Annotated in this window: 56 protein-coding genes and 1 pseudogene (2 of these 57 running past the window's edge); 28 read left to right on the plus strand and 29 right to left on the minus strand. The window is 68.2% G+C overall.

Annotated features, from left to right (window positions below; genetic code table 11):
• Together A5764_RS03210 and A5764_RS03215 are read left to right on the plus strand one after the other, a co-directional pair.
• Positions 1-2198, plus strand: the 3' portion of a protein-coding gene (locus A5764_RS03210; protein ID WP_067108410.1) for an Hsp70 family protein. 244 nt of this gene lie to the left of the window's left edge; the window shows 2198 of its 2442 coding nt (coding positions 245-2442); its start codon lies beyond the left edge, outside the window; its stop codon occupies positions 2196-2198.
• 105 nt (positions 2199-2303) lie between these two features.
• Positions 2304-2660 carry a DUF732 domain-containing protein gene (locus tag A5764_RS03215; protein ID WP_082951448.1) on the plus strand — a complete coding sequence of 119 codons (357 nt, stop codon included), beginning with the start codon at positions 2304-2306 and terminating at the stop codon, positions 2658-2660.
• Between the two features lie 414 nt (positions 2661-3074).
• Here the strand turns inward: A5764_RS03215 and A5764_RS03220 are convergent, their stop codons facing one another.
• Positions 3075-3779 carry a hypothetical protein gene (locus A5764_RS03220; RefSeq protein ID WP_082951449.1) on the minus strand — a complete coding sequence of 235 codons (705 nt, stop codon included), beginning with the start codon at positions 3777-3779 and terminating at the stop codon, positions 3075-3077.
• The gene (locus tag A5764_RS03225; RefSeq protein WP_067108413.1) at positions 3776-4348 is read right to left on the minus strand and encodes a hypothetical protein; all 573 of its coding nucleotides are present in this window, start codon (positions 4346-4348) and stop codon (positions 3776-3778) included. Before A5764_RS03225 ends, A5764_RS03220 begins: the two co-directional genes overlap by 4 nt.
• 416 nt (positions 4349-4764) lie before the next feature.
• On the opposite strand from A5764_RS03225, the pseudogene phoU reads away from it, so the two are divergent.
• From phoU to A5764_RS03260, 8 genes and pseudogenes are all read left to right on the plus strand, one after another.
• Positions 4765-5394, plus strand: a pseudogene (gene phoU / locus A5764_RS03230) (phosphate signaling complex protein PhoU); the annotation flags it as partial.
• A gap of 6 nt (positions 5395-5400) precedes the next feature.
• The gene (locus A5764_RS29165) at positions 5401-5715 is read left to right on the plus strand and encodes a DUF3349 domain-containing protein (protein WP_231989597.1); all 315 of its coding nucleotides are present in this window, start codon (positions 5401-5403) and stop codon (positions 5713-5715) included.
• 91 nt (positions 5716-5806) lie between these two features.
• Positions 5807-6952, plus strand: coding sequence for a cation:proton antiporter (locus tag A5764_RS03235; protein ID WP_067108419.1), 1146 nt, complete (start codon positions 5807-5809; stop codon positions 6950-6952).
• 124 nt (positions 6953-7076) lie between these two features.
• Positions 7077-7343 carry a hypothetical protein gene (locus tag A5764_RS03240; RefSeq protein WP_067108422.1) on the plus strand — a complete coding sequence of 89 codons (267 nt, stop codon included), beginning with the start codon at positions 7077-7079 and terminating at the stop codon, positions 7341-7343.
• Between the two features lie 78 nt (positions 7344-7421).
• Positions 7422-8417 (plus strand): nitroreductase family protein, encoded by a 996-nt coding sequence (locus A5764_RS03245; protein WP_067108426.1) that lies wholly within the window; start codon positions 7422-7424, stop codon positions 8415-8417.
• 361 nt (positions 8418-8778) lie between these two features.
• Positions 8779-9450, plus strand: a complete 672-nt coding sequence (locus tag A5764_RS03250; protein WP_067108745.1) for a response regulator transcription factor — start codon at positions 8779-8781, stop codon at positions 9448-9450.
• Between the two features lie 217 nt (positions 9451-9667).
• Positions 9668-11317, plus strand: coding sequence for a GAF domain-containing protein (locus A5764_RS03255; protein ID WP_067108747.1), 1650 nt, complete (start codon positions 9668-9670; stop codon positions 11315-11317).
• Positions 11318-11489: 172 nt separating this feature from the next.
• The gene (locus A5764_RS03260) at positions 11490-12434 is read left to right on the plus strand and encodes an NAD(P)H nitroreductase (RefSeq protein WP_067108429.1); all 945 of its coding nucleotides are present in this window, start codon (positions 11490-11492) and stop codon (positions 12432-12434) included.
• On the opposite strand, the gene A5764_RS03265 is transcribed toward A5764_RS03260, so the two are convergent.
• The gene (locus A5764_RS03265) at positions 12415-13125 is read right to left on the minus strand and encodes a PAS and ANTAR domain-containing protein (protein WP_197501188.1); all 711 of its coding nucleotides are present in this window, start codon (positions 13123-13125) and stop codon (positions 12415-12417) included. The genes A5764_RS03260 and A5764_RS03265 overlap by 20 nt on opposite strands.
• Before the next feature lie 152 nt (positions 13126-13277).
• Complete coding sequence (locus A5764_RS03270; protein ID WP_067108752.1) at positions 13278-13727, minus strand: Hsp20/alpha crystallin family protein; 450 nt, start codon at positions 13725-13727, stop codon at positions 13278-13280.
• A gap of 141 nt (positions 13728-13868) precedes the next feature.
• Here A5764_RS03270 and A5764_RS03275 point away from each other — a divergent pair, with 141 nt between their 5' ends.
• From A5764_RS03275 to A5764_RS03290, 4 genes are all read left to right on the plus strand, one after another.
• Positions 13869-14243: a helix-turn-helix transcriptional regulator gene (locus A5764_RS03275; RefSeq protein ID WP_067108432.1), complete on the plus strand. Its 375-nt coding sequence runs from the start codon at positions 13869-13871 to the stop codon at positions 14241-14243.
• Between the two features lie 317 nt (positions 14244-14560).
• Positions 14561-15283 (plus strand): GAF and ANTAR domain-containing protein, encoded by a 723-nt coding sequence (locus A5764_RS03280; RefSeq protein WP_067108435.1) that lies wholly within the window; start codon positions 14561-14563, stop codon positions 15281-15283.
• A 136-nt stretch (positions 15284-15419) separates the two neighbouring features.
• Complete coding sequence (gene glgX, locus A5764_RS03285; protein ID WP_067108438.1) at positions 15420-17570, plus strand: glycogen debranching protein GlgX; 2151 nt, start codon at positions 15420-15422, stop codon at positions 17568-17570.
• Between the two features lie 102 nt (positions 17571-17672).
• Entirely contained in the window at positions 17673-18428 is a 756-nt protein-coding gene (locus A5764_RS03290) for an SDR family oxidoreductase (RefSeq protein WP_082951450.1), read from the plus strand.
• Here the strand turns inward: A5764_RS03290 and A5764_RS03295 are convergent.
• The gene (locus tag A5764_RS03295) at positions 18422-19393 is read right to left on the minus strand and encodes an aldo/keto reductase (protein WP_067108444.1); all 972 of its coding nucleotides are present in this window, start codon (positions 19391-19393) and stop codon (positions 18422-18424) included. The two genes, A5764_RS03290 and A5764_RS03295, sit on opposite strands and share 7 nt — an antisense overlap.
• A gap of 41 nt (positions 19394-19434) precedes the next feature.
• Positions 19435-20439 (minus strand): sensor domain-containing protein, encoded by a 1005-nt coding sequence (locus tag A5764_RS03300; RefSeq protein WP_067108447.1) that lies wholly within the window; start codon positions 20437-20439, stop codon positions 19435-19437.
• Positions 20440-20568: 129 nt separating this feature from the next.
• Between A5764_RS03300 and A5764_RS03305 the strand changes: the two genes are divergently transcribed.
• Genes A5764_RS03305 through A5764_RS03315 form a run of 3 tightly spaced genes read left to right on the plus strand, consistent with a single transcriptional unit; the run spans position 20569 to position 22856 of the window.
• Positions 20569-21066: an oxidoreductase gene (locus A5764_RS03305; RefSeq protein ID WP_231989588.1), complete on the plus strand. Its 498-nt coding sequence runs from the start codon at positions 20569-20571 to the stop codon at positions 21064-21066.
• A 28-nt stretch (positions 21067-21094) separates the two neighbouring features.
• Positions 21095-22585: a molybdopterin-dependent oxidoreductase gene (locus tag A5764_RS03310; protein WP_067108757.1), complete on the plus strand. Its 1491-nt coding sequence runs from the start codon at positions 21095-21097 to the stop codon at positions 22583-22585.
• A gap of 1 nt (position 22586) precedes the next feature.
• Positions 22587-22856: a hypothetical protein gene (locus A5764_RS03315; protein ID WP_067108450.1), complete on the plus strand. Its 270-nt coding sequence runs from the start codon at positions 22587-22589 to the stop codon at positions 22854-22856.
• Between the two features lie 29 nt (positions 22857-22885).
• On the opposite strand, the gene A5764_RS03320 is transcribed toward A5764_RS03315, so the two are convergent.
• Positions 22886-23242: a hypothetical protein gene (locus A5764_RS03320; protein ID WP_067108453.1), complete on the minus strand. Its 357-nt coding sequence runs from the start codon at positions 23240-23242 to the stop codon at positions 22886-22888.
• A 17-nt stretch (positions 23243-23259) separates the two neighbouring features.
• On the minus strand, positions 23260-24285 hold the full coding sequence (locus A5764_RS03325) for a hypothetical protein (RefSeq protein WP_067108761.1): 1026 nt from the start codon (positions 24283-24285) through the stop codon (positions 23260-23262).
• A 226-nt stretch (positions 24286-24511) separates the two neighbouring features.
• On the opposite strand from A5764_RS03325, the gene A5764_RS03330 reads away from it, so the two are divergent.
• Positions 24512-25072: a hemerythrin domain-containing protein gene (locus A5764_RS03330; protein ID WP_067108456.1), complete on the plus strand. Its 561-nt coding sequence runs from the start codon at positions 24512-24514 to the stop codon at positions 25070-25072.
• Between the two features lie 73 nt (positions 25073-25145).
• Positions 25146-25817, plus strand: coding sequence for a UdgX family uracil-DNA binding protein (locus tag A5764_RS03335; RefSeq protein WP_067108459.1), 672 nt, complete (start codon positions 25146-25148; stop codon positions 25815-25817).
• Positions 25818-25821: 4 nt separating this feature from the next.
• On the opposite strand, the gene A5764_RS03340 is transcribed toward A5764_RS03335, so the two are convergent.
• From A5764_RS03340 to A5764_RS03385, 10 genes are all read right to left on the minus strand, one after another.
• Positions 25822-27615: a thiamine pyrophosphate-requiring protein gene (locus A5764_RS03340; protein ID WP_067108470.1), complete on the minus strand. Its 1794-nt coding sequence runs from the start codon at positions 27613-27615 to the stop codon at positions 25822-25824.
• Positions 27616-27904: 289 nt separating this feature from the next.
• A complete protein-coding gene (locus A5764_RS03345) occupies positions 27905-29209 on the minus strand; it encodes a UDP-glucose/GDP-mannose dehydrogenase family protein (protein ID WP_067108763.1) in 1305 nt (434 codons plus the stop codon).
• A gap of 101 nt (positions 29210-29310) precedes the next feature.
• Positions 29311-30285, minus strand: a complete 975-nt coding sequence (locus tag A5764_RS03350; RefSeq protein WP_231989590.1) for a glycosyltransferase family 9 protein — start codon at positions 30283-30285, stop codon at positions 29311-29313.
• Positions 30276-30980: an SDR family oxidoreductase gene (locus tag A5764_RS03355; protein WP_067108480.1), complete on the minus strand. Its 705-nt coding sequence runs from the start codon at positions 30978-30980 to the stop codon at positions 30276-30278. The genes A5764_RS03350 and A5764_RS03355 overlap by 10 nt, the downstream gene beginning before the upstream one ends.
• A gap of 1 nt (position 30981) precedes the next feature.
• Positions 30982-32409, minus strand: coding sequence for a PfkB family carbohydrate kinase (locus A5764_RS28715; RefSeq protein ID WP_067108482.1), 1428 nt, complete (start codon positions 32407-32409; stop codon positions 30982-30984).
• The gene (locus A5764_RS28720) at positions 32406-32984 is read right to left on the minus strand and encodes an SIS domain-containing protein (protein ID WP_067108484.1); all 579 of its coding nucleotides are present in this window, start codon (positions 32982-32984) and stop codon (positions 32406-32408) included. The genes A5764_RS28715 and A5764_RS28720 overlap by 4 nt, the downstream gene beginning before the upstream one ends.
• Positions 32978-34036: a glycosyltransferase family 9 protein gene (locus tag A5764_RS28725; protein ID WP_082951452.1), complete on the minus strand. Its 1059-nt coding sequence runs from the start codon at positions 34034-34036 to the stop codon at positions 32978-32980. Before A5764_RS28725 ends, A5764_RS28720 begins: the two co-directional genes overlap by 7 nt.
• On the minus strand, positions 34033-35535 hold the full coding sequence (locus A5764_RS03375) for an HAD-IIIA family hydrolase (protein WP_067108488.1): 1503 nt from the start codon (positions 35533-35535) through the stop codon (positions 34033-34035). The genes A5764_RS28725 and A5764_RS03375 overlap by 4 nt, the downstream gene beginning before the upstream one ends.
• The gene (locus A5764_RS03380) at positions 35532-37172 is read right to left on the minus strand and encodes a carbamoyltransferase C-terminal domain-containing protein (RefSeq protein ID WP_067108496.1); all 1641 of its coding nucleotides are present in this window, start codon (positions 37170-37172) and stop codon (positions 35532-35534) included. The genes A5764_RS03375 and A5764_RS03380 overlap by 4 nt, the downstream gene beginning before the upstream one ends.
• Before the next feature lie 8 nt (positions 37173-37180).
• Positions 37181-38254 (minus strand): NAD-dependent epimerase/dehydratase family protein, encoded by a 1074-nt coding sequence (locus A5764_RS03385; RefSeq protein WP_067108498.1) that lies wholly within the window; start codon positions 38252-38254, stop codon positions 37181-37183.
• Here A5764_RS03385 and A5764_RS03390 point away from each other — a divergent pair.
• Positions 38253-39155, plus strand: coding sequence for a glycosyltransferase family 2 protein (locus tag A5764_RS03390; protein WP_067108500.1), 903 nt, complete (start codon positions 38253-38255; stop codon positions 39153-39155). The two genes, A5764_RS03385 and A5764_RS03390, sit on opposite strands and share 2 nt — an antisense overlap.
• A gap of 6 nt (positions 39156-39161) precedes the next feature.
• On the opposite strand, the gene A5764_RS03395 is transcribed toward A5764_RS03390, so the two are convergent.
• The 6 genes from A5764_RS03395 to A5764_RS03420 all read right to left on the minus strand — a co-directional run bounded on the left by A5764_RS03395 (position 39162) and on the right by A5764_RS03420 (position 45066).
• Positions 39162-40382, minus strand: coding sequence for a glycosyltransferase (locus A5764_RS03395; protein ID WP_067108502.1), 1221 nt, complete (start codon positions 40380-40382; stop codon positions 39162-39164).
• Between the two features lie 17 nt (positions 40383-40399).
• Positions 40400-41368 carry a glycosyltransferase gene (locus tag A5764_RS03400; RefSeq protein WP_067108505.1) on the minus strand — a complete coding sequence of 323 codons (969 nt, stop codon included), beginning with the start codon at positions 41366-41368 and terminating at the stop codon, positions 40400-40402.
• A gap of 310 nt (positions 41369-41678) precedes the next feature.
• Positions 41679-42734 carry a DNA topoisomerase IB gene (locus tag A5764_RS03405; RefSeq protein WP_067108508.1) on the minus strand — a complete coding sequence of 352 codons (1056 nt, stop codon included), beginning with the start codon at positions 42732-42734 and terminating at the stop codon, positions 41679-41681.
• 172 nt (positions 42735-42906) lie between these two features.
• Positions 42907-43305 carry a heme-binding protein gene (locus tag A5764_RS03410; protein WP_067108512.1) on the minus strand — a complete coding sequence of 133 codons (399 nt, stop codon included), beginning with the start codon at positions 43303-43305 and terminating at the stop codon, positions 42907-42909.
• Positions 43306-43562: 257 nt separating this feature from the next.
• A complete protein-coding gene (locus A5764_RS03415) occupies positions 43563-44048 on the minus strand; it encodes an STAS domain-containing protein (RefSeq protein ID WP_067108521.1) in 486 nt (161 codons plus the stop codon).
• A 181-nt stretch (positions 44049-44229) separates the two neighbouring features.
• The gene (locus A5764_RS03420; RefSeq protein ID WP_082951453.1) at positions 44230-45066 is read right to left on the minus strand and encodes an SDR family oxidoreductase; all 837 of its coding nucleotides are present in this window, start codon (positions 45064-45066) and stop codon (positions 44230-44232) included.
• A gap of 177 nt (positions 45067-45243) precedes the next feature.
• Here A5764_RS03420 and A5764_RS03425 point away from each other — a divergent pair, with 177 nt between their 5' ends.
• Positions 45244-45480, plus strand: coding sequence for a general stress protein CsbD (locus A5764_RS03425; RefSeq protein ID WP_067108522.1), 237 nt, complete (start codon positions 45244-45246; stop codon positions 45478-45480).
• A 147-nt stretch (positions 45481-45627) separates the two neighbouring features.
• Positions 45628-45924, plus strand: a complete 297-nt coding sequence (locus A5764_RS03430) for a DUF3349 domain-containing protein (RefSeq protein ID WP_082951454.1) — start codon at positions 45628-45630, stop codon at positions 45922-45924.
• An 11-nt stretch (positions 45925-45935) separates the two neighbouring features.
• Here A5764_RS03430 and A5764_RS03435 read toward each other — a convergent pair whose 3' ends face one another.
• On the minus strand, positions 45936-46700 hold the full coding sequence (locus A5764_RS03435; protein WP_067108525.1) for an endonuclease/exonuclease/phosphatase family protein: 765 nt from the start codon (positions 46698-46700) through the stop codon (positions 45936-45938).
• A gap of 16 nt (positions 46701-46716) precedes the next feature.
• On the minus strand, positions 46717-47685 hold the full coding sequence (locus A5764_RS03440) for an acyl-CoA dehydrogenase family protein (RefSeq protein ID WP_067108776.1): 969 nt from the start codon (positions 47683-47685) through the stop codon (positions 46717-46719).
• A gap of 219 nt (positions 47686-47904) precedes the next feature.
• On the opposite strand from A5764_RS03440, the gene A5764_RS03445 reads away from it, so the two are divergent.
• Positions 47905-48480: a nucleotidyltransferase gene (locus A5764_RS03445; RefSeq protein ID WP_067108528.1), complete on the plus strand. Its 576-nt coding sequence runs from the start codon at positions 47905-47907 to the stop codon at positions 48478-48480.
• Between the two features lie 19 nt (positions 48481-48499).
• Here A5764_RS03445 and A5764_RS03450 read toward each other — a convergent pair whose 3' ends face one another.
• Positions 48500-48757: a Rho termination factor N-terminal domain-containing protein gene (locus tag A5764_RS03450; RefSeq protein ID WP_067108531.1), complete on the minus strand. Its 258-nt coding sequence runs from the start codon at positions 48755-48757 to the stop codon at positions 48500-48502.
• Positions 48758-48780: 23 nt separating this feature from the next.
• Positions 48781-50901 carry a catalase gene (locus tag A5764_RS03455; protein WP_067108534.1) on the minus strand — a complete coding sequence of 707 codons (2121 nt, stop codon included), beginning with the start codon at positions 50899-50901 and terminating at the stop codon, positions 48781-48783.
• Between the two features lie 95 nt (positions 50902-50996).
• On the opposite strand from A5764_RS03455, the gene A5764_RS03460 reads away from it, so the two are divergent.
• From A5764_RS03460 to A5764_RS03470, 3 genes are read left to right on the plus strand one after another with little or no spacing between them, the layout of a single operon-like run.
• Positions 50997-52016 carry a chemotaxis protein CheB gene (locus tag A5764_RS03460; protein WP_067108536.1) on the plus strand — a complete coding sequence of 340 codons (1020 nt, stop codon included), beginning with the start codon at positions 50997-50999 and terminating at the stop codon, positions 52014-52016.
• A complete protein-coding gene (locus A5764_RS03465; RefSeq protein WP_067108782.1) occupies positions 52009-52767 on the plus strand; it encodes an STAS domain-containing protein in 759 nt (252 codons plus the stop codon). The genes A5764_RS03460 and A5764_RS03465 overlap by 8 nt, the downstream gene beginning before the upstream one ends.
• Positions 52768-52820: 53 nt before the next feature.
• Positions 52821-54662, plus strand: coding sequence for a CheR family methyltransferase (locus tag A5764_RS03470; protein WP_067108539.1), 1842 nt, complete (start codon positions 52821-52823; stop codon positions 54660-54662).
• 7 nt (positions 54663-54669) lie between these two features.
• Here the strand turns inward: A5764_RS03470 and A5764_RS03475 are convergent, their stop codons facing one another.
• Positions 54670-55620 (minus strand): chemotaxis protein CheB, encoded by a 951-nt coding sequence (locus A5764_RS03475; RefSeq protein WP_197501189.1) that lies wholly within the window; start codon positions 55618-55620, stop codon positions 54670-54672.
• A gap of 198 nt (positions 55621-55818) precedes the next feature.
• On the opposite strand from A5764_RS03475, the gene A5764_RS03480 reads away from it, so the two are divergent.
• Positions 55819-56991 carry a glycosyltransferase gene (locus A5764_RS03480; protein WP_067108784.1) on the plus strand — a complete coding sequence of 391 codons (1173 nt, stop codon included), beginning with the start codon at positions 55819-55821 and terminating at the stop codon, positions 56989-56991.
• A gap of 62 nt (positions 56992-57053) precedes the next feature.
• On the plus strand, positions 57054-57092 hold the beginning of the coding sequence (locus A5764_RS03485; protein ID WP_067108787.1) for a helix-turn-helix transcriptional regulator. 960 nt of this gene lie beyond the right edge of the window; 39 of the gene's 999 nt are visible here — the first part of the coding sequence; it begins with the start codon at positions 57054-57056; its stop codon lies off the right edge, out of view.

Consider the following 57092-nt stretch of genomic DNA (forward strand, 5'->3'; position numbering starts at 1 on the left):
ACAACGAATTCAGGCCGGCACAACTGATCGGCGCGGTGATTTGCCCCGTCATCGCCGACGCCGTCCGACATCGAAACGGCCAGCCGCCCGCGCGATTGGTCCTCACGCATCCGGTCCGCTGGCGGCAGACCCACCGTGATCTTCTCGCCGATGCTCTAATCGCAGGTTCTGCCGAGAGCGGCGGTACGGGACTGCCTGAGCCTGAGTTCGTCAGCGAGCCGGAGGCCGCGGCGCACTGGTTCGCCCGGCGCAACCCGCCACGACCCGGCGACTACGTCGCCGTCTATGACCTCGGCGGGGGGACGTTCGACACCACAGTGTTGCGCGCCCAGCCCGACGGCGGGTTCGAGGAGGTCAAATCCGGAGGGATCGAGCAGTTGGGCGGCTTCGACTTCGATCAGGCGCTGTTCACCTATCTCGGCGAGCGCCACATCCACCCCGCCGACCCTGGGCTGTGGATGGCTCTGTCGGACCCCGCTACCGAGGATCCCACCGCGCTGCGGCAACGACGCCAGCTGCGTCAACGTGCCCAACTGCTGAAGCACAGGTTGACGACATTGAGGGAATTCACGTTGGGCCTGCCGGGCGTCCGTGAACCGGTATCGGTCACTCTCTCCGAATACGAGACGCTGATCCGTGGTCACGTCGAGGACACGATCACCGAACTCAGCCAAACGATCTCCGATGCCGGACTCGAGATCGACGACATCAGCGTCATCTATCGCATCGGTGGGGCGGCCATTACACCAGTCGTCCGTGCCGCCCTTGACGAACTACGCCGCCCGGTGCGTCAGGACGAAGATCATTGGAAGCTCGTGGTTGCCCTAGGGGCCGTGACGATGCCGGCGGAGCGGACGGAGAATCAGAAGCGAGCGAGGCCGAAGCGCTCGACCACTGACCTTCCGCCGGCATCAGACGCGCTGGCGGCCTCTGACCCCACCGCTACGGCCCGATCGCTCGAACGTCTGGTCGCCGGCGCCGATCCAGAGCTCTCATCGAGCGCCGCCGTCCAATTGGCGCGAATGCCGTTGCCGGACAAGCTCACTGCCCGTCACGATCACGCTGTGACCGCCGCGCTGATGGGGGATTACGGCCTGGCTTGCAGCGAACTCGAGGCCGTTGTCAGGGAACGCACCGCGGCACTGGGCGCGCGGCACCCTGACACCATCGGCTCCCGTCGATTGTTGGCACAGTTCCGGATGCTGTCCGGCGAAAGTGAGCGTGCCGCAGGGGAATTCGCCGAGCTATCCAAGACGTACCGGAGTCTGAACGATCCCTGGGCGCTGGTGTGCGATTACTACCATTCACAGTGCGACAAGAGCGTCAGCGTCGACGTCGACTACCTGAGGCGGCTGCACCAGGCCGCAGCCAAGTTGTGCACGCAGTACGTGGAAGAATTCGGACCCGTCTCCACCGAGACGGTGTCAGCGCGCCTCGCGCTGGTCCAGCTATATGAGCTCGATGAATATCGTTCGACAAGCGCTGAGGAGTATCGGCACCTGGTCGAGGCGATGTCGATAATCCGCGGCGCCGAGCACTCGGACACCCTGCGCCTGCGCCTGCGGCTGGGCGTGGTTCTCCGATCAATCAACGATATGGAAGCCGGGTTGTCGGAGCTGCGGGCCGTGGTCGCGGCACTGACCAAATCGCGCGGAGCCGATGACCCCGATACCTTGTTCGCCCGGGTGCAGCTGGCCGAGAGGTCCGGCCTCGCGTACGGAGCGCCAGCGAGTGCCGCCGACTGGACATCGATACTGCACGATTCAAAGGCCACCCTGGGGCCCGATCACCCGGCCACGCTCTACGCCGCCCACGCCCACGCCGTCTGGCTGGCCGACGACAAACGGTACTTCGAGGCGCTCACCGAACTCGAGGCCGTCGCGGCCGCGCGCACCCGGGTGCTGGGCCCCCGCAACCTTTGCACGCTGCATTCCCGCTGGCAGCTCGCCGTCGTCGCCGGCTCCACGGGCAATGCCGCCCGGGCCGCCGTCGAGCTGAAACGGGTGTTGTCCGACGCGAAAAGCTTTCCGGCTGTTGCACTAACGCTGGAGAACGGGATCAGCATGACGGGGCTCGCTGCCGATCTCAAAACGTGGTGGGCGAAGTCTTCGACGTTGGCGCGCCGGCGCTATGCGGTTGCGAACGGAACTGCCGAGGAGCGCGCCGCCTCCCAACGGCAGACGTGGCTGCGGCCCTGATCCGCTAGACGCATTCCGCGGAGAACCTTTCGCTGCCGCAGGCCCTCACACCTTGCAGCAGCCGTCGGCTGCCGGTCATCATCCCCACCCGTACGAGGAGTCGACATGAACACCACCACCATCCGCAACATCCTGGGTGCCCTCGCCGCTGTCGTGGTCATCCCCGCGGGGGCACTGGCCGTCGCCAGCACCGCGAGCGCCGAGAAGCCACAGGTCAGTGCCGCCGATCAGCAGTTCCTCTCCGCCATCAGCAAGGAAGGAATCGGCTTCGACACACCCCAGGGCGCGATCGCCGACGCCAACAGCGTGTGCCAGTCGCTGGGCGGCGGCGGCACCGGGGGACAGCTGGTCAGCGACATCACCTCGCACACCAACCTGACACGCCGGCAGGCCGCCGTCTTCCTGGTCCAGTCGGTCAAGACCTACTGCCCCTCCGAAAGCGGACAACTCACCGCCAAGTGAGCCGACGCGTGCCCCGGATTCCGATCGGGATCCGGGGCACGTCCGTATCATCAGCACGCAGCGCCCGGGGTATGGACGCACGGAGTGGGCATATGGATGGAGGGAAAGGTGGGCACTGGCTTGTCGGGATGGGTCAAAGTGTGCCAATGCAGTACCACATAAAGGATCCCAGCCCCCACGAAAAGCAAGCCGCCGCCCCCAGCGACCTTGGCGGGACTGATCTTTCGCGGAACGTCCGGGATTTTGGGACGCTGCCGAGGCTCGGCATTGTTTTCGGCCGAATCATCGCTCACGCTGGCCCCCTGCCCGGGCATTCTTCGACATGCAGCAAAGGCGCTCATCAGCCGATACTGACCGGGTGAGAGTACCAAGAGCTGCCCGTCACCGCCAGGCTGAAGGCATTGGGGCAAATGCCTAGTACCGGGACCAGCGGCGCTTGTCGAGCGCGTAAAGCCACGGCAATGTCAAAAAGGGCGTCATGTAGAAGATGTCGAATACCCACCAGCCGGTGACGCCGAAGACGCTCGCGCCGAATCGCTCGGGGAAGTTCACGACCATGTTGACGACGTAGCCCAGCCACACCATCAGATAGGCCCAGCTGGTGATGATCATCCATCGATATCCCCAGCGCTTGAGCTTGATGAAGCCGTATGCCGCGGCGAGCCGGGCGGGGAAGAGGCCCAGGATGCACAGGAATTCCCAGCTCTTCTCCCCGGCAGCGGCGGAGCCGCCCGCCCAGGTGCTGTTGTAGTCGAGGTAATAGGCGCCGTCCACGAGCCGGCCCCACCCGGTGAAAGCCCATTCGACGATGCGGGCGTTGTGGGCCCAAACGTCCAATGACCAGCCGAGGAAGTTGGCGGCCGCGTCGACCATCGCGAACATGCCGAACAGTGTGACCGCCGACGGCCGGACAAACTCCCCAGAAGTCTTGGCCCTTGCCATCTTGACGAATCCGAGGGCGATGATGACGAGGCCGATCGGGCTAAAGATGAGACTGCCCGCCAGTACCGCTCCGGTGATCAGCCAGCGGTCGGCGGCCTTGACCGCTGGTCCATCGTTGTCAGGCACCACGCGGTGCGGGGTCTGTGCGGTGGTGGGAGTCGCTTCGATGCTGCTCATAGCACCCAGCCGTAACGTATTGCCACAACCGGGATGACTAAGGAAGCGCCGACAACGATGCCGACCAGGCACGAAATGGCAACTGCCATCAAGAACTTGGTCAACGTCGGCACCTGCACGACGTACCAGGAGGCGCCGTCGGCCAGATCGACATCGTCGTCATCGGGCGCTACCGGATCGTCGATGCTCGGGTTTTCCATTCGGCTCGCTGCCAAGTACCAGACGGCCAGAATCACCACGTCCACGGCAACGGCGCCGGCGAGCAATCCGAGGTCCCCCCAGAACCCAGTGCCTCGCGTCGGCGGTAGCCGCTCGGGAAGTTCTTTGCCGTCGCCCATTCCGGTGCCGTAACCAAACACTGCGGCCGCCGAATAGCAGGCGGAGATGACGATTACGAAGAAGGCGACACACACGGCCGCGAGCACATATATGCCCCGTTTGCGCTGGCGATACGCGCGGTCAGAGGCGGAGGCTGCCATCTCACCCGCCCCTGGCGAAAGCAACGGCGTTGCCTCGGGTTGCGGATTGGCGGGAGTGGAAATCCCCGTTTGGTGGTCCTGCATCGACATCCCCCGTGCAGCGGACTGTCCGCGCATTGATCGGCGCCCAGGTACGCACAGTCCTTCCAAGTAGTTCATGGCGAGCCTAGCATGGAACATATATTTGGTTCAAGGGCCGGGCGACACCGACCATGACCACGTGTCCATCGGCGGATAACGAGGGTCGGCCTCTTATATGTGAACAAAGGTTTGGTTAATTAGGTCGAGAGAGGCATACGGCACCGATTGACGCCAAGCACACCGAACCAACCATGCCCCGCCTCGATGGACGTCGGGTAGCAATGTGGCGGTTCGGGTCTCGTGGCGGGTGGCCCTTGATCTGGCACACCGGTGGACTGAGCTGCGGGCTGGATGACTGACAACGGATCCTGTCACCGCGTAAAAGGCGATGTGAGGCAGGCTCTTCCGCTTTAGAGTTGACACGCATGCGGACCGCCTTCGATCGGCAGCTTGACGCCCTGACCGCCGCCGTCGCCGAGACGTGTGCTCTGGCCGGCGGTGCGATGCAGCGCGCGACCGAAGCGCTGCTGACGGCTGACGTGCTGCTTACCGAGGTCGTCATCGCCGACCACGGCAAGATCATGCTCGATGGCGCCCGCGCCGAAGAGAAGGCCGTGGTCCTACTGGCCCTTCAGGCGCCAGTGGCCGGTGATCTTCGCGTTGTTGTTGCTGCCCTGAGGAATTCCGCTGACGTCCGGCGTATGGGCGCCCTGGCGATGCACGTCGCCAACATCGTGCGCCGACGTCACCCGACCCGTGTGTTACCGGACGAGGCAACCGGATACTTTGCCGAAATGGGCCGCCTCGCTGTGGATCTCAGCAGAATCGCGAAATGCGCCGTGCAATCCAGCGATCCATTTATGGCCGCTCAGCTGACCCGTGACGATGACGCCATCGACGGCTTACACCGCCAGCTTTTCACCCTGCTGATGGGCAAACATTGGCACCACGGCGTCACCGCCGTCATCGACGTCACCCTGTTGGGCCGATACTACGAACGCTTTGCCGACCATGCCGTCGAGATCGGGCGTCGAGTCATCTTCCAGGCGCGAGGAGAGCCGATGTCTGTTCCTGGGATCATCGCGAGGATCGTGAGGTTCCTCCGGGCCGGCTATCCGCAGGGCGTGCCGGCGACCGACACCTTTCCGTCGTTAGCGCTGCTGCGCCGGAGATTGTCCGATGAAGAGGTCACGCAGATCGCCACGCAGCTCGTCATACACGGCGACCTACCGGTCGACGCGACCAATATTCGAGTCATGATCAGCAAGATCACCGATCAGATGCCGGCACCGGAAGAGGTTGAACGCGTGAAGAAACACCTCGAGATCCGCGGATGGCCAATCAAGGACGAATTCCCTCCTTCGCGCGGCCTTTGACCGCCTCTTGCACAATGACATCGTGCCGTCTGGAAAATACCGCAAAGGGCCAGAAGCCCAGTGAGCGCGCCGCCGCGGAACGGCCGCTGACGTGCAGGGCTTCGGCTTCCACACCCTCGCGCTACTGACGGCAATAGGTTTCGCCGGTCCGCTGTTGGCTTCCCTACCGCGGCTGCGGATTCCGGTCATCATCGGTGAGCTGGCCGCGGGGCTCGTCGTCGGCAGGACGGGCTTCGGCGTCGTCGACGTCGCCCACCCCACCCTTGAGCTACTCGCGAACATCGGCTTCGCATTGGTCATGTTCGTCGTCGGCACCCATGTCCCGGTGCGCGGCGGCGCGCTGCGCTCGGCGGTGCCGCGGGCCATGGCGAGGGCGGCGCTGGCCGCGGGCGTCGCGGTGGCGCTCGGCATCGGTTTGGCGACCGCGTTCGGCACCGGCCACGCGGCGCTCTATGCGGTACTGATGGCCTCGTCGTCGGCGGCGGTGGCGTTGCCGGTGATCGATTCGCTGCGGCTGCGCGGACCGCACGTGCTTTCCGTGACCGCGCAGATCGCCATCGCCGATGCCGCCTGTATCGTGTTGCTGCCGTTGGTGATTGACATCCGGCGGGCGCCGACGGCGGCGCTCGGCGCGCTGGCGATCGCCGGCTGTGCGGTCCTCCTGTACGCGCTCCTTCGGGTGGTCGACCGCCGAGGGTGGCGCCAGCGGGTGCACCGCTACTCCGAAGACCGCCGATTCGCGCTGGAATTGCGGACCAACCTCGTCGTGCTGTTCGCGCTGGCGGCACTGGCGGCCAACACCCACGTGTCGATCATGCTGGCGGGCTTCGCGCTGGGTTTGGTGATCGCCTTGATCGGGGAGCCGCGGCGGCTGGCGCGCCAGCTCTTCGGCATCACCGAGGGGTTCTTCGGCCCGCTGTTCTTCGTCTGGCTGGGCGCCACGCTGCAGGTCCGCGACCTGGGTTCGCACCCGAAATTCATCCTGCTCGGAGCCGGCCTGGGCCTGGGTGCGGTCCTGGCGCATTGCACCGGAAGGCTGCTCGGCCAGCCGCTGACGCTGGGGGTGCTCTCGGCCGCCCAGCTCGGCGTCCCGGTGGCCGCCGCCACCATCGGTGCCGAGGAACACCTGCTCGCGGCGGGTGAATCGGCGGCATTGATGTTCGGGGCGCTGCTGACCATCGCCGCCACATCGATCGCCGGCGCGGTGGCCGCGCGCCGGCCCTCGGCGCGCGTGTGACAAAGGTCCCTTCGGAACGGGACCTCGAGACGACCGAAGCACCTGCCATCCGCATCCGTTCGGCCCTACGGCGCGGGCCGGCGCAGTGGTCGGATGAATATTCCAGGGGAGCGAGGAGGCTGTGATGAGGGTGGCAGCGTATCTGATGCGGATCGGCCGCGGGGGGCCCTTGTACAGCGTCACCGACCGCCTGCATGACGGGCGCACAGTCCAGGTGCCCGGCCGCGACATCGCACCGACCGTGTCGGCCTGGCTGGCCGAGCTCGGCGCCCACAGCCCACTGGTCGACGATTTGGCCCAAGCCGTGTGCGTGGGTGACTGGGCCGTAGCTTATGCCGTCGCTGACCAGCTATCCGTCGACGTTGCTGTGGCACAAAGTCCCTTTGCCTAGAGCCTTCCTGCCCTCGTGCGGGCCGGCGGGATTTTGCGACCGTAGAAGTGGCACGCTTGACCGAAGGGAACGAGCCCCATGAACGCGCGATTCCCGGATGCCGGCACTATCCGGACGGTCCTGATGCTGGCGTCTCGGGCGCCCTCGGTTCATAACGCGCAGCCGTGGCGGTGGCGCGTAGACGCGGAGAGCCTGCATCTCTACGCCGCCCCGGACAGGCAACTGCCCAACACCGACCCGGACGGCCGAGACCTGATCTTGAGTTGCGGTACTGCGCTGCATCACTGCGTTGCCGCTTTCGCGGCCGTCGGGTGGCGATCCAAGGTGACTCGGATGCCGAATCCGGCCGACCCCAATCACCTTGCCGCGATCGAATCGTCGCCTTACCCCGCCGACGCCGTCGACATAGCGCTCGCCGCGGCCATACCGCGCCGTCGCACCGATCGGCGCCACTACAGTGACTGGCCGGTGCCGGTGGGCGACATCGCACTAATGGCCGCGCGGGCGGCGCGAAACGGCGCGACCCTGTGCCGGGTCGAAGACCTCGACAAGCTGCATAAAATTGTGTCCCAGTCCGTTTGGGAGCACCCGAACGACGATTATCTGGCCGAGCCGACGGCATGGAGCGGGCGCTACGCATCGGTGGCGGGTGTACCGGCCCGCAATAAGCCGGTATCGGATCCCACGGCCAAGATTCCGGGCCGGATTTTCGCCGGTCCCGCGCTACCCATGCCGCCGGACGCATCGTCGGCCGACGACAACGCCGTCGTGCTGGCGCTGGGGACCCGCTCCGATGACCGCGTGACGCAGCTGCGGGCCGGTGAGGCCACCAGCGTCGTGCTGCTCACCGCGACATCGTTGGGGCTGGCCAGCTGCCCGGTCACCGAACCGCTGGAGGTTGCCGAAACGCGGGAGTTGGTTCGCTCCAACATTTTCGGTGGTGAGGACTATCCGCAGATGCTGCTGAGGGTGGGGTGGCCGCCGATCGACGCCGACCCCCTGCCGGCGACACCACGACGCGACCTCTCCGACTTCGTCGAGTGGATGCACGAGCAAGACGCCGAAGAGCGCTGAACGTCAACGGTCAATCGCTCGATGTCTACGCGATTTTCAAGACATCGCATGCCGGACGCCGCGGCGTAGGTGGCGGCAGGGCTTCCATCGGCGGCGCTATCCCGGCTCTGATCAGCACCTGCGGCCGCGCGGGCCGGGCTAGGGACGTTTGGCCGCGTCGGCGACGTCTTAGGCGGCGGAACATGCTCGACCAACGCCTTTGACCGCCGGTGGGGTCCATAGGCGCGACGCAGGACGTCGACTCCTCGCCGGTAATCGTCAAATCAACACCATTTATGAGGCCGATCGATATGACAACATGGGAGATCGAGTCGGTGATGCCGTGACTCTGGCCCCGGACGCCCGGCAGGAAGGGCTGCTAATGGTCAAGGTTTTCCTCGTCGATGACCATGAAGTCGTGCGGCGCGGTCTTGCCGATCTGCTCGCAGCGGACCCCGACCTCCAAATCGTCGGCGAAGCCGGTTCGATTTCCGAAGCGAAAGCGAGGATACCGGCGCTGCAGCCCGACGTCGCCGTACTCGACGTGCGCCTTCCCGATGGAAACGGAATCGAATTGTGCCGCGACCTGGTGTCCGATCACCCGGACCTGCGGTGCCTGATGCTGACGTCGTTCACCTCCGACGAGGCGATGCTCGAGGCGATCCTGGCGGGTGCCAGCGGCTACGTCGTCAAAGACATCAAAGGCATGGAGCTCGCCCACGCGATCAAAGAGGTCGGGGCGGGCAAATCGTTGCTGGACAACCGCGCGGCCGCGGCCCTGATGGCCAAACTTCGGGGCACAGCGGAACGCGATGACCCGTTGTCCGGGTTGACCGAACAGGAGCGAACCCTGCTTAGCCTGCTCAGCGAGGGTTTGACCAACAGGCAGATCGCTGCCCGGATGTTCCTTGCCGAGAAAACGGTGAAGAACTATGTGTCGCGATTGCTGGCCAAACTCGGCATGGAGCGGCGGACCCAGGCCGCGGTGTTCGCGTCGAGGTTGGATCGGCGCGCCGGGATGCCCCATACGCCGACGGCGACGCCGCAGGAATAGCCGGGCAACCGGGATTGGCGCCCTGACGGAAACCTGGGTGCAACAACACCCGCGGGGGTTAAGCTGACGCAGGGCATCTTCGCGTCGCTTACTTGGTATCGATGTTTGCCGGCGCAAGCTGCCACGGTGCTGAGGCGCGGAGGTATCGAGTCGGGTGGCCGACGACGAACGCAGTTCGGCCTTTGCTGGTCTCGGCCAGCGCGGGCTGGTCGACAGGATGCATGAGCAGCTCGACGAGTTGCTGGCGGCGCGCGATCAGATGGAGCAGCTGCTGCGCGTATTCGTCGAGATCGGCGCGGATGTCGGCGATCTCGATGCCACCTTGCATCGGATCGTCGCCTCGGCCCGGGAGTTGACCTCTGCCCCCTACGGCGCCCTGGCCCTGCGCGATCCCGACGGTGACCTGCTCGAATTCGTCCACGAGGGAATCGACGCGGACACCGTCCGGCTCATCGGGCATCTGCCCGTGGGCAAGGGGTTGCTCAGCCTGTCCCTCCTCGACGCGCCGGCCCTGCGCATGCCGGACCTGACCAGCCACCCGGCTTCCGTCGGGTTTCCCGAGCACCACCCGCCCATGCGGTCTTTTCTCGCGGTGCCGATCACCATCCGCGGGACCGTGTTGGGCAACCTTTATCTGACCCATGACGATCCGGCGCGGGAGTTTTCCGATTCCGACGAGGTCGCCGCCCGCGCGCTGGCGTTTGCCGCCGCGGTCGCCATCGATAACGCGCGACGGTTCGACCGGGAGCGGTTGTCGCTGAAGTGGATGGAGGCAAGCCGCGAGATCACCACCGCGCTGTTGTCCACCGCCGGGCCGCATCGGCGTCCGCTGCAGCTGATCGCCGAACGCGCGCGGACGTTGACCGATGCCGAGCAGGCGATCGTGCTCGTTCCGGCCGACGCCGACCTGCCCGACGACGAAACCGACACGCTGGTGGTGTCCGCAGCGGTGGGGGTCCACGCCGACGAGGTGATCGGCCAGGAAGTTCCCGTGGACGGATCCACCAGCGGGGAAGTTTTCCGCACCGGAAAACCGCTCATCACGGAGTCGTTCAGGTACCCGATCCAGGCGTTCACCGACGTCGGGCAGCGGCCCGCCATCGTCATGCCGCTACGCGCCGACGATCAGGTCGCGGGCGTGATCGCGGTCGCCCGCGGCGCCGACCAGCCACCTTTCGACGAGAGCTATCTCGCCCTGGTGAGCGATTTCGCCACGCACGCCGCGATCGCCCTCGTGCTGGCGGCGGCCCGTGAGGACGCGCGCCAGTTGACCATCCTCGCCGAGCGTGAGCGCATCGCGCACGACTTGCACGACCATGTCATCCAGCGGCTTTTCGCGGCCGGCATGGACCTGCAGGGCACGCTGGCCAGGACGCGCTCGGCCGAGTTGGCAGAGCGGCTCAACCGCACGCTGGACGATCTCCAAACCATCATCGAGGAGATCCGTTCGACCATTTTCCAGCTCAAGTCCCCGCTGGGGAGGGATGGCGGATTTCGGCAGACGATTCAGCGACTGGTCGCCGACTTGACCGAAAATCGCGACATTGTCACGACAATGCGCATACAGGGGCCGATGAGCGCCGTCGGTGGTGAACTCGCCGAGCACGCCGAAGCGGTCGCCACGGAAGCCGTCAGCAACGCCCTTCGCCACTCCGGTGCGTCGCGGCTGACCGTCGAGATCAGCGTCGCCGACATGTTCATCCTCGCCATCTGCGATAACGGCTCCGGCATACCGGCAGACAATTCGCGCAGCAGTGGTCTGGCCAACATCAAGCACCGCGCCCAACAACTCGGCGGCAGCTGCGAGATCACCACTCCGCCCGAGGGCGGCACCCGGGTCCATTGGACCGTGCCGCTGACCGGCTAGCCGAATTCGCGACCCGGGCGGCCCGGGACGATAGCGGTGCCGCGCAGTTCGACGAATCCGACGGTGCCGTTCTAGAGAGTCGAACGCCCCGGCCGTTGGGGACCAACGGCCCTGCGGCACGACGAACCGGATCAATAGTGTCGACGTCAGAAGCTAAATGGGGTGGTCGACAATGCTGATGAAGGCTCCGAAACCCGGAGTTCTCCGCGACGCGGTGATGTTGGCGAGCCGGGCGCCTTCCCTGCACAACAGCCGGCCGTGGCGGTGGGTCGTCGAGGGCGGAAGGCTGCACCTGTGGGCCGACCCACGCCGGATGGTGCACGCCACCGACCGCACGGGCCGGGAAATGACGTTGAGCTGCGGCGCCGTTCTCGATCATGTCAGGGTCGCGATGGCGGCCGCCGGGTGGGACAGCGCCACCGAGCGTCTCCCGGATCCCGCTGAACCCGACCACCTGGCGTCCCTCCGATTCCGGCCCCTCGCTGCCGTGACGCAGGCAGATCAGGAGCGGGCCGCCGCCATCCGCCGCCGCCGCACCGACCGGTTACCGTTCGCGGCTCCGCGGGCATGGCCGGCCTTGGAGAACGCGCTGCGGCGCTCCGTCCTCCCGTTGGAGGTGATGCTCGACGTGGTTGAAGACGACGCTCGACCGACGCTTGGAGCCGCCTCCCGGCTCGGCGAGGCGTTGCGCCGTTACGACACGACCTACCTCTCCGAATTGCGTTGGTGGACTGCGCCGTTCGAGTCGGACGCCACGCACGTGCCGGCCAGCGCTCTGCTGTGCGGCTCGAGGGGCGAGCGCCGCGCCGCCGTCGACCGCGACCACTCGACGATCCTTCTGCTATCCACCCACCACGACGATGCGCGGCTGGACGTCTTGCGTTGCGGTGAGGCGCTGTCGGCGGTACTGCTCGACTGCACCGTGGCCGGCATGGCCACTTGCACGCTGACTCACATGACCGAAATGGCGGTCAGCCGCAATACCATTGCGCAGATCACCGGAACCGCCGACCGACCCCAGCTGCTGATCCGGGTCGGTAAGTCACCGGCTGACGGCCACCACGTCGAGCCCACGGGTCGGCGCTTGCTGACCGAGGTCATCCAGTTTCGCGCTTGACGGCGCGTGACGGCCGGCCGCCTGAGCGGCGGATGCGCTGGTGCGCGGTGAGCAGCAGGTGATCGAATTCCGACTGGGCGTTGAGGTCTACGCCTGCGCCGCGGAAGTCGTCGGCGATCCGCTCGGCCACCAGCCGCAGCTTGACGTTGGCTTCCTGCGACATCCATTTCAGCAAGTTGAAAGCGGCGGTGTCGTTGATGCCATAGACCAGCATCAGCATGCCCTTGGCTTGTTCGATGCTGGCGCGGTTTTCGCTGATCTCGGCCAGCTTCGCGGTGACAAGGTCCTCCTGCGCCTGCTCGGGTAGCGGAGTCACATCGACGTAAAACCCGTGCGTCCCAATGATTTCGCCATCGTCGTCGAAGAGCTGATCACCGACGACCACGATGTGGTGCACGTGGCCCCCGGTGTCGATGATCCGGTGGCGGGTGCTGAACGCCTCGTGCGTGTTCAGAATCTGATCGATGGTGGCCGCGACCTGGCCGCGTTCCTCGGGGTGCTTGTGCGCGAGCACCAGCTCGGTGGTCGGGGTGACGGTGCCCGGCTCGTAGCCGTGCATCCGCTGGACCTGCTCGGACCATTCCCACCGCTGATCGGCGAAGTAGAACCGGAACCAGCCCACCTGTTGCGGCACACCGCCGGCCAATGCCCGCTCGACGTTGGGTGTTTGGCCGTCAAGTTCCCATTTCATCGTCGTGGACCTCATCTCCTCGGGTTCCCATTCACCGGTCGCGAGGTTCGATCGGTGCCCTGCCGCGGGCGGCGCGGACGGCTGCTGCGGCAGGCCGGCACCCGACTGAAGCCGGGTGCCGGGCCGCACTCGCCGCCCCGACGCCGGTTGATTCAGGCGTCGATGACCTCCCGCTTCGACGAGTTCTCGTCAATGGCCTGGTGTCGATTGCCGCGAGCGACCGAAATCTTGCGCGGCTTGGCCTTCTCGGCCACCGGGATTCGCAGCCTCAGGACGCCTTCCTGGTAGGACGCCTCGATCTTGTCCGTGTCGAGGTTTTCGCCCAGCACGAGCTGGCGGCTGAACACGCCACGGGGCCGCTCGGTCGCGAGCATCTCGCGATTCGGATCGACGGCGGGGCGCTCGGCGCGCACGGTCACCACGTTGCGCTCGATGTCGATGTCGAGCGTATCGGCGTTGATGCCCGGCAGGTCGAATTCGACGACGAATTGCTCTCCCTCGCGCCAGGCGTCCATCGGCATCACCGCGGGACGGGCGGCCGTGCCCATCACCTGCTGGGCGAAGCGGTCGAGGTCACGGAACGGGTCGGAACGCATCAGCATGGCGGTCACCTCTCACTCCAATCCAATGTTGTGAAGCTGGTTGTTTCTATGTCCAACGACATAGATTTTATATAGCACTCTCGACAGTAGAGTGCAAGTGTGATAAATAGGTTTTCTGTGCGAGTGACTAGGGAGATCCCGATGACGGAAGAAACTGGCGACAACGGTGCGCCGGCGCCCGATCAGGGCGTGTACGGAATCTCTGTGGCCGCCGAACTTTCCGGCGTTGCGGTGCAGTCGCTGCGCCTCTATGAACGGCACGGACTGCTGACGCCGGCCCGCAGCGACGGCGGAACCCGGCGCTACAGCGCGGAGGACCTGGCCCGGTTGCAGCGCATCAGCGCACTCGTCGACGCCGGGGTCAACCTCGCCGGCATCGCCCGCATCCTGAGCCTGGAAGACGACAATGCGGCACTCTCGGAGGCCAACACCAACCTGCGAACCACCAACCGCTCGCTGCGCAACGCCGCGAAGGGCGCGCGACCGAAGAAGCGAAACCACTATGACGCGGGCTGACCCCGCCCAGGCAACTTTCGCGCCTCAGCCGGTTGGTGTTCGTCAGCGGCTTTGCACTTCGTTATGCGGCTAATAGACTTTGTTTTGTGCGTAGACACGTTGAATCGGTCGCCGCGACCCCGACACAAGGGCGGCACGGATCTGACGGGGCGGTAATGCGCACGGGTGCCAGTCACGACGGCGTTCGGGACCAAGTGACGGCGCAACCGGCATCTGCATGCCAGATCGCGGCATCGCATCGGGACCGGCCATACCTCCGCCCGTCCGGGTCGATCACCGGGGCACCCGGATGGCCCGGGACCTCAGGGGGTGATGTCATGCCACACGGCAACAGCACCATAGTCGCTCAGCTGGCGGGACTGGTCGCCGACCTTGGCCGCCAGGAAACGGAAACGCGCGTCGGGCTGAACGAGCTAGTCCACAGCGGCGTCCGGCACATTCCGGGCTGCCAGTATTCGGGGATCAGCCTGGCCGACAAGAACAACGCGGTCACCAGCGTGGCCGCCACGCATCGCTATCCGATACTGCTGGATGTGATCCAGAACCGGTACGGGGAAGGGCCGTGCCTCGCCGCCATCCGGGAGCATCACATGATCCGTGTCGACGATCTGAACGCCGACCGGCGATGGCCGCGGTATCAGCGGTGCGCGCTCGAGCAGACCCCGATCCGCTCGATCTTGGCGTACGGGTTGCTCGTCGATGGCACCACGATCGCCGCGCTGAATTTCTATGCCGAGGCCCCACGCGCGTTCGACGACGAATCACTAGAGCTGGGTGGCATTTTCGCCAGTCACGTCGCCCTGGCGTGGTCGATGCTGCGCCGCCAAGACCAGTTCCGCAGCGCTTTGGCCTCACGCGACACCATCGGTCAGGCCAAAGGGGTGATCATGGAGCGCTTCAATCTCGATGCTGATGAGGCGTTCGAGCTCCTCACCCGGCTGTCGCAGCAGTCAAACACCAAAGTGATCGACATCGCCAAAGCGCTGATCGACGGCGAGCATCCGCTCAAGCGCTGCCATCACGCGGAGCGCGGCGCATAGCTGCCATAGCGTCCACAGCCCGTCTGGGCCCGAAAAACCCTGTGCGCCAAGGCGTTTTCCGCCGTCGACGCCGGACGGCGCCAATCGGCCCGTTCGCCGGGTTTGCCCGCTGCCCCGGCAGGGTATCAACTCGCCCATGACCGGCCCAGGAAACGTCGCCCCCACGCCCACCGGTGAAGTGTGGCCGGGCAAGGCCTATCCGCTGGGCGCGACGTATGACGGCGCGGGCACCAACTTCGCGGTGTTCAGCGAGGTTGCCGAACGGGTGGAGCTGTGCCTGTTCGACACCGACGGCAGCGAGAGCCGAGTAACGCTGCCCGAGGTCGACGGATTCGTCTGGCACGCCTACATACCCAACATCGAGCCCGGCCAGCGCTACGGCTACCGCGTCCACGGCCCGTACGACCCGCAGAACGGTTTGCGGTGCAACCCGAGCAAGCTGCTGGTGGACCCCTATTCGAAGGCCATCGACGGCTCCTTCGAGTGGAACCAAGCCCTATTCAGCTACAACTTCGGCGACCCCGACAGCCGCAACGACGACGACTCCGCCGCCTTCATGCCCAAGTCGGTGGTCATCAACCCGTTCTTCGACTGGGGCAATGACCGCCCGCCGGACCACCAGTATGCCGACACGGTCATCTACGAGGCGCACGTCAAGGGCCTGACGCAAACCCACCCGGACATCCCCGAGCAGCTGCGCGGCACGTATGCGGCCCTGGCGTACCCGGTGATCATCGACCACCTCAAGAGCATCGGCGTCACCGCGATCGAGCTGATGCCGGTGCACCATTTCGCCAACGACTCCACGCTGGTCGACAAGGGACTGTCCAACTACTGGGGCTATAACACCGTCGGATTCTTTGCGCCCGACTTCAAGTACTCCAGCGCGACATCCCCCGGCGGTCAGGTGCAGGAGTTCAAGGCGATGGTGCGGGCCCTGCACGAGGCGGACATCGAGGTGATCCTCGACGTGGTCTACAACCACACCGCCGAGGGCAATCACCTGGGCCCGACCGTGTCGATGCGCGGGATCGACAACGCCGCGTACTACCGGCTGGTCGACGATGACAAGCGCTACTACATGGACTACACCGGCACGGGCAACAGCCTCAACGTCGGGCATCCGCACGCGCTGCAGCTGATCATGGACTCCTTGCGCTACTGGGTCACCGAAATGCACGTCGACGGCTTCCGGTTTGACCTGGCCGCGACGCTGGCCCGCGAGTTCTACGACGTGGACCGGCTGGCGGCGTTCTTCGAACTGGTGCAACAGGATCCGACGGTCAGCCAGGTCAAGCTCATTGCCGAGCCGTGGGACGTCGGACCGGGCGGCTACCAGGTGGGCAATTTCCCGCCGCAGTGGACGGAATGGAACGGCAAGTATCGCGACGCGGTGCGCGACTTCTGGCGCGGTGAGCCCTCGACGCTCGACGAGTTCGCCTATCGGCTGTCCGGATCGGCCGACCTCTACGAGCATTCCGGGCGCAGGCCGGTCGCGTCGATCAACTTCGTCACCGCCCACGACGGGTTCACGCTGCGCGACCTGGTGTCCTACAACGAAAAGCACAACGAGGCCAACGGCGAAGACAACAACGACGGGGAGAGCCACAACCGGTCGTGGAACTGCGGCGCCGAGGGACCCAGCGACGACGCGGGCATCAACGAGCTGCGCGCCCGTCAGCAGCGCAACTTCCTGACCACCTTGCTGCTTTCCCAGGGTGTGCCAATGATCTGCCACGGCGACGAGCTCGGCCGCACCCAGCAGGGCAACAACAACGGCTACTGCCAGGACAACGAGCTCACCTGGATCGATTGGGCCCATGCCGATGGCGGCCTGCTGGAGTTCACCCGCGTGGTGTCCGCATTGCGCGCCGACCACCCGGTGTTTCGCAGGCGCCGGTTCTTTTCCGGCAAGCCGCTGGGCCGCCGCGGCCAGGACGGGCTGCCCGACATCGCCTGGTTCACCCCCGAGGGCACCGAGATGACCGACGAGGACTGGGGCGCGGGATTCGCGAAGTCGGTCGGGGTGTTCCTCAACGGCCACGGCATCCCCGACCTCGATGCGCGGGGCCAGCGGGTGCTCGATGATTCGTTCCTGCTGTGCTTCAACGCCCACCACGATCCGATCGAATTCACGCTTCCGCCAAAGGAATTCGGTGCCGCCTGGCGGCTGCTGGTGTTCACCGGGCCGGAGGAGGAGACGCCCGCCGACGAAGTGCCCGGGGGAGGCAAGCTCACAGTGGACGCCTACACCGCCGTGGTGCTGCACTGCCCGGACGGAGGCTGAGCGGGTTACATAGATCCGCCCGAGTGTTACGTCACCGCCTCCTGACCGATACGCTGTGCCTCCAGCGGCTCGTTACAGGAGAGAACGAATATGTCAAGGACAGTGGTGGTCGGCGCCTCGAGCGGACTCGGGCGCTGCATAGGTGTCGGCCTCGCGCAGCGCGGCGACCGGGTCGCCCTGCTCGCCCGGCGCCGCGAGCGCATCGAGGCGGCGGCCAACGAGGCGGGGCCGGGCACGATCGCCGTCGAATGCGACGTCACCGACGAGTCGTCCTGCCGATCGGCCATCACAGATGCCGCCGACGCGCTTGGCGGGATCGACAACCTCGTCTACACACCGGCCATAGGTCCGCTGGTCCGCATGGTCGACACCGATGCCGAAACCTGGCGGCGCGTCTTCGATACCAATGTCATCGGCGCGGCGCTGGTGACGGCGGCGGCCGTGCCACACCTGACGGCTTCCGCGGGCACCGCGATCTACCTCTCATCCCCGGCCGGCACGTTTGGACCGCCGTGGCCGGGTCTCGGAGCGTACGGCGTCAGCAAGGCAGCGCTCGAGAGACTCGTCGAAACGTGGCGGGCCGAACACCCCGACATCGGCTTCACCTGCCTCATCGCCGGGGAGTGCACGGGCGGCGAGGGCGACGGCCAAACGGGATTCAACATCGGCTGGGATATGGAGCTCGCCAGGAAGGCCCACCCGCTGTGGACTTCGCGGGGCTGCATGCCCGGCAAGTTGATGCCCGTCGAGGACCTCCTCGAAGTGGTGTACACGATCCTGCGCACCGGCGCGGCGACGTCGATGCCCCTCGTGGTCGTCAGAGGGGCGCCCGGCAGCCCGGCGGCGTTCGCTCAGTGACGGCCTAACCGCTCGCGCACCTTTTCCGCCAGGAAACGTCCGTTCGACGTCGGCCTGAAGGCCCGCGCCGCGTCGGTCAGCGCGTCGCGGGACTCCGGGCGCAGCTCGATGTCGGCGGCGGCGACGTTGAACTCGAGCTGCTCGACGCTGGAGGCGCCGGGAATGGCGACCACGCCCGGCAGGCTGATCAGCCAGGCCAGCGCCACCTGGGCCGGCTTGGCGCCCACCTCGGCGGCGACGTCGCGCAGCGTCTGCAGTAGCGGCTCGATGCGGCGCAGGTTCTCGGTGCCGAACAGCCGGTTCACCGCGCGGACGCCACCGGGACGGTTGTCCACGCCGTACTTGCCGCCCAGCAGCCCCTGCGCGAGCGGGCTGTAGGCGATCACGATGCGGTTCTCGCGCTCGGCGAAAGGGACGAGGTCGTCGAGCGCATCGGCGTGGGCGAGCGAGAAAAGCACCTGGTTGCTGATGACCGGGCGCCCGAGCGCGGCGTCGGCCTTGCGCCACCGCGCCAGCGAGTAGTTCGAGACGCCGGCCGCGCCGATCTTGCCGTCGTCGAGCAGGTCGCGCATGCCCGGCATGATCACCGAATCGGGGACCACCGGATTGGGCTGGTGGATCTGGTAGAGCGGAATGCGGTCGAGCCCGAGGCGCCGCGCGCTGGCGCGTTCGCGCTGCTTGATCACCGCCGGGAACGGCGCGACCGGCATGATCTTGCTGGCCACCGCGACCTCGGCGCGCTCGTCGCCGAGCGCCTCGCCGAGGATCCGTTCACTTTTGCCCAGCCCGTACACCTCGGCCGTGTCGAACAGGGTCACCCCCAGGGCGCGGGAGCGCCGCACGATGTCGCGCGCGGCGCCGGTGGCGTAACCGTCCCCGTACCCCCACTCGCGCGACCCGAACTGCCAGGTGCCCAGGCCGATTCGGCTGACCCGTCCGACCCCGTCGACGTCGAGATATTTCATAGCTCCACCCTAGGCGAGGCAATCGGTCGCCCGGCCCGCCGTCAGCCGGGGATCTTGTTGAGCACGTAGTTGGCGATGCTGACCGCCGATTGCCGCGACCGTTCGGCGTCGGTCGTGCCGCCGCAGCTCACCGCGAGGTCGACGACGACGTTGGCCTTAGCCCCGATCGCGCGGGTGGTCCGGACCTGTAGCCCCTTGGGCGCGAGGTCCAGCGTGGTGATGCCGTTGCCGGCATCGGCGAGACTGCCCACCGAATAGTGGATCGGTGGGCCGCCGGAAAGCGTCGCCGTCACGGTCGAGCCTCCGCATTGGCGCCAGCCGGACAGCGCGTTCGCCAGTTGCGATTGGGCAGCCGGCGGATCACGAAAGGCGAGGACCGCCAGGACGACTTCGACCGACTTGAGCAGGCTGCGGGTGTCGGAGAATTTTGCCGCGTGGTAGCCGGCGATCGCGTCGGCCGTGAAGGCATCCGGCGTCCCGGCGGCGATGCTTCCCCAGCACTCCGGGCGGTCGATGGTGCCCTCCGCGCCGGGTCTGCCGGCACGGTCCCGCGTGGGGCCGGCCTCGAGATTCTGATCGGCGGTGATGTTCTTGAGATCGGTGACGCTGGGCAGCAGCGCCGCGACGGTGGGCGGCTCGACCGTCGGTCCGGAAGGAGCTGCGGTCGTGGTGGTCGTGGGGGACGCGGCGTTCCGGCCGGACGGGGCCGGCAAGGCGGCGAGGGTGGCCCACGTGACCAGAGCGAGGACGGTCAGCGTGATGAACGCATACGACAGCATCACCCCCGCCAGGGCGCGGTCGCGGCCCGGCTCACCGGTGCGGCGGATTTGCGCGAGCCCCAGGTGGCCCAGGATCGCGCCGGCGGGCGGGAACACGAAAGCGAACACCAGCGACAGCGTCGCCAATGCGTTGGCGGGCGGGCGGTGCGGCGGCGCAGGAGGTGGTGTGAAGGCCGGCGGCTGCGCGGGCGGCCCCGCGGGTGGCACGCGGCCGAGCGGGTCGTAACTGAATGGGCCGTACCCGATAGGGTCCTGCGGGTCCGTCACGCCAGTGGCCTCCTTAGCCTGGCAGCCTCACCAAAATGTAGCCGACGGTGCGCTTTTCGGGGCGCGGCTGAAAACTGGAATTTCTACAGGCCGGCGTTTGAGGAATCCCCGGCCGGGTAACCGCGCACGGTGGGTTTTCTCGTCGAGTCGTGGCCAGAAAACTGGCACCGCAGCCGGCTGTTTCGAATGCTGAGCCTCGGCGGTTACATCGCCTTCGACCTGCCCAGGGTGGTAACGGGATTGGGGGCGGTCCTGCTGCTCGGCGTCGCCGCCTCGCACGCCTATCTGCTGACCCGCCAAGACACGCTGCCGTGGTACTTCGCCGGCTACGCCGCCGTCGTGATCGTCGGATGTGTGCTGATCGCCGGCGGGATGGGGTTCGGCCGTAATCCCCGTGTGCCACAAGCGAGTTGGCTTTTCGGCAGCCTGCTTTCGGCCGTCGTTCTCGGCGTCGACGTCGCCACCCGGTGGGCCAGCCTGCCCGGACTGACGGGCGTGACCGGACGCTGGGACGTGGCGCCGGTGACATTCGCGCTCGCCTTCGCGTGCGCATTCATCGCACTGCACGCGTCGGTGCTGCTGGGCATCAATGCCGCCTATCCGCACCGGCAGCACTGGGAGGACTGAGCGGGGCTTTTCCAGGATGACCCAGGCCATGACAACGCTTGACTACCCGGCGTGGCTACGCGTCGAGCATTGGCTCAACGTCTTGTTTCTGACGCTGCTCCTGCGCAGCGGCATCGAGATCCTGTCGACCCACCCCAAGCTGTACTGGCGCGAGGACAGCAAGCCCGGGACGGAGTGGGCCCGCTTCACCACCAAGACCATGCCGAGCGACCGGCTCTACGACACCCTCGACGAAGAGGAGGCCTACAGCTCGCTGGTGGCCCTGCCTGGCCACAAGAGACTCGGCATGGGGCGGCACTGGCACTTCATCTCGGTGATCGGGTGGATCCTGGTGGGGCTTTCCTACTACATCCTGCTGTTTGCAACCGGTCAGTGGCACCGGTACTGGCCCTACTCGTGGTCGATCTTTCCCGAGGCGTTGAACGACATCGTCACCTACGCGACGTTCAATCTGCCCCCGCTGCTTCCCGGTGAACCGCTGGACGCCATCCAGAAGCTGACCTACGCCGGCGTCATCTTCGTACTCGCCCCGTTCCAGATCCTCACCGGCGCGGCCCAATCCCCGGCGATCGAGGCCCGGTTCCCCTGGTTCGTCCGCCTCTGGGGCGGGCGGCAAGCCGCGCGCAGCCTGCATTTCCTCGGGCTGGTCGCGTTCGGCGTATTCATCATGATCCACCTGTCCATGGTGTTCTTCTGGGGCTGGGGGCAGCTCAACGCCTCGATGATCTTCGGCTCGGTGCGCAACCTCAATTGGGCCACCGCGTGCTCGTTCGCCATCATCGGCGCGATCGTCGCCGTCCATGTCGCGGCCACGGTGTGGAGCCTGCGCCGGCCGGTGCAGGTGCGCCGCATACTCGGCGCAGTGACCACCCGGGTCCGCCTGATCCTGTTGCGCCCGCTGGACTCTCGGCAGGACTATCCGGAAAGGATGCTCTCGGAGGAACACCGCGTCAATGGCAAACCGCCGTGCTCGGCCGAATACAAGGTGATGGCGGTGCACAACTTTGTCGACTGGCGACTGCGGGTGGGGGGGCTCGTCGAGAACCCGGTGACCCTGGACCTGCCCGCGTTGCGCGCGCTGACCCAACCCCAGCGGCAACGCGTCCTACACAACTGCGTCCAGGGTTGGACCAGCATCGGCGAGTGGCAGGGCCTGCCCCTGGCCGCGCTGGCCGACCTGGTGCGCCCGCTGCCCCAGGCGCGCTTCGTGTGCTTCCTGACGATGCAGGACACCGGCCGCGACGAGCCGAGCGCGGAAGGGGAGGGACAGTTCTACGAGGTGATCGATCTCCAAATGGTGGACAAGCCGCAGACGATCCTGGCCTATGCGATGAACGGAAAACCGTTGCCCATCAAGCACGGTGCGCCGTTGCGGCTGCGGGTGGAGACCCAGGTCGGCTTCAAGATGGCCAAATGGATCAACCAGATCGAGTTCGTCGACGACCACCGCGGCATCGGCTACGGCCTGGGCGGCTGGCGGGAGGACAACGTCCATTACGACAAGGACGTGGAGATCTAGCGTGCGTCACGACGCGGCGGTGCGCCCCGAACTCATCGACCTGGACCGGGCCGCACGCGAACGGGTCTCGGAGCAGATCGCGGCCAAGGGCGGGCACTGCGAGTGTTGCGGCGCAAAGGAATTCGACGTGGGTGACGCCCTATACCTGGGCTTTTTGTTCCTCGACGAGGAGCCCGACGCGTACATGATCGCGCTGACCTGCCGCAACCCCGATTGCGCCAAGCCCCGCACCGGGATCGTGGTGGGCGAGAAGGACTTTCTCGGGTCGTAGTCTCGAGCGGTGACAACCGCCGAGCGGTGTCAACCGCGGCGAAAACGCCTCGCGCGGGCCGGCGGGCTCTCGCTGAACCTCGGCTGAGCGAGCCGGAACCGGTCGATCAGGTGGGACAAACCGCGCAGCTCGTCGCACACCGCATGGAACGTGCGCTCGCCGGCGTCGTCGAGCTCGCCCAGCGAGCTGTAATGCACCAGCCGCCGTAGCCGCCCCGCCAGCACCGTGCCCCACCTGATGCTGAAGTCGTAGCGCTGGCCTTCGCTTATCGGTGCTTGGTCGTCTTGCCTGCCAAGTTCCTTGAGCGCCTTGATCTGTTCGTTGATCAATTCCACGTCGTCGTCGATCTCGATCGCCGTGCGGGTCTGGTCTTGTGTCGCGCTCATCGGTGTCTCCTCCGCGGCTACAGGTGGGGCTTGGCGATGCTGACCACGTAGGGCGCCGCGGCCAGGGTGAGATATACGCGGTGGGGGCCGATGGCCATCCCCGACGGTCGCGCCGACCGCGCCTCGCCGCCGGGCAGCGCCGCCCGGTAGTCGATGACCCGGATGATGGGAATCGTGCGGTCGGGAAAGCCGGTGAACGTCGCCGTCTGCAGCACCACCAGCGCGTGGTCGGTGGCCGCGTAGATCCGGCTGTCGTCGGTGCCCAGCTCGCGGATCGGTCCCGGCAATCGCGCGCTCGCCAGCACCTCCAATCCGTGGTCGCCACGGCGTGCGTCAACGGCGTAAAGCACGCTGTCGTCGCGGCCGGCCACATAGCTGCGGCTCACCGCGGCGCCGTCGCCCGCCGACACGGCGACATCGATGCCCAGCGAGCCGCGTTCGCTGGGCGGTGACGAGGAGCCCTTGTAGTAGCGGATCCCGGACGGCGCGTACAGGTGATAGTCGATGTCGCGGCCGCGGTTCGCGCCGTCGATGCTGTCGGCGGGATCGCCGGTGATCCCGGCGGTCGGCAGTTTCCGAAATCCGTACTGGTCCACCGGCGTCACCGACGTCCCATCGGCCGACAGGGCGAGCAACACCCGCATCCCCGCGTCCTCCGACAGGTAGGCCGGAGCTGGGCCGGCATCGAAATCGCTGACCTGGCGCAGGCTTTGCAGGTCCACGACGGCAACCCGGGCGCGCTCGGGTTGCGGCACGAACACCACCCGGTCGTCCTGGCTGATCTGCAGGTCGCGTCCCACCGGCATGGGCGCGGACAGCCGCGTCTTCGCGTCCCCGGGACGGTCGCCGGGGGTGACCTCGGCGAGCCGGTGATCGTCGGTGATCGCGACGAGGTTGTGCGTGCTGTATGACCACACCGGCTGGCTCAGCGGCGCCCCGACGGACCACGACACCACCTCGGGCCCGCTCTCCAGCGACGATCCCGGGACGGCGCAACCCGCGGCGACGAGCGCGGCACCGGCCACCGCCCAGCGGCGCAGCAATCGCGCGCGACGCCTCGTCGCGGGGTCCGCTCCGACGACCACGATCTGCTCACCGGCCTTTCGCTGTGTTTTGCCCAAAGCACTACCCCCACCAGGGCAGTTCACACCTGTCGACCGCGCTGCACGCGGACCGTTTGGTGCTCGCGACGGTCGGGTAGCCCGCTAGACAGCGCGCAACAGCCCGCGCGCTGATCGTCCAAAGATGATGGGCAGAAGGGGAGGACATATGGCTCACAGTGCCATCAAGTCGCCCACCGATGTGGTCGACTTTCTCGTCAGCCAGCACGAGCAGATCAAGTCTTTGTTCGCCGAAACGCTCGCGGCCTCAGGCAAAGAGCGAGAGAAGGCCTTCGTCGAGCTCCGGAGACTGCTCGCCGTGCACGAAACCGCCGAGGAGGAGATCGTTCACCCGCGCGCCAAGCGGAAGATCGGCGACGGCGCCGCGGTGGTGGAGAAGCGCTTGGAAGAAGAGCACGAGGCCAAGACGGTCCTGCAGAAGCTGGAAAAGCTCGACGTCGACAGCGAGGAATTCACCCGCCTGCTGACGCAGCTGCGGGACGCGGTGGTGGACCACGCCGAGCACGAGGAGTCCGATGAATTCGCGCGGCTGGGTGAGGAATTGAGCGACGACGAGCTGAAACGGATGGGCCGCGCCGCCAAGCTCGCCGAGGCGATCGCGCCCACCCGCCCGCACGCCGGCGTCGAATCCCAGGCGGCCAACCTGGCCGCGGGCCCGTTCGCGGCGATGCTGGACCGCGCGCGGGACGCCATCATGGGGAAGGGCTAGCCGACCCAGCCCAGCGTTTCCCACCGATACGCAGGGGTATGCCCAGGGACATGACGGCCCTGGGCTATCTCCCGTGACACGATCATCAACAGCGAAGACAACCAGCGCCGCGCGCTACCTACCCCAAGATCGCGGCCTGGATTCGCTGAAGTCGGCGGCCGACCGGTGCCACGGCTGCCCGCTTTACGCCGACGCCACCCAAACGGTCTTCGGTCACGGCCGGCCGGGGGCGCCCATCATGCTGGTCGGCGAGCAGCCGGGTGACCAGGAGGACCGCGCGGGCCTGCCGTTCGTCGGGCCCGCGGGGCGACTGCTGGCCCGGGCACTCGACGAGGCCGACATCCACCCGACGCTGAGCTATCAGACCAACGCCGTCAAGCATTTCAAGTTCACCCGCAAGGGCGGCAAGCGGCGGATCCACCAAAAGCCGAGCCGCACCGAGGTCGTCGCGTGCCGGCCGTGGCTGATCGCCGAGATCGAAGCGGTGCGCCCGCAGGTCATCGTCTGCCTCGGCGCCACCGCCGCGCAATCCCTTCTCGGACCGGCCTTTCGGGTGTCCGCTGAGCGCGGTCAGGTCGTCGGGCTGCCCCAGGAGGTCGGCCTGGACCTGACGCCCGAGCCGATCGTGGTCGCGACCGTGCACCCCTCGTCGGTGCTGCGGGACCGCAGCGAGTCCCGCGAGGAGGCCTACCGGCTATTCGTCGACGACCTGCGCAGCGCGCGCAACGCCTATTCGCCTTCTTAGCCCGTCAGCTCTTCCTGTGTGGGAGGAACTCCTGCGCTTTGGTTTTCAGGCCCACCTTGACGAAGCCGACGCGGTCCTCGTCACCGGACAGCACCGCGGTGGTCGCCGCCTTGAATTGGTCCCAGGTGGCGTGCGGCGGAATCGGCGGCATGTCGGGGTCGGTGTAGACGTCGAGCACGGTGGGGCGGTCCGCGGAGAGCGCGTTGCGCCACGCATCCCCCAGTTCGTCCGGGTCCTTGATGGCCATCGCACCGAGGCCCAGGCTGGCAGCGAACCCGGCGAAGTCCACGTCGGGAAGGTTCTGCGACTCGGCGAATTTCGGGGAGCCGGCCATCGCCCGCATCTCCCACGTGACCTGGTTGAGGTCGTTGTTGTGCAGGATCGCCACGATCAGTCGGGGGTCGCCCCATTCCTGCCAGTACCGCTTGATCGTGATCAGCTCGGCCATGCCGTTCATCTGCATGGCGCCGTCACCGGCGAACGCGATGACGGGCCGGCGCGGGTGAGCGAACTTGGCGCCGATCGCGTACGGGACACCGGGGCCCATCGTGGCGAGGGTCCCCGACAGTGAGCCCCGGATGTTGCCGCGGAACTTCAGGCAACGCGCGTACCAGTTGGCCGCCGACCCGGAATCGGCCGTGACGATGGCGTCCTCGGGCAGCATCGGGGAGAGTTCGGAGAACATCCGCATCGGGTTGATGGGGTCGGCGCTGACCTTCGATTCCATCTCCATGGTCTCCCACCACCGGGCCACATTGGCCTCGATCGTCTGGCGCCAGCTCCTGTCCTCCTTGCGGCGCAGGTGGGGAATCAGTGCCCGAAGCGCCGCCTTGGCGTCGGAAACGAGGTTGACCTCATACGGGTAGCGCATGCCGATGAAGCGGCCGTCGACGTCGATCTGCACCGCGCGGGCTTGCCCGAACTCGGGCAGGAACTGCGTGTACGGGAAGCTGGAACCGACCGTGAGCAGGGTGTCGCAGTCCCGCATCAGCTCGTAGCTGGGCCGGGTCCCGAGCAGGCCGATAGAGCCGGTGACCCACGGCAATTCGTCGCTCAATACGTCCTTGCCCAACAGCGCCTTGGCCGCCCCGGCGCCGAGCAGCTCGGCGACCTCGACGAGCTCATCGCGGGCGCCGCTCGCACCGTTGCCGACCAGCATGGCCACCTTGCTGCCTTCGTTGAGTACCTGTGCGGCGCGCTGGATGGCCGCGTCGCCGGGGTCGACGGCGGGCCACTCGATGCCCAGGCTGGAGGGCACCATCTTGAACGCGTGGGTGGGCGGTGAGTACTCCAGCTCCTGTACGTCGGCGGGGATGATCAACGCCGTCGGCGCGCGCTGTGCCATTGCCACCCGGATGGCACGGTCGAGGACGTTGGGCAATTGCTCTGGCACGGTGACCATTTGGACGTAATCGCTGGCGACGTCCTTGAACAGGGTCAGCAGGTCGACCTCTTGCTGGTAGGACCCGCCCATGGCGCTGCGGTTGGTCTGGCCGACGATGGCGACCACCGGAACGTGGTCCAGCTTGGCGTCGTAGAGCCCGTTGAGCAGGTGAATCGCCCCGGGTCCCGACGTGGCCATGCACACCCCGACCCGGTCGCTGAATTTCGCGTAGCCCACCGCCTCGAAGGCGCTCATTTCCTCGTGCCGCGATTGGATGAACATGGGCTTGTTGTCCGCGCGCCCGAAGGCGGCGAGGATCCCGTTGATCCCGTCGCCGGGGAAGGCGAACACGTGTTCAACCCCCCAGCTCCGCAGTCGTTCCAGCAGGAAGTCCGAGACCTCTTGTTTCGACATCGTTTGCCTCCTAGGCAAGACTGTTGGGGTGATGTGGGCGAGCGTTTTTTCGCTCGCGTCGGTCGGTCGGCACTGATCGACTCCGGATCGCCATGTGTTCGACTTTCCGGCGGGCCCCGCGTGATGCGGCGGCGGCACTCACCACACCGCGAGGCGTACCCCGCAATCGCCGTGCTTATTCATCGCTTATTCATCGGTCTTGTCGGCGAAGTGCGCCCGTTGCGTGAATCGTCTGCCGGGTGCAGCGGGCACGGGCGGCAGGTACCGGTTTGCCAGCCCGGCCTCGCTATCAAAACCCTTGCGGCACACCGTTTGCCAAGTATGTCAAGCCGGCGGTTCGCACGGTTTCCGGGTCCAGCGCGTTCCTGGTGTCCACGACGACCGCCTGCGGGGCGTCGTGCGCGATGGCTTGCCAGTCGAGGTCGCGGAACTGCGGCCATTCGGTCAGCACGACGATCGCCTCCGCCGCCTTGGCGGCCCGATACGGGTCGTCGACGGCGGTCACCTGGGCCCGGTGCAGGACGCCGGGATCGATGTTGGGCAGCTGCGGGTCGTAGCCCATCACCTGGGCGCCGGCATGGGCCAGTTTCAGGCAGGCGGCCAGCGCGGGGGAGTCCCGAGTGTCGCTGGTGTCGGCCTTGAAGGTCAGCCCCAGCGCCGTGATCCGGCACCCCGCCAGGGGCCGGGCCATCCGGTCTCGCAGGGCGGTGGCGATCCGCTCGGCCTGGGCGGTGTTGGTCCGCCGGGCGGCGTCGACCTCGACGAAGGACACCCCATGGCGGTGGGCGGTGTGCAGCAGCGCCGCGGTGTCCTTGGGCAGGCAGGACCCGCCCCAGCCCGGCCCGGGCCGCAGGAATTCCGGCCCGATCCGCCGATCGGCACCCATGCATCCGGTCACGTCCTCGATGTCGGCGCCAACCCGGGCGCACAGCGCGGCGAGCGAGTTCGTGTAGGAGAGCTTGACGGCCAGGAAGGCGTTGCTGGCGTACTTGGCGAGTTCGGCGCTCTCCGGGCTCATCCGCAGCACCGGGGTGGCGCCGAGGCCGTACGCGCGTTCCACCATCTCGGCAGTCGACTCGTCATCGGTGCCGATGACGAGTCGATCGGGGTGCCGGAAGTCGTGCACGGCCCGGCCCTCACGCAGGAACTCGGGTGTGGACACAACGCGAATGCCGTTGTCGCGCAGGCATTCCGCCATCGCCGATGTGGTGCCGACGGGCACCGTCGACTTCAACGCCACGATGGCGCCGCGCCGAAGGACGCCGCCGAGCCGGTCGACGGCCGACCGCACCGCACTGAGGTCCGCCCGCCCGTCCTTTTCAGCCGGGGTAGGCACGCAGACGAAGACGACGTCGCGGTCGGCCAGCGCGCCGAAGTCGGCGACAAAGCTCAACCCACCGCGGGCGAGCCCGTCGCGAAGCAGCTCAGGCAGCTCCGGCTCGTCGATCACCGGGATCCCGGCCGCCAGCTTGCGCACCCGGTCCTGGTCGATGTCGACCGCGACGGTGTTCAGCCCCTGCGCGGCCACGCAGACCGCGGTGGTCAAACCGACGTAGCCGGCCCCCACCACGCCGACGCGCGGTGCGTTATTCAATGCGCGCCGCTCCTCCTCATCGCTTCGCTCTGCATCGTCGCCGGCGACGACATGGCGCGGCTCCTCCTCATCGCTTCGCTCTGCATCGTCGCCGGCGCGATTCATGCAGTCTCCCTTAAGATTTGGCGGCTCGCGGCCAGCACCCTGCCAACCGTGATCAGGAGCAGCCCTTGGTGTGGCACATCGGCGTGCGGGTCACCGACGCCGCCCGCCCACAGCGCGATGTGGGGGGCCGGACCGCGCGGCCCCTCCCGGCCGGGGGCGGTGGGGCCGAACAGCACCACCGAGGCCGTGCCGGTCGCGGCGGCCAGGTGCGCGACACCGGTGTCGCCGCAGATCACCAGCCGGCTGTCGGTGATCAGCGCGGTCATCGACATCAGGTCAAGCAGGCCGGCCACCACCGCCGTTCGCGGCAACCGGGCCGCCGTGGCGACCCGATGCGCGAGTTCGAATTCGTTGGCCGAACCCGTGATCACGATTTCGTGGCCCTCGTCGCGCAGGGCCGCCGCCACTGCCGCGAACCGTTCGGGCGGCCACTGACGCGCCGGTGCCGACGCCCCGGGATGGATGACCACGCCCCCGGTCCAGTCTGGGTACACCGGGGGCCGCGGTAGCACGACATCGTCTGGTTTGCAAGGGATTCCGGCCCACTCGAGCAGGGCGCACCAGCGATGCACCTCGTGCCGTTCGGCGCGCCACGGCGGCCCCGGCAGGGCCGGGTGACGGCGATGGCCATGGGTGAGCACCGCCTGGGGGTGCCAGGTGAGCACGTGATCGATGCTTTCCGGTCCGCAGCCGTGCAGGTTGACGGCCAGCCCCGGGGGCCGCGGCAGCGGACGCAGGTCGCCCAGACCGGCGGTCGGCAGCAGCTCGTCGATCGCGCCGGTGAGCAAGGCCAGCTCGCGGTAGCCCACCGGAGCGGCGAGCATCACCCGGGCGTCGGGGTAATGCCGGCGCAGTCCCCGCAGGGCCGGCACCGCTGTCAGCAAGTCTCCGAGCCCCAGGGCGCGCAGCACGACGATGGTGTCGGCCGCGTCATCCTCGAGGACCTGGCGGCCCTTCGGGCCTAGGGCCACGACGACTCCGTGGGGGCGCAGATCACCATCTCACGCACCTCGCATCCGGCGGGCTGGGAGAGCGCGAAAAGCACCGTGTCGGCGACGTTCTCGGGCCGGTTGAGCTTGGCGTCCGCCGGCGGCTTGTACTGGTCGGGCCGTCCGTCGAAGAACGGCGTGTGCATGCCGCCGGGGATGAGCAGCGTCACGCCCACCTCGCCCGCCAGTTCGGCCGCCAGCGCCCGGGTGAAGCCGACGACCCCGAATTTGGACGCGCAGTAAGCGGTGGCATCGCTGACCGCTTTGATGCCCAACGTGGAGGCGCACGTGACGATCCGCCCGCGGGTGGCCTTCAGGTACGGCAGGGCCGCGCGAATGACGGCGGCGGTGCCGATCAGGTTGACGGCGATGACCTGTTCCCACTCCTTGGCCGGCACCTGCTCGAGGGTGCCGCAGCAGTCGATGCCCGCCGCGCTGAAGACGCCGGTGATCCGGCCCTCGACCCGTTCGGCCAGCGACTCGACGGCGCTGGTGACCGCGCCGGTGTCGGCCAGGTCGGCGGCGGCGTACGCCACGTCTGGTGCGTCTGGGGCCGGCGGTTTCTTGTCGATGACCAGCGGCACGCCGCCGCGCCGGACCACCGCGGCCACCGTGGCGGCGCCGAGTCCGGACGAGCCGCCGGTGATCAGTACACCTTCGAGCGATTGTGCCGTCATATCAAGGCCTTTCGGATAGGGCGCGACCGGTGCTCGCGGCCGCGATCAAGCGGGAAGACGAGTAACCGGCCACGGTGGGCAGGATGATCACCGTGCCGCCGTGGCGCTGCACGGTCGCGGCTTCGGGGAGCTGGGCGGCCACGTAATCGCCGCCTTTGACCCAGATATCGGGACGCAGCGTCTCCAGCACGCGCTCCGGGGTCGGCCCGTCGAAGATCGCCACCGCGTCGACGCAGGCGAGCGCGGCCAGAACCCGGGCCCGGTCGACGTCGGGCATCACCGGCCGGCCCGCACCCTTCAGCGCGCGCACCGACTCGTCGGAGTTCACCAGCACGATCAGGGCGTCGCCGAGTTCGCGCGCCTGGCGCAGCAGCCGGATGTGCCCGGTGTGCAACAGGTCGAAGCAGCCGCCGGTGGCCACGACGGTTCGCCCGCTGCGGCGCAGCCGTTCCGCAAGCGCCAACGCGTCGACAACCGCGGTGTCCTCGGGCGGGGCGTCCGTCGACGGGACGCCGGCCTCACCGGCGGGCACCAGGGTCGATACCGCGGCGGCGCCGCCGGCGGCGACGAATCGGGCGGCGTCGGTGACCGCGGCCTGCACCGCGGCGACCGGGTCGAAACCGGCGCCCAGAGCCACGGCCGCCGCGACGGAGAACCGGTCCCCGGCCCCGCAGACATCGGCCGCGCCGGCCCCTACCTGGCGGGCGCCGTCCGGGACTGCGACGTGCCGGGTGCCCAGCTGCGGGTCGTACAGCAGCGCCCCGTGGGCGCCGCGGGTAATGCACACCGCGCCGGCGCGCCACTTCCCCAGCAATGCCTCCCCGGCGTCGCCCGCCGCGGTGTCGCCGCAAAAGTGGCGCGCCTCTTCCTGATTCGGCGTCACCAGCGCGCACCCGGGCACCGGCGGCGCCCCCCGCGGGTGCGGATCCCAGACCACGGGCACTCGGGAGACCAGGTCGCACAGCGCCTTTCGGATGTCCGGCAGTGCGGTCACGCCGGCGCCGTAGTCGGCGACGCAGATCGCGCGAGCGGTGGCCAGGGTTTCGCGCACCTCCTTGGAAAGGGGCTGGTTGACCGGCGCACCGTCACCCCGGTCGAGCCGGAGCATCGACTGACCGAGGGCCCGGATCCTGGTCTTGGTCACGGTTGTCCCGCTCATCGGCAGCGCAAGCACCCTGACCCCGGCGGCCGCGAGCAGGCCGCGCAGCTGGCGGCCCGCGTCGTCGGCGGCGATGCCGGTGATCAACACCACGGCAGTTTCGGTCCGGGCCGCGAGCAGGGCCGCCAGCCCGGCCCCGCCCGGCCGTGTCACGAGCCGTTCGGCATCGACCACCGGCACCGGCGCCTCGGGGCTCAGCCTCGTCGCCGAGCCTTCGATATCGACGTCGAGGATTGAATCACCAACGATGACTAGCGGTTTGGCGGTCACGGCGTTTCCTCTGGTTCCCGTCCCAGCAGCACGTCGTCGAGCGCCATGCACAATCCGTGCACCAGCATCAGATGGATCTCCTGCACGGTGGCCGTGGTGGCCGCGTCGACGCAGATGGCCTCGTGGCACATCGCGGCCAGCTCGTTGGGCGCCGGGCCGGTGAGCGCCCACGTCACCATTCCCACGTCGTGCGCGGCCTTGACCGCGGCCAGCACGTTGCGGCTGGTACCGCTGGTGGACAGCGCCACCAGCACGTCGCCGCGCCGCCCGTGCGCCCGCACCCCGCGGGCGAACATCGCCTCTTCGCCGTAGTCGTTGGTGATCGCGGTCAGGGCGGACGTGTCGGCGTGTAAGGCGATGGCCGACAACGGGATCCGCTCCTCCCGAAAGCGGCCGACGATTTCGGCGGTGAGGTGCTGGGCCTCCGCGGCGCTGCCCCCGTTGCCGCACGCCAACAGGCGGCCCCCGCCGGAGAGCACCGCCGCCAGGTGACGCCCCCAGCCGCGCAGCCGGGTTGCCTCGGAGCTGGTGCGGTCCACCGCTTCTCGCAGCGCATCGAAGTGCACTTCTAGCATGGGTCTCCTCCTTCCCGCCGCAGTTGCCGCCTTATAGCGCCCAGCAGTTCGGCGTCGGTGATGTGGTCCAGGCACGGGTGGCCTGCCACCGGGCAGACCCGGGCACGGGTGCCGCGGCACGGCGCGAGCTGGTCGCCGAGCACGGTCACCCGGCGCCCGAACGGTCGCCACTGCTCGACCGGGACCACCGGCGCGAACAGCGACATCACCGGCGCGCCGGCCGCCGCGGCCAGGTGCGCGGGGCCGGTGTTGGGGACCACGACGACGTCGGCGGCGGCAAACACCGCCGCCAGTTCGGCGAAGCTGGTCTGGCCGCCGAGGTCGACGGCCGCGTCGCCGGCGACGGCGGCGGTCAGCTCGGTCTCGTCTGGGCCGCCGGTGACCACCACCCGGTAGCCGGCTCGTGCCAGCGCCGACACCATGGCCGCGCTGCGTTGCTGGCTCGGCCGCCGGGCCGGGACCGCTGCGCCGGGGTGGAACACCATGAACGGGCCGGTGCCGACTTGGGCCGCCAGCGGGGCGGGCAGCGGGCGGACGGCACGGATCCGCAGCGCGCCGTCGTCACCGGCGGGCAGCGTGCATCCCGCCGCCTCCGCGAGCGACAGCGCGCGCCGCGGCTCGGGGATTCCGTCGGGCACCCGATGCCGCAGATCCAGCAGCGTGCCGGGGTAGTCGGTGCAGATCGCCCCCACCCAGGGCGCCGATGCCATCCGGCACAGCAGCGCCAGCGGCAGCGGGGACTGGTGAAACGACGTGAAGATGTAGACCCTGGCGGGCGCGATGTCCCGCAGCTGCTTGATCAGCGCGTCGGCATGGGCGGCCGTCAGCTCGGGGGAGTCAAAATCAACCCAGGGCGCTTGCCATTCGACGATTTCGTCCACACCCACCAGCAGCTCCGCGGCGTCCCGGCCGCGCGGGCCGACCAGCATCACCACCCGGTCGTGGTGGGCGGCCACCGCGCGCACCGCCGGACCGGTGATCAGCACGTCGCCGGCGCTGTCGAGGCGGGCCACCACCGCGGTGTTCGGTGCCCTTTTCGTTGGCACGGTCATTGGCACTCCCGAAGCACCAAAGCCACGGCGTCCTCGAGGGTTTCGGCGACCCGCGCGTGCGCGCGCGCGTGGTGGATCTCGCCCGGCAGGGTCCGCCCGGTGGGCACCAGCACGGCCTTCGCGTCGGCGGCCAGCGCGGCCTGCACGTCGCCGCCGGTGTCGCCGATCATCACGCACCGGGTGGGCGGTACCGCCAGCGCCTCGGCCGCCGCCAGCACCATCCCCGGGCGCGGTTTGCGGCACCCGCAGCCGTCGGACTCCCCGTGCACACATACCTGCCAGGTGTCGAACGGCCCGAGGACTTCGTCGACCCGGGCGTTGACGGCGGTGAGCTGGTCCGGACTGACCAGCCCGCGCGCCACGCCGGACTGGTTGGTCACGACCCCGAGCAGCAACCCCCGCCGGCGCAGGCGGGCCAGCGCCCGCCCGGCGCCGTGGGTGGGCCGCACGCCCGCGGGGTCGTTGAGGTACGGCTCATCGACAATCAGGGTGTCGTCGCGGTCGAGCAGCACGGCCAGCGGTGGGTCGCGCCGGGCCCGGCGAAACGTCCACTCGCCGGCCAGCCGGTGGGCGACCGCGACCGGCGGGATGAGAACGCTGGTCACCGAAAGTCGAAGCGCCTCAACGGCGGACCGCGGGCCGGCCAGCCAGCGCCTGGCCGCGAATTCCGCCGTCAGCCCCACCCAGAGCGCCGCCGCGGCGCGGGCCACCAGGCCCCGGCGCCCCAGCGCGGCGGCGATGGCGACCCCGCCGGCCGCCGTGGTCGCGGCGTGCGCCGGCATCCTGCCGGGGCCCTCGCCGACCTTGGTGCGCCAGGATCGGCCATGCTTGCGGCGCATCAGGGCGTTGTCGCGGTTGCCCACCTGGGCGCGCACGCTGGACCGCCAGGTGGCGCGGGCGACGGGGTGGGTGCTGCGACGCTCGCCGCGCGCGATCTGACCGCCGGCCTCCGTGATCCGCACCGCCAGGTCGGAGTCTTCGCGGTAGGCGCGGGGGAACCGCTCGTCGAAGCCGCCGACCGCGACCAGGACGTCGCGGCGATACGCCATGTCGGCGGTGATCCAGCGCGCCCCGGCCAGTCGCAGGGTCCGGCGCTCGTCGTCGGTGGGCCGGCGCGAGGTCTCCGCCGGCACCTCGATCACCGCCTGCGAGCCGACCGCGCCCGCCGCGTCGGCGGCGTCCAAGTCGGCCGCCAACGCCGATAACCACCGCGGATCGGGCTCCACATCGTCGTCGAGGAAGCACACCCAGCGCGTGGTGGCGGCGCGCCATCCGACGTTGCGCGCGGCGGCCGGTCCGCGCCCGCCGCTGCGCAGCACCCGAATGGCCAAGCCCGTGGTGAGCGGGAGGGCGGTGGTCGGGTTTGGCCGGTCGTCGACCACCACCACGTCCACCGGCGCCGGACCCGAGCCGCGCTCGAGCGCGATCAGCAAGCGGCGCAAGGACTCTCGGCCGACTGTGGCCACCACGATCGCGTAATCGGACGGTCTGGACGTCATCGGCGTCGCCTGAGCACGTAGGGGCCGATGGCCAGCACGTCGATCGGGGAGCTGCCGAACACCTCGAGCGCGTCGCGCGGCGTGTCCACCATGGGCCGCCCGGCGGTGTTGAAGCTGGTGTTGACCACCACCGGGACCCCGGTGCGCTCGGCGAAGCGGCTGATCGTGGCGTGCAGCCGCGGATCCGTTGCCTCCTCGACGGTTTGGATCCGCGCCGTGCCGTCGACGTGGGTGACCGCGGGGATGCGGCCGCGCCAGTCCTCGGCGACGTCGTGCACGAACAGCATGTACGGACTGGGAAGAGGTCCGCGCGAGAAGATCTCGGCGGCCCGTTCGGCCAGGACCATCGGGGCGACCGGCCGGAACTGTTCGCGTCCCTTGACGTTGTTGAGCCGCTCCAGGTTGGCGGGGTGGCGCGGGTCGGCCAGCAGGGATCGGCCGCCCAGGGCGCGCGGGCCGAATTCGGCGCGGCCCTGGAACCATCCGATCAACCGGTTGTCGGCCAGCGCGTCGCCGATCGCGGCGGCCAAGTCGTCGGGGCGCTCGTAGTCGACGGCCGCGTCGTCGAGCGCCGCCCGGATCTGTTCGTCGGACCAGCCGCGGCCCAGCTGCGCCGAGGGCATCGGCGCGACCGGCTCGCCGAACGCGGCGGCCAGACTCAGCGCCGCCCCCAGCGCCGTGCCGGAATCGCCGGCGGCCGGCTGCACCCACACCCGGTCGAAGCCCGACTCGGCGTAAATGCGGGTATTGGCAACGCAGTTCAGCGCCACACCGCCGGCCAGGCACAGGGCATCGCCGTCGGTACGGTCGCGCAGCCAGCCGACCAGGTCGAGCAACACCTCTTCGACGACACGCTGCACGCTGCAGGCGAGATCGGCGTGCACCGGGTCGAGCGTGCGTTCGTCCGGCCGGCGAGCGGGCGCCAAATCGTCCCAGGCGATCGGCTCGGTGCGAAAGCCGCCGTCGCCGCAGGCGTACACGCGCTCCCGTAGCTGCTCGGCGAACCGGGGGCTGCCGTAGGAGGCCATGGCCATCACCTTGTACTCGTCGCTCGAGCGCGCGAAACCCAAATGCTCCGTGAGGCTTTCGTAGAGCAAGCCCAGCGAGTGCGGCAGGGCCTGGGAAGCCAGTATGTCGAGCTTGTGGTCCCGGTACACCCCGGCGAGCATCGAGGTGCGTTCGCCGCGGCCGTCGACCACCAGCACCGCGGTGTCCTGGTGCGGTGAGGCGAGCGCCGTCGATGCCGCGTGCGCGACATGGTGGCGGACGTGGCGCACCACGGCGGGATTGAGGCCGGGCACCGCCGTGGCCAGGAAGCGCGGTGCTCGCTCGGCATACATGGTGCGCAGGTGCTCCCAGTCCCGGTCGAGGCCGGCCGGGTCGACCGGCTCCTCGTACATCAGCGCAGGATCGTACGAGTATCCGACGGCATCGATTTCGCGCGGCTCCACCCCGGCGTGATCCAGACACCAGCGGATGGCCGCGACGGGCAGCTCCCACGTGGAGAACGGAACCGCCTGCTTACCGTGCTTGCGCCGGGAGAATCGTTCTTCCTCGGCGGCCGCCACCACCTCGCCGTCGACTACCAGGGCCGCCGCCGAATCGTGAAAAACCGCGTTGACACCCAGAATTCGCACCGCGCCTCCTACTTCGTGAACTGCTCGGCGGCCGAGACGAAACCCCGGTGGGGGTCCTCCGCCGCTATGCGGAACCACTGCACGGTGGTACTCAGCCCGGTGCGGTAGTCGACCCGCGGCTCCCAGCCCAACTCCCGGCGGGCCAGCGTGATGTCCGGGCACCGGCGCTGCGGGTCGTCCACCGAGGGCGGGGTGAGCTGGATCGTGGAGTTACTGCCGGCCAGATCGCGGATCAGCTCGGCGACCGCCAGCACCGTGAGTTCGGCCGGGTTGCCGACGTTGACCGGGCCGCTGAAGTCGCTGTGCGCCAATTCGATCAGCGCTTCGACGGTGTCGTCGACATAACACAGGGAACGGGTCTGTAGGCCGGTGCCGGACACGGTCAGCGGGTCTCCGCGCAGCGCCTGGCGGCAGAACGTCGGAACCATCCTGCCGTCGTCGGGCCGCATGCCCGGCCCATAGGTGTTGAAGATGCGGGCAACGCCGACATTGGCCCGGCCCAGGCGGTGATAGGCGAACGTCAGCGCTTCCGCATAGCGCTTGGCCTCGTCGTACATGCTGCGGGGGCCGACCGGATTCACGTTGCCCCAATAACTTTCGTGCTGCGGATGCGCCTCCGGGTCGCCGTAGACCTCGCTGGTGGACGCCAAGACGAACCGCGCGCCGGCGCGTTCGGCGATCTCGAGCGCCGTCGCGGTGCCCACCGACCCGGCCCGCAGCGTCGCGATGGGCAACCGCTGATAATCGACCGGCGAGGCCGGCGACGCCAGGTGGAACACGGTGTCGAAGGACGTGCCGAGGATTTCGATCGCGCCTGGATCGCAAATATTATGCTGCACAAAGCGATACCCGGGCCGCCCGGCCAATCGGTCCGCGGCTCCGGGGGCGCTGGTGGACAGGTCATCGACGCTGACCACCTCGACGTCGGCGCCGAGCAGCCGCTCGCACAGATGGACCCCTAGGAAGCCGGCACCGCCGGTGACCAGGACGCGGGATAGGGAACGCATCCGGCTTTGATACCCGGCACTGCGGGGCTGAAACCGGGTTTCGCCGACCGATTGCCGGGTAGCCGCACCGGTCATGGCAGCCTCGCCGAAAGATCCGCCTCGCACCTCGTTCGTCATCGCGACGCGTGACCGCTCCGCGGAGCTCTGCACCGTGCTGAGCCGCCTGCTGGCCACCACCGATTGCCCGATCATCATGGTGGACAACGCATCCCGTGACGATTCGGTGACGGCAGCCACCCGTATCGCCGACGCTGCCGCCGGTCGGGTGACCGTCGTCGGGCTGGACCGCAACGAGGGCGCGGTGGCGCGCAACATCGGCGTGGCGCACTGCAGCACACCGTACGTCGCCTTCTGCGACGACGATTCGTGGTGGGAGCCGGGCGCTCCCGCGCGCGCCGAGGCGATCTTCGACGGGCATCCGAGTGTCGCGCTGCTGGCCGCCCGCACAGTGATGTGGCCCCAGCGGCGTGACGATCCGCTCGTCGCGGAATTCGCCGACAGCCCGCTCGGGCACGATCCGGACCTGCCGGGCCCGTCCATCCTGGGCTTCCAGTCATGCTCGGCGATGGTGCGCAAGGCGGCGTTCGAGGCGGTCGGCGGGTTCAGCCCCATCCTGCACTTCAGGGGCGAAGAGGATTTGCTCGCTTGGGATCTCGCTGCCTGCGGCTGGAACCTGTGCTTTTGCCCCGCATTGGTGGCATACCACCAACCTTCGCCGACCCGCTCACCCAGCCAGGTCCAGCAGGCGCGGGTCCGGCGCAACGCGCTGCTCACCGCGTGCCTGCGCCGGCCCGCCGACCGGTGCACCCGGGCCGCGGCCGGTCTCGCCTGGGCGGCCGCACACGACACTGCCCACGCCAAAGCGCTGCTCGAGGCCGTGGCCGCGCTGCCGGCCGTGCTTCGTGCCCGGAGGCGACTGCCCGATCCGGTGGAGCGATCGGTACGGATGCTGGAAAAACGCCGAGCCACAATATAACTCAGATCACCCGGAGCGCGCGTTCGGCGTGCTCAACTCCCGGCGCGCCGGCGCCACCTTCTCGTAGACGCGTTCGGTGTCGGCCGCTATCCGGTCCCAGGTGTATCGCGCCCGGGCGCGTTCCCGTCCGGCACTGCCCAGCACGTCGCGCCGTTGGCGATCGAGGAGCAGCGGGGCGATCGCATCCGCGAGGGCGCCGGCGTCCTTCGGCGGCACCAGGCGACCCGTCACGTCGTCGACGACGGTGTCACGGATCCCGCCGACCGCGGCGGCCACCACCGGTATCCCGCAGGCCATCGCCTCCAGCGGAACGATCCCGAACGGCTCGTACCAGGGGGTGCAGGCCACCAGGTCGGCGGAGCGCAGCACCGCGGGCATCTGGGCCCGCGTGATCCCACCGAGCAACCGCACCCGGTCGGCAACATGCAGGCGATCGGCCAGCTGCTGCAACTGTCGCGCGTGCGGGTCATGGTCCAGGGCCGAGGCGGCGGGCCCACCGACGATCAGCAGCTCGGCGTCCGGAATGCGCGGCAAGGCGCGGATCAGCGTCTCGAATCCCTTGCGCGGCACCAGCCGTCCGACGGAGACGATCCGCTTGCGATCACCCCGCGGGGCCGCCGGTCCGTCCGGGCTGAACGCGTCGGTGTCGACGCCGCAGGGCACCACCGAGGTGCGCGACCGCGCGCGGCCCATTCGAACCAGTTCGAATACCTCGTCGGTACTGGTGGCGGCGACCCAGTCGGCGCCGCGAGCGACGCTGGTCTCCAGCCCGATGCGGCAGTCGGGGCTGGTGTCGTCGACGCCCTGGTGCAGCCTCTTGACCAGACCGAGCGCATGGAACGTCTGCACGGTCGGTATCCGGTGCGGCCGCGCGGCCCGCTGGGTGGCCAGGCCCGACATCCAGAAGTGTGCGTGAGCCACGTCGGGCGGTTCGGCCGTCCACCGCTCGTTCAGGTAATGCGCGAAGCCGTACATGTATTGCAGCAGCTGGTCTTTGGGCAGCACGCGGGCCGGCCCGGCGGGTACGTGCACCACGGAGTAGCCGTGTTCGGTCTCGACACACTCGGGCAAGTCCGCGTCGTCGCGGCGGGTGTAGACCACCACGTCGTGGCCGCGGCGGGCCAGCGCGGCCGACAGCTCGGCGACATGCACGTTCTGCCCGCCCGCGTCCACACCGCCGAGATGCGCCAGCGGGCTGGCGTGTTCGGAGATCATCGCGATCCTCATGCGGGCTCCCTTCTCGGTCAACTGCACCGTTCCTCGATCACTTGCTCCCATTCGGCGAGAAACCGCTCCAGCCCGAAGCGGGCGGTGGCGAATTCGCGTGCCGCCTTGCCCGCGGCCTCCGCGGTCGCCTGGTCGTTCAGGAAGTCACGAAGTCCTTCGCCCAGGGCGGCGAGGTCGGCGCTCACGACGCCCGCTTCGCTCGGCACGACCAGGGGGGCCATCGTCGCGCCGACGACCACCACCGGCATTCCGAGGAGCATCGCCTCGATGAGCGAAAGGCCCAGCGAGGTCCAGCGGGCGGTGTGCAGATACACCCGCCGGCGGGCGATCTGGTCCCAGAGTTGTGGCGCCGCCACATCGCCGCGGCCGGTCACCGCGCCGCGGTCGGCGTACAGCCCGTCGGTGCCGATGCCCCACACGTCGATCTGCGCGTACGCCGACAACGGTTCCAACAGGTCGGCGCCCACGGTGCGGCCCCGGCGCACCGGCTCGTTGATCATCGTGGCCGCCCTCGGGATGTCCCCGGTGTAGCGCGGGCCGGGGTCGGCCATGCCATGGTCGATCACCCGGGTGGGAGCCCGCCCGTTGTCCCACATCAGCCGGTTGAAGTCGGTGACATGGACCAGCAGGATGTCGCCGCGTTCCCCGACGGGGTGCCGGCTGCGTTCAGCATGCGGGCGCGGGGCGTTGTGCTCGACGTACACGGCGGGCAGGTCGACCCCCGCTCGGCGGCCCGCCCACCGGGCCAGCAGCGCGGCCTCGTCGGGGCGCTGCAACACCACCAGGTCGATGTCCTGCTGTCCCAGCTCGTCCAGCGCGATTTCGCGCGCGTTGGGCCACGAACGCCCGGCCAGCCCAATGCCGTCGGCGCCGCGGTCGGGGGAGACCGGAATCAAGTAACGGTGCCGGCCCGCCACGAATGCCTGCGTCCAGGATCCATGGATGTGCCAGAGCAAGACGTTCTTGGCCGGCCCTGAATTGAACATGGCGGCCGAAATACCCTATGGGTGATTCGCTAAACGCCGTCTCTGCCGGCGATCGGGGCCGTGCGTCGGCCCGCAGACCGCCGCGCGGCCGCCAGTTACGTTGTGGTGCAACATGTTTGATGCCAACCCGCACGTCCCGCCGGCCCGCGTGCGGTGGGACTATCCGTTATACGAATCACCCGGCGCCGCAACGAAAACGCCCAGGCAGGCCCGCGGTGCACCGCCCATAGCACCGGGATTCTCGGGATGCCGGCCCGGAGAAACACTTCGCAGGATGGACGGCCGCCCGCGTCGGGGTGGCCGCGCCGGTTCAGGCGCTCTTCGCGAGGCCGGAAGATCCGGATCCGCTGTGGCCCTTGGCCACTCGGCGGATCAGCATGCGGGTGGCCTTCTCCAGGATCTCCTGGGCGGCCTCCGGGCGGCGGGCGCGTTCGGCCCGGCGCGCCGCGGTGGCGATGGTCAGTCCCTGCTCGTAACCGGTGACCACGCGCGGGTCGACGTAGGACCCGCGGGCCACCGCGGGCGTGTTGCCCAGCCCCTCGGCGACCTCTTTCATGACGGCGGACTCGACGCGCTTGATCACCCGCTGCGAGACGGGTGGATCGGCGTCGGCGAACGCCGCGGCGGCCAGCACCGTCCCGTGCCAGGTGCGCAGGTCCTTGACGGTGTACTCGTCGCCGACCATCTCCTTGAACCGGGCGTTGAGGTCGTCCGATCGGATGTCGACCCATCCGGATGCGGTGCGGCACACCAGCAGTCGTTCGGTGCGTCCCGGGCGGCGCAGCAGCGAACGCACCGCCCGGACGATTTCGGGGTCCTCGATTTCGATGGTTCGTCGCACCCCGCTCTTGGCGGGGTAGTCGAATTCGACCGCGTGGCGGTGCAGCGTCACGTGGCTGCACAGCAGGGTGGCCATTCCATAGGATTCGTTTTCCTCGGCGTACTGCTCGCCGCCGGCGCGGAAGTAACCGCGGTCAAGCAGGCGCAGCGCGATCGCGAGCACCCGTTCGCGGGTCAGGCCACGGCCCGCGAGGTCTCTGGCGACGCGGGCCCGCCACAGCGGCAGCTGCGTGGACAGTTCCAGAACGCGGTCGAACTTCTCCTCGGCCCGCTCCTGCTGCCAAGCGGTGTGGTACAGGTACTGCCGGCGTCCGGCGGCGTCGGTGCCGACGGCCTGAATGTGGCCGCCCGGGTGCGGCGAGATCCACACCTTTTTCCATGCCGGCGGAATGACGAGCTCCTTGATGCGCGCCACGGTGTCGGGGTCGGAGACCAGGTTGCCCTCGGGGTCGTAGTAGGCGAAGCCCTTGCCCCGTCGTTTGCGCGCGATCCCCGGCTTGCTGAGATCGCTGCGACGCACCCGCATCGTATTCCTCCAGTCCTCTCCAGTCCCCTTGCCCGACTGCACAATTACCTCGTCGATACCCGCCCGACGGGCCGTTCACACCTATCCCTGACGTGAAACGACCCGCCACGGCACTGTGGCGGGTCGTTCCCGGTCGTGCTCCGGTTCGTGCTCCAGTCGTATCGAGGCGGGATCAGCCGGCCATGAACTCCTGGTAGGCCGATTCCAGAGACGGCGGCAGGGCTTTGACGTTGCACTGCCGTTCGGTGTCGCCGATCGGCGCCAGGATGCCGCGCAGGTCGTAGTACTGCTGCGGGTGCGCGGTGAAGTAGCCTCGCAGGCTGGCCTCAGCGTCCGGGCGCGGCTGGCCGTACGCGGCCGTCACCACCTGGTTGGCGTCCGGATGTGCGGCCAGGTACTGCTCCGCGGCGCCCTGCGCCGAGGAGACGGTCGCGTTCACACCGCCCGGGCTGCAGTCGGGTGCTGCCGCTGCCGACGGGGCACCGACGATGCCCATGGCCAACCCCCCGAGCAGACAGCCGGCACTGATGCCGGCAACTCGCCGGCGCGCGACGATACTGCTGATTTTCATGATCAGTGTTGTCCTTCGAAATTGATGACTGACTTCTTCAAGAGAGGCTCCCGATCCTCGAAACCCAAGGTAGCGGAAGCGAAAAGCGGGCGGCCATCTCTCAGGATCAACACCGGCACCGCCCGTCACACGATGCGCCCGCCGGACCGGATTTCGCTAAGCGAGCAAACAAATTCGCCGACCAACACTGAGATTTCTTAGGAAACGGTCGCGGTTCTTAAGCATTCGTGATCTGGATCGTGACGCAACCGTGACCTTCAGTGGCCTTCAGCGGCCTCCAGTGGCCGACGGGTTTCGCGCTGCGGCTCCCGTTGCCGGGCCAGACCCGAGAGGAACCGGCGGCGGGCGTGAATGAAATCGTGGGTGTGGCGCAGGGCTTCGGGAACCGAATCGACCACCGGTAAGCCGTGGTCGGTGACCACGCGAGTGAGCCGGCGCAGCGCCGCGCCGCTGACGACGTTGCAGTGCAACTGGGCTTGCTGCTGCTCAACGTGAAGGCGCAGCAACATCCGAAGGCCGGCGCTGCCCAGGAAGTCCAAACCGCTGACGTCGACCACCAGCGGGGCCCGCAGCCGGGCGAAGTGCCGGATCGCCTGCGCGACCGCGCCGGCGTTGGACGTGTCGATCTGGCCCTCGAGCCGCAAGACGGTCGCCAGGCTGCGCGCGTGAACATGCACCTGCGCCCCGTGGCAATCGATGACGTAGCGGCTGCGGGGTTCTTCGTGTCGGTATAGAGCAGTCATAGACTCCGCCCTCAAAGGTGATCAGGGCGAGTGACCGCGATGTCCTACACGCCGCAAGATACGGGCAGCTGTGGACTCAACTCGGGGGCGAGTCTAGCGCCCGCCGGTTCGGGCGGGATGAAAACGCCGATACCGGGATGAGCGGTTACCAAGTGTTCATTCCCGGCTGCGCCGCGCCGCTTCAGATCTTGGACAAATCCGTGGTGCGCGGCCGCGTCGGGTCCTGGTCCGTCTCATCATCGGCCGAAGCGCCCGCGCCGGCCGGTGCCAGGGTGTGCAGCCAGGTGTCGACGTCGGGGCCGAGCACTATTGCGTGATCGGGAGCGAGCAGCGCCCCGCTGGCGAGCGGGGCGAGCGGCGGTTGCACGGTGCGCACCCGACGAGCGTCGCCTTGCCGATTGAGCAGGCGCGCCGTCAGATCGGGCAACCGCATGGCCTGCGGGCCGGTGATGGTCCGCGGCCCATGCGTCTGTCCCACGGCAGCCTCCACGAGCACGTCGGCGACGGTGTCGGCGGCGATCGGCTGAATCAGCCAGTCCTGCACGACCACCTCGTCGTCTCCGTAGGTGACGGCGACGGGGTTGGTGGCGAATTCGTACCACTGGGTGGACTTCACGATGGTCGCCGGCACCGGGCTTTCCAGCACGATTTCCCTCGCCGCCCGCTTGGCTTCGTAGTAGGCAAACCCGTCGAACACGGGGTCCTCGACGCCGGCGACGCACGACACCACCAGCCGCTGAATGTCGTGCGCGGCACAGGTTCCCACGAGGTTGCGGGCCGCCGTCGCCACGGCCTGCGTGACGGTGGACCACCGATCTTCCGGCATGGGGTGGGAGACGTCGATCACGACGTCGACTCCTTCCAGCGCCTGAAGCAGCCCTCGGCCGGAGACGAGGTCCACGCCGTGCGCGCGGGATATCTCGACCACCGCCACGTCGCGCGCCTTGAGCCTGGCCACCACGCGCGATCCGGCTGTTCCCGTTGACCCGATGACACCGATAGTGGTCAGTGTCCTCACCTGCCTTCCGTCGTCGCCGGCTATAGCTACCCCGAAAAACGCCGTTCAAACACGCAACTGCGGGTGTTTGAGGGTGCGCCGGGCGGGAAGCCGGTAGGTGACAACGCGCTGCTTCAAGGGGCTTCAAGGGGGAAGTCCAGGCGCAAATCCGTCAACCACCGAGAGGGAGGTCGATCCATGGGCGATCAGAAGAGCGGACCGCAAGAGGCCGTCAAGGGCACCGTCGAGGGCGTCAAAGGCAAGATAAAAGAGGTCGGCGGCACCGTCACGGGCCGCGATGACGTGGTCCGAGAGGGCCAGGCGCAGCAGGACAAGGCCGACGCTCAGCGCGACGCCGGCAAGAAGGAAGCGGAAGCGGAATCCGCGCGAGGCGGGGCCAAGGCCGCCGAGGAGCGCCAGAAAGAAAACCAGTAATTCGATTTCGGCAGGGGTCCGGTCCTACTGTGGGCCGGACCCCTTTCGTGCGCGCGGGGAAACCAAAGGTGTCCTGGTTTCAAACCGCCCCGCCGGGTTATCCCTGGGAGAACCGCGCCGACGGCGGCGGGGTCAGCGAGGTGGAGGATGCGTTTGTTCGGTCGGGTGTCGAGCATCGTTGCGTTTCTGCGTGCCGGCTACCCCAGCGGGGCGCCTCCCTTCGGGTATGTGCCGCTGCTGGCGCTGCTGCCGCGGCGAATATCCGACGACGAGGTCGGGGTGATCACGACCAAGCTGATCTGGCGCAAACGCCGCTCGATCGACAGCGCCGACGTCGGGGTGGAGATCACCCGGGTCACCGACGAGATGCCCTCGTTGGACGACATCGAGCGCGTCCAACACCGACTCGATGCGATGGGACCGGCCGGCGGCCCCCAGCGCTGAGGGGCGCCCGGTCACGCGCGCTCGAGGTCGACCACGAGCGGCCGGTGATCCGAGATCGGCATCAACTCGGCCTCCACTGCGCCGCCGCGCAATCCATGGTCGTCCGTCAGGATGTGGTCGAGCTGGCGGTCCGGGGCGTCCGCGGGAAACGTGGCGGCCGCGGCCAGCGCCCGCATGCCCGACCAGCGTCGCACCGCCTCCGGCGTCATGTTCAGGTCCCCGGTCAGCAGCCGAGGACCGGGAAAGCCGCGTAGGTCGTGGATCAGCCGCCGCAACTGGCGCCGATTCCAGCCGGGCACGAACGACAAATGGGTGTTGGCCACCGTCAGCCCGCCCCACGGGGTATGCAGCTGGGCGATGACCGCCGCGCGTGGTTCTTCGTGGACGATCATCACGCGGTTCGGTCCCGGCAGATACATCGGAAACCGCATCGGGATGCGGGGCAGTCGCACCACCTGCCAGCTCGCCACCGGATAGCGGGAAAGCAGCGCGATCCCGTAGGCGGCGGTTCCCGGTTGTTCACGGCCGGTGGCGGCCATCCACGTCGCTCCCGGCGTGCCCGAGATCGCGGCCACGAACCGGTGCTCGACGGCGCCCATCGCTTCGGCGGCCACCGAGGTGAGATCGGCGCGAGCGGACCGCTGTTGCTCGCAGTCGACCTCTTGCAGAGCGAGCACGTCGGGATCCAGACGGCGCACGCAATCCCGCAGCCGCCGCGGATCCACGCCGTTACCTACGGTGCGGCCGTGCAGGATGTTGAAGGTCGCCACGCGCATGTGTTCGGCGCGGTCCTCAGGAAGTGGTGGTCAACGGCTGCCGCCCGGCCAGCCGCCCCAGCTCGGCCAGGTCCCGCTCGGCGAGGCTTTGCCGGATGTAGATGGTCAAGTCCGCCACCCGCTGAGCGTGCCGGCCGTCCTGACACAGCGGACCCGGGCCGAGGGCGCGGCCGGTGCGGGTGATGGCTTCGTCGGCCGCGTGCTCTACGACGGTGCGGGCCCGCCGGGCCAGCAGTTGAGCGGTGCCGGCCCGGTCGAAAGGATCGGAGTCGATTTGCGACGCCGCCGCGGCCAGGATCGAGTCCCCCGCGGCGAGCGCGGCGTCCACGGCGCCCAGATGGGCCAGCGTGTACGCGTCGGCGGATTTGCTGCTGGCGGAGCGGTAGAGCGGCTCGGCAACCCTGCGCGCGCCGCCGAGCCAGCACGCGGCGACGCCGATCGAGCCGTGCCAGAACCCGGGCCGGTTCAGGTAGTCGTCGGGATCGCCCACCGCGACGGCGTGGGCGTTGGTGAACTGGACCGCCCTGGTGTCGCTGCCGGCCATCCCGACGTTCCACCACGTCGTCGGCAACGCTTTGACGGCAGGATCGGTGACGGTCACTGCGAACAGCCCGCTGCTGCCTTGATCGGGCCCGTCGATCCGGGCGGTCACCAGCGCGTGGGTGCAGAACCCGGCCCCCGAGCACCACACCTTGGTGCCGTTGAGGATCACCGCGCCGCCGTTGAGGTTGGTCGCGACCACCACCGCGTCGGGGGACTCGGCCGTCCAGACGCCCCATAGCTGGCCCGAGTCGGGGGGCTTTCCGCCCAGCTCGTGCAGTATCGCGACCGCGTCAACGTGCGACTCGGCGATCCGGGCCGCCACGATGTCGTCCTCGGCTAAACGCGACAGGCGTTGCCAGCGTTCGGCGGTGCGTCCGGAAGCGGGCAATGGCAACTCGAGTCGTCCCGACTCCAGCCAGTGTTTCACCACCCCCGCCGTCACGCGCAGCCACCTGCCGCCGATCTCCCCGGTCGCCTGGGGGAATGGGCGCATCCGTGCGGGGCCCGCGCCTGGGTCGGCGCCGGAATCATGACCGACAACGCGGGGGCTGACATAATTGAAGACTTGCCCAGTCTGACGGTCGCTTAAACGAGCGAAAAGCGATGCGGTGCAGCACCGGCCAGGTTGCCCACGCCGGTGGCGGGGTATGACCTATGCACCATGACACCCACCGAGACGCCCACGGACGTGCCCGTGTGCTGCGCGCGGCTGCGGGAGGCGCTGCGCGGTGCCGCCTCCGCGCTCAAGGAAAACGGCCCGCGCTTCGCGCTGGCCGGCAGCTACGCGTTGTGGGCGTTCGGCGCGCCCGAACCCAGCCACGACGTGGATCTCGTGGTCGCCGAGTCCGATGTGGCCAGCGCCGAGGCCACGCTGCGCGATGCCGGATTCACCGTCGAGCATCCACCGGAGGATTGGCTGTTCAAGGCGCGCACCGGCGACACGGTCGTGGACGTGTTGCACCGCATCAACGGCGTGCGGGTGGAGCCCGAGATGTTGGACCGCGCCGAACCGCGTGACGTGCTGGCCATCGGGATGCCGGTGCTGCCACCGACCATGGTGGTCATCCAGAAGCTGCGCTCGCTGACCGAACACCACTGCGACTTCGCGAAACTCCTCCCGCCGGTGCGGGCGGTCCGCGAACGGCTGGACTGGGCCGAGATCAGGGCCCGGACCGCCGACAACGACTACGCGGCCGCGTTTTTGGTGTTAGCGGACCGGCTCGGCCTCACCGGCTGACGGCTGCTGACGTAAAAGGTCAGTGGTTGCGCAGCTTGGCGACCAATTTGTCTTTGGTGAGGCTTGAATAGCCAGAGATGCCAAGCTCTTTGGCCCGCTTCTTCAATTGCGGAACCGTCCAGTCCGCATAAGACCCGGACTTGCCGCCCTTGCGGCCGACCGACGACTTGCCCCGGCCCGCGGCCGCGTTGGAAATCCGCGCGGCCTTTTCCTTGGACTCGCCCTTCTTGCGAAGATCCTCATACATCTTTTCGTTCTTGATCGACGAATTCGGCATGATTCAACCTCCTGTGGTAATCGCTATGCCGGCACGGGGTCCGTCTGACGCTCCCAGCAACGGTGTTGGGCCAGCGCCGCGGCGAATTGCTCGACGAAGTCATCCGGCAACTCGTCGGCGGCCGCCGTGGTGGTCACGACGGCTCGGTCGCTGACGACGCCGGTGTCGTCGTCGTCTTCGGAGGCGAGGCGAGTGTCGATGTTCGCGGCGCGCAGCAGGTGGATCCCCGCGCCGTACGCACCGATCGGTTTGAGGTGCTTGTAGGCCTCGGCCACGAAATGCAGGGCGTAGCCGTCGTTGGACAGCGTCGCTATCGAGTCTGGTCCGCACGCCACCACGACCGCGTCATAGAGCACCGACGCCATCGTGGTAAACGCCCGGTCGACGGGGAGTTCGCCGCCCGATCCGCCGCGCAGGGTTCCGCCGGCGACCGGGGCGAGGACCTCGACCACCGCGTCGCGCTGTTGCATCAGCTCGATAAAGCGCTGCGTGCCAACGACATCGACGCCGTCGGCGGCCAGCACCGCGATCTTGCGCGACGCGATGGTGTCGCCGGTGCCGATCTGGGACAGCGCCGGCGACGCGGCCACCGAGCCGTCGACGGCCTCCTCGGGCGGCTCGGGCAATCCCAGCTTCGCCGCCACCCGGGCGGCCAGCTCACCGTCGATGCGGGCGAGTTGGGCCACCACCGCCGAGCGGATGTCGGGCACCTCGACCTTGCCGAGCTCGAACGCGAACGCGGCGACGATGTGTTCGGCCTCGACCGGCGACATGCTCTTCCAGAACATCCGCGCCTGGCTGTAGTGATTCTCGAAGGACTTTGCGCGCTTGCGCATCGCCGCGCCGTCGACGCGCTGCGTGTAGTGGCGGAAGACGTCGTCGTTGGCCAGCGCCGGGCATCCGCCGCCGATGGTGTTCTTGTAGTAGCTGGAGCGGCCCTGCGGGATGGCGTGCTGGGAGTAACCGTCCTGCTGGTTGGTGCGGACCTCGGCCACCGGCCGGTTGACCGGCAGCTGCGCAAAGTTGGGGCCGCCCAAGCGGATCAGCTGCGTGTCCAGGTAGGAGAAGTTGCGGAACTGCAGCAGCGGGTCGTTGGTGAAGTCGATGCCCGGCACCACGTTGGCGGTGTGAAAGGCCACCTGCTCGGTCTCGGCGAAGAAGTTGTCCGGGTTGCGGTTCAGCACCATCTTGCCCACCGGGCGGACCGGAACCTGTTCTTCGGGAATGATTTTCGTGGCGTCGAGCAGGTCGAAGTCGAACTTGAACTCGTCTTCCTCGGCCACCAGCTGCACCCCGAGCTCCCATTCGGGATACTGGCCGGACTCGATGGCCTCCCACAGGTCGCGCCGGTTGTAATCGGGGTCCTTGCCCGCGATCTTCTGGCATTCGTCCCAGATCAGTGAGTGCACGCCGAGGCGCGGCTTCCAGTGAAACTTCACGAAAGTGCCTTCGCCGCGGTCGTTTACCAGCCGGAAGGTGTGCACACCGAAGCCCTGCATCATGCGGTAACTGCGCGGCAGCGCGCGGTCGGACATCAACCACATGATGGTGTGCAGCGTCTCGGGCTGCAGCGAGACGAAGTCCCACAGCGTGTCGTGGGCCGACGCCGCCTGTGGAATCTCGTTGTGCGGCTCCGGTTTCACCGCGTGCACAAAGTCGGGGAACTTGATGCCGTCCTGGATGAAGAAGACCGGGAAGTTGTTGCCGACCAGGTCGTAGTTTCCCTGCTTGGTGTAGAACTTGGTGGCAAACCCGCGCACGTCGCGGACGGTGTCGGCCGAGCCCCGCGATCCGGCCACCGTGGAGAACCGCACGAACACCGGCGTTGTAGTGCCCGGTGTGGTGAGGAATTTCGCCGCGGTGTAGGAGGCCAGCCAGTCGTCATAGGGCTCGAAGAAGCCGTACGCCCCGGCGCCGCGAGCGTGAACCACCCGCTCGGGGATGCGCTCGTGGTCGAAGTGGGTGATCTTCTCCCGGGCGTGAAAGTCCTCCAGCAGCGTGGGTCCGCGCTCACCGGCGGTGAGCGAATCGTCGGTGTGGTCGACGCGGACGCCCTGTTGGGTGGTCAGGTATCCGGTGTCGCGGCGGACCCGCGACGCCTCGAGGTCGCGCTGCTTCGGATCGGGGGTGTGGTCGGTGCCCATTGTTCGCGGTTACCACGGTTGGCCGGCCACAAAACAACGCAGCTCATCTACTCACGGGTCCCGCGGTTACGTAGGCTAGATGGGGGTAGTCGAGGGTGGTGATCGAGGCGATCAACGGAAGCGACGACTTGCGCGGCGTGGTCGCGATCGGAGCCTCGGCCGGGGGTGTCGAAGCCCTCTCGAGTTTGGCCGCCGGTCTAGCGGTGGATCTGCCGTACGCCTACCTGATGGTGCTCCACTTCCCCGCCGGTGCGGCGAGCGCCCTGGCCAGCATCGTCGACCGCAGCGGGCCGCTGCCGGCCCTCAGCTGCGAGGACGGCGCGCCTCTGCTGCCGGGCCACGTCTACGTCGGAGTCCCAGACCGTCACCTGCTCGTCGCCGACCACCGCGTGGTGCTGTCCCAAGGGCCCACCGAGAACGGGCACCGGCCCGCGATCAACGCGCTGTTCCGCTCGGTCGCCGTGGCGTTCGGGCCCCGCGCCATCGGAGTGCTGCTGTCCGGCGTGCTCGACGACGGCGTGCTCGGTCTGGCCGCAATCCGGTCGCGCGGCGGCGCCACCATCGGCCAGGCGGCTGACGACGCGATGTTCCCCGCGCTGCCCACCAACGCGCGCGACGCCGGCGTGCTGGATCGGCTGGTTGCGGCCCGCGACATCGGCGCGGTCCTCAAAGAACTGTCATATCGGGAGATCGAGGAGACGAACATGGAGCCGGATGCGGCGCTGGAACTCGAGAACCGCATCGCCATGGCGTCGCGTTTCTCGACCAACTTCGACACCCGAAAACTGGGTGCGCCGTCGGGCTATACCTGCCCGGACTGCAACGGCTCGCTGATCGCGATCAGCGAGGGGCACTTCCGCTGCCACGTAGGCCATGCATGGACGGCCGATGCCTTGCTCGCCGCACGGGACGAGGAGGTCGAGGGCGCGCTGTGGGTCGCGTTGCGCAGCCTGCAGGAAAAGGTCAGATTGGCCCGGAAGCTGGCCGGAAAGACCGGCGCCGGTCCGCTCTCTCGCCACTACAGCGCCCTGGCGGAGGAGAGCGAACGGGCGCTGACCGTGCTCAGCGACCGGTTGACGGCCAGCGGTCCCCGTAGCGGTGATCCCGGTGGGTGAAGCCGGGCCGGCCATTTGGATCGACGCAGCGCCTCATCAGGACGTGGCAATCCTGGTGGTGCAAGGGATGCTGGACAGCTCCACATATCGGACCGTCCGCGACACCGTCATCAAGGCCGCGCTCGACGAGCCGCGCGCGGTGATCGTTGATGTCAACCGGTTGTCCGCGCCGTCGACCTCGGCCTGGTCGGTGTTCACCAGTGCCCGCTGGCACGTCAGCGTATGGCCCGACGTCCCGATTCAGCTCGTGTGCGCAAACTCCCAGACTCGGCGGGTGATCGCCGCCGTCGGCGTGACCCGATACGTGCCGGTACATCCCACCCGGGAGTCGGCGCTCGACGCCGTCCGCGGCCAGTCGCCACCCGTGCGGCGGCGGGCGAGTACCGAGCTTCCCGTCACGAGGATCGGCGTGGGCCTGGCCCGCGCCCGGATCTCTGATTGGCTCACCGGGTGGGGTCAGCGTGACCTGATCCCGGTCGCGGCCACGGTGGCGACCGTCTTCGTCGAAAACGTCCTCGACCATACCGAGAGCGCACCGGTGTTGATCGTGGAGAGTTATCGGGACACCGTCACCGTCGCGGTGGAGGATTGCAGCGACCGCTTGCCGGGCCGCCACGAGGATTCCCAACGCGGCGCGGAAGTTGTGTCCGGCCTGGCCATCGTTTCCGCGCTTTGTCGAGCGTGGGGCGCGATCCCGAGCTCGTCGGGGAAAACGGTGTGGGGATTGATCGGTCGCGAAAATCGGCTCTAGCGCCGCGAGTAGTCTTCGAGTCCAAAAGCGAACGCTCTTGCGAATGGAGCTTGATGGACGACGAGACCGACGAGGCCTTCGAGGCTCTGTTGCGCTATATGCGCGATTCTCGCGGCTTCGACTTCACCGGTTACAAGCGCACCTCACTGGTGCGTCGTGTCCGTCATCGGATGGGTCAGGCCGGTTACACCTCGTTCGATGAGTATCTTGATGTCCTGCAGGCCAACCCGGCCGAGTTCGCGTCGCTGTTCAACACCATTCTCATCAACGTCACCGCTTTCTTCCGCGATCTGGAAGCCTGGGAATTCATCGGCGCCGAGGTCATTCCGCGGATCCTGGCCGAGCGTGGGCCCGACGATCCGGTCCGGGTGTGGAGCGCGGGATGTGCGTCGGGGCAGGAGGCGTACACGCTGGCAATGCTGCTAGCCGAGGCGCTGGGTCCCGATGCGTTCTGGCAGCGGGTCAAGATCTACGCCACCGACATCGACGAGGAGGCGCTCACCGAGGCACGCACCGCGTCCTACGACGCCAAGTCCGTCGAGTCGGTCCCGCCAGATCTGTTGGCGCGCTATTTCGAACAGGTCAACAGCCGCTACGTTTTCAAGAAGGATCTGCGCCGCGCGGTCATCTTCGGGCGTAACGATCTGGTCAAGGATGCCCCTATCTCGCGCGTCGACCTGCTGGTCTGTCGCAACACGCTGATGTACCTCACCGCCGAGACGCAGCGAAACGTATTGGGCCGCCTGCATTTCGCGCTCGCGCCCCGGGGCACGCTGTTCCTCGGGCACGCCGAGATGTTGTTGAGCCACAGCGACCGCTTCGCGCCGCTGAACCTCAAGAACCGGATCTTCCGCAAGGTCGACGCGTTTCATGGCGCGGTGGACCGCTACGGCGCGGCCGCCGCGTTCTATGAGCGCCAGGTCGACTTGCCGGGCCTGGCCTCGGTGCGAGACTTGGCTTTTCGGGCCAGCCCGGTGGCTCAGATCGTGGTCACCGGTGAGGACACCGTCGCGATGATCAACCAGCAGGCGGAGAGCCTCCTCGGGCTCTCGGCCCGCGACATCGGCCGGTTGCTGCGAGATCTCGAAGTGTCCTACCGTCCGGTCGAACTGCGCTCCTACCTGGAGCAGGCCAAGGTGGAGCGCCGGTCGGCGCGGATCCCCGACGTCAAGTGGCAGCGACCCGGCGCCGAGACGGTGTGGTTCGAGATCCACATCAACCCGCTCGTCGACGCCGAAAACGGGCTGCTCGGCGTGTCGATCGTGTTCTTCGACGTTACCGCGACGCGAGCCCTCCTGGACAAGGTCGTCCAGACCAACCACCAGCTCGAGGCGGCCTACGAAGAGCTGCAGTCCACCAACGAGGAACTCGAGACCACCAACGAGGAACTGCAGTCCACGGTGGAGGAACTCGAGACGACCAACGAGGAACTGCAGTCCACCAACGAAGAGCTCGAGACGATGAACGAGGAGCTGCAGTCCACCAATGACGAACTGCACACCATCAACGACACGTTGCACGAGCGCAGCGTCGAACTGGACGACGCCAAGAACTTCCTGGACTCGCTGATCAACTCGGTTCAGCTGGGAATGGTCGTGGTGGACCGGGAGATGCGGGTGGTGGTGTGGAACCGGGGATGCGAAGACCTTTGGGGGCTGCGAGCCGACGAGACCACGGGGTCGATGCTCACCGCTTTGGACATCGGCCTGCCGCTGGACGGCGTGCGGCCCTTGATCGGCAACGCGTTCGTCGACCCGGACAGCGCCGGCGAGGCGGTGGTGGAAGCATTCAACCGGCGCGGCCGGCCGACCCGGATACGGGTCTTATGCACGTCGTTTCGGTCGGCCGGGGGAACCGTCGCCGGGGCGCTGCTGCTCATGGAGGTTGTGGGCTAGCCCTAAGTCAGCGGTCGGTTGCCCACCGCGCGACCGCCTCCTTGGCCGCTTGATGAGCCAGTTGTGCGCGGCGAATCGACTCCTGCGCCCTATGCCGCGCGATGGACACGGTGTCAGCAGTGGCGCCGAATCCTTCGGAAAGATCATCGTGTCTGCGCCGCAGTTCGGCCGCGCGGTCTCGCGCCGATTCGGCGCGGGCGGCTGCCCGTCCCATAGCCTCGTCGAGCTGTGTGGCGGTCTCGCCCCCGGTGCCCACTGTTTCTCCCTCGGCTCCCACCTCTACGGTGGTGGCCTCATCGCCCCTGCCCGCCGTCGGGCGTTGCGCCAGGGGACCCAGCGGTATCGCGGCCCCGCCTTCGTCTGGCCGCGGCTTGACCAGCGGCGCACCGGCGACGATGTCGGCCAGGACGTGCCCGATCCTGTAAATCGGCAATACGAGGTCGGCGCCGGACCGCGCGGCCGCCATCGGCATCGACGCATATTTGGCGGTTTCCGGGCTTTGGGCGATCACGATTGCGCCGGCCCGCTTCATGGCGACGGTGCCGACGGCGCCGTCTTGCCCCGAGCCGGACAACACAACCGCCACGCTCCGAGCGCCGTACGACTTGGCCACGGACGCCAGCAGCAAGTCAAAGCGGCGTTCCCCGAGCGGCTCCGTTTCGTGCAGCCAGCAGATGCCGTCCGGTGCAACTTCCAGGTGCATGCGGGGCGGACACACGGCTACGTGCCCCGCCGCCAACGCCTGCCCGTCGCGCGCCCAGCTGACCCCATGGGGTGTTTGCCTGCCGAGGAGCGTCGGCAGCACGCTGCTGAGACCCCCGAGGTGTTGTTGCACGACAACTGCGGCCGGGAACTCCGCCGGCAAATCGCGCAGGACGATGGAGAGGGGTTCCAGGCCGCCCGCCGACGCCAGCAACACCACCAGCTCAACCGGGGGATGGTGCTGGTCGGTCGTCATTGTCTCAGTGTCCCCCCGCCCGCGGATAAGTGACAGTTCGCTTGGGGGCGCCGCAGGTCACCCGTGCGACTGCTATCCACTATGCGAAACGTAGGACGCGCGGCGAAGAGCGGCCGGCTAGTTGTGTTTCGTTGCGATGGAGCAGGGTAGGACTTTCTTGGTGGCCGCCGAGCGCAATCAAGGTGGGACGGAGTGCTGGTGAAGATCGCGATCGTGACGGGTGACGACATCCTCACTGACGACCCTCACCAGCTTTGTGCCGCGCTCGCTGCCCGGGGACACCAGGCGGTCACCTACGTCAGGCAACGAGACAGGCGACCCGCGGAAGCGACCACCGACGGGGGCTGCCGGATCAGGTCGATAAGCGTGGGTCCGCGCGTGGCGGCTTCGCCGGCGGAGGTGCTGCCCCATGTCGGGGAATGGGCCGCGACACTTGAACGCCTCTGGTCAACCGATCAACCCGACGTTGTGCACGCCTACGGCTGGCTGGGCGGGCTGGCCGGGCAGTTGGCCGCGCGACGGCAGCGCATACCGGTCGTCCAGACCTTTCAGGGGCTCGTGGCGACCTCGCGTGGCGGTTCGCGGCAAGAGAGCGAGCGTGAACGCATCGAGCCGCTATTGGCGCGCGGCGCGGGCTGGGTGACCGGTGAGTGCACCGCGGACGTCGAGCTGCTGGCCCGGCTGCGTCGCAGCCGGGCGCGCGTTTCCGTCCTGGGCAGCGGCGTCGACGTGGAGCGTTACAGTCCGGTGGGACCGGTGGTCGCCCGGAACGGCCTGCACCGCGTTCTTGCCATGGCACCCGATCTTTCGTCGCACAACGGTTTCGACATCGCTATCCGAGCGCTGCCCAGGGTGATGGGGACGGAGCTGGTCATCGCGGAAACGGCCGCCGGCGACCCCGCCAACGCGGCCGCGCGCGCCGCACTCGAACACCTCGCCGGCGAGTTGGGGGTGGCCGACCGGGTCCGCTTCGCGGGTGCGGTCGGCGCCGACGATCTGCCGAGGCTGCTGCGATCCGCCGACGTCGTCGCGTGCACGCCGCGCCAGCCGCCGCTCTGCGCGACGGCGTTGCGGGCCATGGCAAGTGGCGTGGCGGTGGTCGCACTTCCCGTCGGTGTCCTGAGCGACGTCGTCGTGGACGCCGTCACCGGGCTCGTGCTGTCCCAACACAGCCCGGCTGCGGTGGCCGCCGGCTTGAGAAGCCTTCTGGCGCAAAGCTTCCAGTGTGACAGCATGGGGGCGGCCGGCCGAAGCCGCGCGGTGTCGCGGTTCAGCTGGGACCGGATCGCCCTCGACTCCGTGAATATTTATCTACGGCTGGCGTCGCCGCGTCCGGCGCCATCCGACTTGCAGCCGGCGGAGCCGCAGTGACCGTCGTCGCCGACGCCGCGACGTCCGGCGTTCGGGATGGGGTAGCGGGTGGATCCGACGCGATAGAGGTCGACCTTCGCGCCGCTCCTGCGACCTATGCG

The organism is Mycobacterium sp. 852002-51057_SCH5723018 (genome assembly GCF_001667035.1).
Taxonomy (GTDB): Bacteria; Actinomycetota; Actinomycetes; order Mycobacteriales; family Mycobacteriaceae; genus Mycobacterium.

Coding starts and splice junctions, on each gene's coding strand:
- A5764_RS03215 (WP_082951448.1), top strand. CDS start 2,304: ATGAACACCACCACCATCCGCAACATCCTGGGTGCCCTCGCCGCTGTC.
- A5764_RS03220 (WP_082951449.1), bottom strand. CDS start 3,779: ATGAGCAGCATCGAAGCGACTCCCACCACCGCACAGACCCCGCACCGC.
- A5764_RS03225 (WP_067108413.1), bottom strand. CDS start 4,348: ATGTCGATGCAGGACCACCAAACGGGGATTTCCACTCCCGCCAATCCG.
- A5764_RS29165 (WP_231989597.1), top strand. CDS start 5,401: ATGTCTGTTCCTGGGATCATCGCGAGGATCGTGAGGTTCCTCCGGGCC.
- A5764_RS03240 (WP_067108422.1), top strand. CDS start 7,077: ATGAGGGTGGCAGCGTATCTGATGCGGATCGGCCGCGGGGGGCCCTTG.
- A5764_RS03245 (WP_067108426.1), top strand. CDS start 7,422: ATGAACGCGCGATTCCCGGATGCCGGCACTATCCGGACGGTCCTGATG.
- A5764_RS03250 (WP_067108745.1), top strand. CDS start 8,779: ATGGTCAAGGTTTTCCTCGTCGATGACCATGAAGTCGTGCGGCGCGGT.
- A5764_RS03255 (WP_067108747.1), top strand. CDS start 9,668: ATGCATGAGCAGCTCGACGAGTTGCTGGCGGCGCGCGATCAGATGGAG.
- A5764_RS03260 (WP_067108429.1), top strand. CDS start 11,490: ATGCTGATGAAGGCTCCGAAACCCGGAGTTCTCCGCGACGCGGTGATG.
- A5764_RS03265 (WP_197501188.1), bottom strand. CDS start 13,125: ATGAAATGGGAACTTGACGGCCAAACACCCAACGTCGAGCGGGCATTG.
- A5764_RS03270 (WP_067108752.1), bottom strand. CDS start 13,727: ATGCTGATGCGTTCCGACCCGTTCCGTGACCTCGACCGCTTCGCCCAG.
- A5764_RS03275 (WP_067108432.1), top strand. CDS start 13,869: ATGACGGAAGAAACTGGCGACAACGGTGCGCCGGCGCCCGATCAGGGC.
- A5764_RS03280 (WP_067108435.1), top strand. CDS start 14,561: ATGCCACACGGCAACAGCACCATAGTCGCTCAGCTGGCGGGACTGGTC.
- glgX (WP_067108438.1), top strand. CDS start 15,420: ATGACCGGCCCAGGAAACGTCGCCCCCACGCCCACCGGTGAAGTGTGG.
- A5764_RS03295 (WP_067108444.1), bottom strand. CDS start 19,393: ATGAAATATCTCGACGTCGACGGGGTCGGACGGGTCAGCCGAATCGGC.
- A5764_RS03310 (WP_067108757.1), top strand. CDS start 21,095: ATGACAACGCTTGACTACCCGGCGTGGCTACGCGTCGAGCATTGGCTC.
- A5764_RS03320 (WP_067108453.1), bottom strand. CDS start 23,242: ATGAGCGCGACACAAGACCAGACCCGCACGGCGATCGAGATCGACGAC.
- A5764_RS03330 (WP_067108456.1), top strand. CDS start 24,512: ATGGCTCACAGTGCCATCAAGTCGCCCACCGATGTGGTCGACTTTCTC.
- A5764_RS03340 (WP_067108470.1), bottom strand. CDS start 27,615: ATGTCGAAACAAGAGGTCTCGGACTTCCTGCTGGAACGACTGCGGAGC.
- A5764_RS03355 (WP_067108480.1), bottom strand. CDS start 30,980: ATGACGGCACAATCGCTCGAAGGTGTACTGATCACCGGCGGCTCGTCC.
- A5764_RS28720 (WP_067108484.1), bottom strand. CDS start 32,984: ATGCTAGAAGTGCACTTCGATGCGCTGCGAGAAGCGGTGGACCGCACC.
- A5764_RS28725 (WP_082951452.1), bottom strand. CDS start 34,036: ATGACCGTGCCAACGAAAAGGGCACCGAACACCGCGGTGGTGGCCCGC.
- A5764_RS03375 (WP_067108488.1), bottom strand. CDS start 35,535: ATGACGTCCAGACCGTCCGATTACGCGATCGTGGTGGCCACAGTCGGC.
- A5764_RS03390 (WP_067108500.1), top strand. CDS start 38,253: ATGGCAGCCTCGCCGAAAGATCCGCCTCGCACCTCGTTCGTCATCGCG.
- A5764_RS03385 (WP_067108498.1), bottom strand. CDS start 38,254: ATGACCGGTGCGGCTACCCGGCAATCGGTCGGCGAAACCCGGTTTCAG.
- A5764_RS03395 (WP_067108502.1), bottom strand. CDS start 40,382: ATGAGGATCGCGATGATCTCCGAACACGCCAGCCCGCTGGCGCATCTC.
- A5764_RS03400 (WP_067108505.1), bottom strand. CDS start 41,368: ATGTTCAATTCAGGGCCGGCCAAGAACGTCTTGCTCTGGCACATCCAT.
- A5764_RS03405 (WP_067108508.1), bottom strand. CDS start 42,734: ATGCGGGTGCGTCGCAGCGATCTCAGCAAGCCGGGGATCGCGCGCAAA.
- A5764_RS03410 (WP_067108512.1), bottom strand. CDS start 43,305: ATGAAAATCAGCAGTATCGTCGCGCGCCGGCGAGTTGCCGGCATCAGT.
- A5764_RS03415 (WP_067108521.1), bottom strand. CDS start 44,048: ATGACTGCTCTATACCGACACGAAGAACCCCGCAGCCGCTACGTCATC.
- A5764_RS03425 (WP_067108522.1), top strand. CDS start 45,244: ATGGGCGATCAGAAGAGCGGACCGCAAGAGGCCGTCAAGGGCACCGTC.
- A5764_RS03430 (WP_082951454.1), top strand. CDS start 45,628: ATGCGTTTGTTCGGTCGGGTGTCGAGCATCGTTGCGTTTCTGCGTGCC.
- A5764_RS03435 (WP_067108525.1), bottom strand. CDS start 46,700: ATGCGCGTGGCGACCTTCAACATCCTGCACGGCCGCACCGTAGGTAAC.
- A5764_RS03445 (WP_067108528.1), top strand. CDS start 47,905: ATGACACCCACCGAGACGCCCACGGACGTGCCCGTGTGCTGCGCGCGG.
- A5764_RS03450 (WP_067108531.1), bottom strand. CDS start 48,757: ATGCCGAATTCGTCGATCAAGAACGAAAAGATGTATGAGGATCTTCGC.
- A5764_RS03455 (WP_067108534.1), bottom strand. CDS start 50,901: ATGGGCACCGACCACACCCCCGATCCGAAGCAGCGCGACCTCGAGGCG.
- A5764_RS03470 (WP_067108539.1), top strand. CDS start 52,821: ATGGACGACGAGACCGACGAGGCCTTCGAGGCTCTGTTGCGCTATATG.
- A5764_RS03475 (WP_197501189.1), bottom strand. CDS start 55,620: ATGACGACCGACCAGCACCATCCCCCGGTTGAGCTGGTGGTGTTGCTG.